This is a genomic window from Variovorax sp. P5_A3 (genome assembly GCF_056400665.1).
Genome location: NZ_JBFUKW010000006.1, coordinates 222,308 through 278,853, shown reverse-complemented (window position 1 = coordinate 278,853; position 56,546 = coordinate 222,308). Strand labels below are relative to the sequence as shown.

General features: G+C 63.5%; 53 protein-coding genes (1 of these 53 cut by a window edge). 22 read left to right on the top strand and 31 right to left on the bottom strand.

Annotated features, from left to right (window positions below; genetic code table 11):
- A protein-coding gene (locus tag AC1D3B_RS12250) for an aldo/keto reductase (RefSeq protein ID WP_478190937.1) crosses the window boundary here: on the top strand, positions 1-684 show its 3' portion. Its footprint begins 309 nt before the window's first position; the window shows 684 of its 993 coding nt (coding positions 310-993); its start codon lies off the left edge, out of view; its stop codon occupies positions 682-684.
- A 10-nt stretch (positions 685-694) separates the two neighbouring features.
- Here the strand turns inward: AC1D3B_RS12250 and AC1D3B_RS12245 are convergent, their stop codons facing one another.
- Entirely contained in the window at positions 695-1,666 is a 972-nt protein-coding gene (locus AC1D3B_RS12245; protein ID WP_478190936.1) for a LysR family transcriptional regulator, read from the bottom strand.
- Between the two features lie 125 nt (positions 1,667-1,791).
- Between AC1D3B_RS12245 and AC1D3B_RS12240 the strand changes: the two genes are divergently transcribed.
- Positions 1,792-2,538, top strand: coding sequence for an SDR family oxidoreductase (locus tag AC1D3B_RS12240; RefSeq protein WP_478190965.1), 747 nt, complete (start codon positions 1,792-1,794; stop codon positions 2,536-2,538).
- A gap of 31 nt (positions 2,539-2,569) precedes the next feature.
- Here AC1D3B_RS12240 and AC1D3B_RS12235 read toward each other — a convergent pair whose 3' ends face one another.
- The 3 genes from AC1D3B_RS12235 to AC1D3B_RS12225 form a co-directional block, all read right to left on the bottom strand.
- A complete protein-coding gene (locus tag AC1D3B_RS12235) occupies positions 2,570-3,526 on the bottom strand; it encodes a Bug family tripartite tricarboxylate transporter substrate binding protein (RefSeq protein WP_478190935.1) in 957 nt (318 codons plus the stop codon).
- A gap of 161 nt (positions 3,527-3,687) precedes the next feature.
- A complete protein-coding gene (locus tag AC1D3B_RS12230; RefSeq protein WP_478190934.1) occupies positions 3,688-4,167 on the bottom strand; it encodes a CoxG family protein in 480 nt (159 codons plus the stop codon).
- A 30-nt stretch (positions 4,168-4,197) separates the two neighbouring features.
- Complete coding sequence (locus tag AC1D3B_RS12225; RefSeq protein ID WP_478190933.1) at positions 4,198-4,911, bottom strand: TetR/AcrR family transcriptional regulator; 714 nt, start codon at positions 4,909-4,911, stop codon at positions 4,198-4,200.
- Between the two features lie 235 nt (positions 4,912-5,146).
- Between AC1D3B_RS12225 and AC1D3B_RS12220 the strand changes: the two genes are divergently transcribed.
- The 5 genes from AC1D3B_RS12220 (at position 5,147) to AC1D3B_RS12200 (ending at position 10,999) form a co-directional block, all read left to right on the top strand.
- Positions 5,147-6,016 (top strand): FAD binding domain-containing protein, encoded by an 870-nt coding sequence (locus tag AC1D3B_RS12220; protein WP_478190932.1) that lies wholly within the window; start codon positions 5,147-5,149, stop codon positions 6,014-6,016.
- Positions 6,003-6,494: a (2Fe-2S)-binding protein gene (locus AC1D3B_RS12215; RefSeq protein ID WP_478190931.1), complete on the top strand. Its 492-nt coding sequence runs from the start codon at positions 6,003-6,005 to the stop codon at positions 6,492-6,494. Before AC1D3B_RS12220 ends, AC1D3B_RS12215 begins: the two co-directional genes overlap by 14 nt.
- A complete protein-coding gene (locus tag AC1D3B_RS12210; protein WP_478190930.1) occupies positions 6,491-8,881 on the top strand; it encodes a xanthine dehydrogenase family protein molybdopterin-binding subunit in 2,391 nt (796 codons plus the stop codon). Before AC1D3B_RS12215 ends, AC1D3B_RS12210 begins: the two co-directional genes overlap by 4 nt.
- A 141-nt stretch (positions 8,882-9,022) precedes the next feature.
- Positions 9,023-9,916, top strand: a complete 894-nt coding sequence (locus AC1D3B_RS12205) for an alpha/beta hydrolase (protein ID WP_478190929.1) — start codon at positions 9,023-9,025, stop codon at positions 9,914-9,916.
- Between the two features lie 78 nt (positions 9,917-9,994).
- On the top strand, positions 9,995-10,999 hold the full coding sequence (locus tag AC1D3B_RS12200; protein ID WP_478190928.1) for a Bug family tripartite tricarboxylate transporter substrate binding protein: 1,005 nt from the start codon (positions 9,995-9,997) through the stop codon (positions 10,997-10,999).
- On the opposite strand, the gene AC1D3B_RS12195 is transcribed toward AC1D3B_RS12200, so the two are convergent.
- The 5 genes from AC1D3B_RS12195 to AC1D3B_RS12175 form a co-directional block, all read right to left on the bottom strand.
- Positions 10,996-12,021: an aldo/keto reductase gene (locus AC1D3B_RS12195; protein ID WP_478190927.1), complete on the bottom strand. Its 1,026-nt coding sequence runs from the start codon at positions 12,019-12,021 to the stop codon at positions 10,996-10,998. The two genes, AC1D3B_RS12200 and AC1D3B_RS12195, sit on opposite strands and share 4 nt — an antisense overlap.
- Before the next feature lie 78 nt (positions 12,022-12,099).
- The gene (locus AC1D3B_RS12190) at positions 12,100-13,044 is read right to left on the bottom strand and encodes a LysR family transcriptional regulator (protein ID WP_478190926.1); all 945 of its coding nucleotides are present in this window, start codon (positions 13,042-13,044) and stop codon (positions 12,100-12,102) included.
- 45 nt (positions 13,045-13,089) lie between these two features.
- Entirely contained in the window at positions 13,090-13,983 is an 894-nt protein-coding gene (locus AC1D3B_RS12185; RefSeq protein WP_478190925.1) for an NAD(P)-dependent oxidoreductase, read from the bottom strand.
- Positions 13,984-14,006: 23 nt separating this feature from the next.
- Positions 14,007-15,482: an NAD-dependent succinate-semialdehyde dehydrogenase gene (locus tag AC1D3B_RS12180; RefSeq protein ID WP_478190924.1), complete on the bottom strand. Its 1,476-nt coding sequence runs from the start codon at positions 15,480-15,482 to the stop codon at positions 14,007-14,009.
- 8 nt (positions 15,483-15,490) lie between these two features.
- A complete protein-coding gene (locus tag AC1D3B_RS12175; protein WP_478190923.1) occupies positions 15,491-16,456 on the bottom strand; it encodes a 2-hydroxyacid dehydrogenase in 966 nt (321 codons plus the stop codon).
- Positions 16,457-16,599: 143 nt separating this feature from the next.
- Here AC1D3B_RS12175 and AC1D3B_RS12170 point away from each other — a divergent pair, with 143 nt between their 5' ends.
- The 6 genes from AC1D3B_RS12170 (at position 16,600) to AC1D3B_RS12145 (ending at position 21,811) form a co-directional block, all read left to right on the top strand.
- Positions 16,600-17,442: a FadR/GntR family transcriptional regulator gene (locus tag AC1D3B_RS12170; protein WP_478190922.1), complete on the top strand. Its 843-nt coding sequence runs from the start codon at positions 16,600-16,602 to the stop codon at positions 17,440-17,442.
- A 138-nt stretch (positions 17,443-17,580) separates the two neighbouring features.
- On the top strand, positions 17,581-18,585 hold the full coding sequence (locus AC1D3B_RS12165) for a Bug family tripartite tricarboxylate transporter substrate binding protein (RefSeq protein WP_478190921.1): 1,005 nt from the start codon (positions 17,581-17,583) through the stop codon (positions 18,583-18,585).
- A gap of 20 nt (positions 18,586-18,605) precedes the next feature.
- Positions 18,606-19,397: an SDR family NAD(P)-dependent oxidoreductase gene (locus AC1D3B_RS12160; RefSeq protein WP_478190920.1), complete on the top strand. Its 792-nt coding sequence runs from the start codon at positions 18,606-18,608 to the stop codon at positions 19,395-19,397.
- A gap of 63 nt (positions 19,398-19,460) precedes the next feature.
- A complete protein-coding gene (locus AC1D3B_RS12155; RefSeq protein WP_478190919.1) occupies positions 19,461-20,315 on the top strand; it encodes an SDR family NAD(P)-dependent oxidoreductase in 855 nt (284 codons plus the stop codon).
- A 17-nt stretch (positions 20,316-20,332) separates the two neighbouring features.
- On the top strand, positions 20,333-20,950 hold the full coding sequence (locus tag AC1D3B_RS12150) for an NIPSNAP family protein (RefSeq protein ID WP_478190918.1): 618 nt from the start codon (positions 20,333-20,335) through the stop codon (positions 20,948-20,950).
- A 57-nt stretch (positions 20,951-21,007) separates the two neighbouring features.
- Positions 21,008-21,811: an aldo/keto reductase gene (locus AC1D3B_RS12145; protein WP_478190917.1), complete on the top strand. Its 804-nt coding sequence runs from the start codon at positions 21,008-21,010 to the stop codon at positions 21,809-21,811.
- 7 nt (positions 21,812-21,818) lie between these two features.
- On the opposite strand, the gene AC1D3B_RS12140 is transcribed toward AC1D3B_RS12145, so the two are convergent.
- Both AC1D3B_RS12140 and AC1D3B_RS12135 read right to left on the bottom strand, forming a co-directional pair.
- A complete protein-coding gene (locus AC1D3B_RS12140; RefSeq protein WP_478190916.1) occupies positions 21,819-22,604 on the bottom strand; it encodes an arylmalonate decarboxylase in 786 nt (261 codons plus the stop codon).
- A gap of 45 nt (positions 22,605-22,649) precedes the next feature.
- Entirely contained in the window at positions 22,650-23,453 is an 804-nt protein-coding gene (locus tag AC1D3B_RS12135; protein ID WP_478190964.1) for an N-acyl homoserine lactonase family protein, read from the bottom strand.
- A gap of 136 nt (positions 23,454-23,589) precedes the next feature.
- On the opposite strand from AC1D3B_RS12135, the gene AC1D3B_RS12130 reads away from it, so the two are divergent.
- The 4 genes from AC1D3B_RS12130 (at position 23,590) to AC1D3B_RS12115 (ending at position 27,746) form a co-directional block, all read left to right on the top strand.
- Complete coding sequence (locus AC1D3B_RS12130; RefSeq protein ID WP_478190915.1) at positions 23,590-24,501, top strand: LysR family transcriptional regulator; 912 nt, start codon at positions 23,590-23,592, stop codon at positions 24,499-24,501.
- A gap of 111 nt (positions 24,502-24,612) precedes the next feature.
- Positions 24,613-25,605 carry a tripartite tricarboxylate transporter substrate binding protein gene (locus AC1D3B_RS12125; protein WP_478190914.1) on the top strand — a complete coding sequence of 331 codons (993 nt, stop codon included), beginning with the start codon at positions 24,613-24,615 and terminating at the stop codon, positions 25,603-25,605.
- The gene (locus tag AC1D3B_RS12120) at positions 25,602-26,603 is read left to right on the top strand and encodes an aldo/keto reductase (protein WP_478190913.1); all 1,002 of its coding nucleotides are present in this window, start codon (positions 25,602-25,604) and stop codon (positions 26,601-26,603) included. Before AC1D3B_RS12125 ends, AC1D3B_RS12120 begins: the two co-directional genes overlap by 4 nt.
- 45 nt (positions 26,604-26,648) lie before the next feature.
- Positions 26,649-27,746 (top strand): isocitrate/isopropylmalate dehydrogenase family protein, encoded by a 1,098-nt coding sequence (locus AC1D3B_RS12115; RefSeq protein ID WP_478190912.1) that lies wholly within the window; start codon positions 26,649-26,651, stop codon positions 27,744-27,746.
- Positions 27,747-27,805: 59 nt separating this feature from the next.
- On the opposite strand, the gene AC1D3B_RS12110 is transcribed toward AC1D3B_RS12115, so the two are convergent.
- From AC1D3B_RS12110 to AC1D3B_RS12080, 7 genes are all read right to left on the bottom strand, one after another.
- Positions 27,806-29,083 carry a Rieske 2Fe-2S domain-containing protein gene (locus AC1D3B_RS12110; RefSeq protein WP_478190911.1) on the bottom strand — a complete coding sequence of 426 codons (1,278 nt, stop codon included), beginning with the start codon at positions 29,081-29,083 and terminating at the stop codon, positions 27,806-27,808.
- Between the two features lie 40 nt (positions 29,084-29,123).
- The gene (locus tag AC1D3B_RS12105) at positions 29,124-30,083 is read right to left on the bottom strand and encodes a PDR/VanB family oxidoreductase (RefSeq protein ID WP_478190910.1); all 960 of its coding nucleotides are present in this window, start codon (positions 30,081-30,083) and stop codon (positions 29,124-29,126) included.
- 2 nt (positions 30,084-30,085) lie between these two features.
- On the bottom strand, positions 30,086-30,532 hold the full coding sequence (locus AC1D3B_RS12100) for a bacteriohemerythrin (protein ID WP_478190909.1): 447 nt from the start codon (positions 30,530-30,532) through the stop codon (positions 30,086-30,088).
- An 87-nt stretch (positions 30,533-30,619) separates the two neighbouring features.
- Positions 30,620-31,441 (bottom strand): alpha/beta fold hydrolase, encoded by an 822-nt coding sequence (locus AC1D3B_RS12095; protein ID WP_478190908.1) that lies wholly within the window; start codon positions 31,439-31,441, stop codon positions 30,620-30,622.
- Positions 31,441-31,836 carry a carboxymuconolactone decarboxylase family protein gene (locus AC1D3B_RS12090; protein ID WP_478190907.1) on the bottom strand — a complete coding sequence of 132 codons (396 nt, stop codon included), beginning with the start codon at positions 31,834-31,836 and terminating at the stop codon, positions 31,441-31,443. Before AC1D3B_RS12090 ends, AC1D3B_RS12095 begins: the two co-directional genes overlap by 1 nt.
- Positions 31,837-31,872: 36 nt before the next feature.
- Positions 31,873-33,180 (bottom strand): Rieske 2Fe-2S domain-containing protein, encoded by a 1,308-nt coding sequence (locus tag AC1D3B_RS12085; protein WP_478190906.1) that lies wholly within the window; start codon positions 33,178-33,180, stop codon positions 31,873-31,875.
- A gap of 18 nt (positions 33,181-33,198) precedes the next feature.
- Entirely contained in the window at positions 33,199-34,485 is a 1,287-nt protein-coding gene (locus tag AC1D3B_RS12080; protein ID WP_478190905.1) for a Rieske 2Fe-2S domain-containing protein, read from the bottom strand.
- Positions 34,486-34,791: 306 nt separating this feature from the next.
- Here AC1D3B_RS12080 and AC1D3B_RS12075 point away from each other — a divergent pair, with 306 nt between their 5' ends.
- Positions 34,792-35,784 (top strand): Bug family tripartite tricarboxylate transporter substrate binding protein, encoded by a 993-nt coding sequence (locus AC1D3B_RS12075; RefSeq protein WP_478190904.1) that lies wholly within the window; start codon positions 34,792-34,794, stop codon positions 35,782-35,784.
- On the opposite strand, the gene AC1D3B_RS12070 is transcribed toward AC1D3B_RS12075, so the two are convergent.
- The 4 genes from AC1D3B_RS12070 to AC1D3B_RS12055 all read right to left on the bottom strand — a co-directional run bounded on the left by AC1D3B_RS12070 (position 35,781) and on the right by AC1D3B_RS12055 (position 39,577).
- Complete coding sequence (locus AC1D3B_RS12070) at positions 35,781-36,695, bottom strand: LysR family transcriptional regulator (RefSeq protein ID WP_478190903.1); 915 nt, start codon at positions 36,693-36,695, stop codon at positions 35,781-35,783. The two genes, AC1D3B_RS12075 and AC1D3B_RS12070, sit on opposite strands and share 4 nt — an antisense overlap.
- 265 nt (positions 36,696-36,960) lie before the next feature.
- Positions 36,961-38,034, bottom strand: a complete 1,074-nt coding sequence (locus AC1D3B_RS12065; RefSeq protein WP_478190902.1) for an AraC family transcriptional regulator — start codon at positions 38,032-38,034, stop codon at positions 36,961-36,963.
- A complete protein-coding gene (locus tag AC1D3B_RS12060) occupies positions 38,031-38,882 on the bottom strand; it encodes an oxidoreductase (protein ID WP_478190963.1) in 852 nt (283 codons plus the stop codon). The genes AC1D3B_RS12065 and AC1D3B_RS12060 overlap by 4 nt, the downstream gene beginning before the upstream one ends.
- Before the next feature lie 110 nt (positions 38,883-38,992).
- Complete coding sequence (locus AC1D3B_RS12055) at positions 38,993-39,577, bottom strand: helix-turn-helix domain-containing protein (RefSeq protein WP_478190901.1); 585 nt, start codon at positions 39,575-39,577, stop codon at positions 38,993-38,995.
- Between the two features lie 550 nt (positions 39,578-40,127).
- Between AC1D3B_RS12055 and AC1D3B_RS12050 the strand changes: the two genes are divergently transcribed.
- Both AC1D3B_RS12050 and AC1D3B_RS12045 read left to right on the top strand, forming a co-directional pair.
- Positions 40,128-42,332 (top strand): DUF6351 family protein, encoded by a 2,205-nt coding sequence (locus tag AC1D3B_RS12050; RefSeq protein ID WP_478190900.1) that lies wholly within the window; start codon positions 40,128-40,130, stop codon positions 42,330-42,332.
- A gap of 210 nt (positions 42,333-42,542) precedes the next feature.
- Positions 42,543-43,169, top strand: a complete 627-nt coding sequence (locus AC1D3B_RS12045) for a TetR/AcrR family transcriptional regulator (RefSeq protein WP_478190899.1) — start codon at positions 42,543-42,545, stop codon at positions 43,167-43,169.
- A 279-nt stretch (positions 43,170-43,448) separates the two neighbouring features.
- Here the strand turns inward: AC1D3B_RS12045 and AC1D3B_RS12040 are convergent, their stop codons facing one another.
- Together AC1D3B_RS12040 and AC1D3B_RS12035 are read right to left on the bottom strand one after the other, a co-directional pair.
- Positions 43,449-45,302, bottom strand: coding sequence for an AMP-binding protein (locus AC1D3B_RS12040; protein WP_478190898.1), 1,854 nt, complete (start codon positions 45,300-45,302; stop codon positions 43,449-43,451).
- Complete coding sequence (locus AC1D3B_RS12035) at positions 45,299-46,135, bottom strand: helix-turn-helix transcriptional regulator (RefSeq protein WP_478190897.1); 837 nt, start codon at positions 46,133-46,135, stop codon at positions 45,299-45,301. The genes AC1D3B_RS12040 and AC1D3B_RS12035 overlap by 4 nt, the downstream gene beginning before the upstream one ends.
- 311 nt (positions 46,136-46,446) lie before the next feature.
- On the opposite strand from AC1D3B_RS12035, the gene AC1D3B_RS12030 reads away from it, so the two are divergent.
- A complete protein-coding gene (locus AC1D3B_RS12030; RefSeq protein ID WP_478190896.1) occupies positions 46,447-47,604 on the top strand; it encodes an ABC transporter substrate-binding protein in 1,158 nt (385 codons plus the stop codon).
- A 24-nt stretch (positions 47,605-47,628) separates the two neighbouring features.
- On the opposite strand, the gene AC1D3B_RS12025 is transcribed toward AC1D3B_RS12030, so the two are convergent.
- The 7 genes from AC1D3B_RS12025 to AC1D3B_RS11995 all read right to left on the bottom strand — a co-directional run bounded on the left by AC1D3B_RS12025 (position 47,629) and on the right by AC1D3B_RS11995 (position 55,644).
- A complete protein-coding gene (locus tag AC1D3B_RS12025; RefSeq protein WP_478190895.1) occupies positions 47,629-48,363 on the bottom strand; it encodes an ABC transporter ATP-binding protein in 735 nt (244 codons plus the stop codon).
- 1 nt (position 48,364) lies between these two features.
- Positions 48,365-50,215 carry a branched-chain amino acid ABC transporter ATP-binding protein/permease gene (locus tag AC1D3B_RS12020; RefSeq protein ID WP_478190894.1) on the bottom strand — a complete coding sequence of 617 codons (1,851 nt, stop codon included), beginning with the start codon at positions 50,213-50,215 and terminating at the stop codon, positions 48,365-48,367.
- Positions 50,215-51,252 carry a branched-chain amino acid ABC transporter permease gene (locus tag AC1D3B_RS12015; protein ID WP_478190893.1) on the bottom strand — a complete coding sequence of 346 codons (1,038 nt, stop codon included), beginning with the start codon at positions 51,250-51,252 and terminating at the stop codon, positions 50,215-50,217. Before AC1D3B_RS12015 ends, AC1D3B_RS12020 begins: the two co-directional genes overlap by 1 nt.
- Before the next feature lie 22 nt (positions 51,253-51,274).
- On the bottom strand, positions 51,275-52,396 hold the full coding sequence (locus AC1D3B_RS12010; RefSeq protein ID WP_478190962.1) for an ABC transporter substrate-binding protein: 1,122 nt from the start codon (positions 52,394-52,396) through the stop codon (positions 51,275-51,277).
- Positions 52,397-52,485: 89 nt separating this feature from the next.
- Positions 52,486-53,250, bottom strand: coding sequence for a crotonase/enoyl-CoA hydratase family protein (locus tag AC1D3B_RS12005; RefSeq protein WP_478190961.1), 765 nt, complete (start codon positions 53,248-53,250; stop codon positions 52,486-52,488).
- A gap of 68 nt (positions 53,251-53,318) precedes the next feature.
- Complete coding sequence (locus AC1D3B_RS12000; protein WP_478190892.1) at positions 53,319-55,142, bottom strand: feruloyl-CoA synthase; 1,824 nt, start codon at positions 55,140-55,142, stop codon at positions 53,319-53,321.
- Positions 55,143-55,473: 331 nt separating this feature from the next.
- Positions 55,474-55,644 (bottom strand): hypothetical protein, encoded by a 171-nt coding sequence (locus AC1D3B_RS11995; RefSeq protein WP_478190891.1) that lies wholly within the window; start codon positions 55,642-55,644, stop codon positions 55,474-55,476.
- A 631-nt stretch (positions 55,645-56,275) separates the two neighbouring features.
- Here AC1D3B_RS11995 and AC1D3B_RS11990 point away from each other — a divergent pair.
- Positions 56,276-56,536, top strand: coding sequence for a hypothetical protein (locus AC1D3B_RS11990; RefSeq protein WP_478190890.1), 261 nt, complete (start codon positions 56,276-56,278; stop codon positions 56,534-56,536).
- Positions 56,537-56,546: the final 10 nt, after the last annotated feature.

Sequence of the window (56,546 nt, the reverse complement as noted above, 5' to 3'; positions counted from 1 at the left end):
ATTCGCCAAGTCTGCGAAGACGCACTCAAGCGCCTGCGCACCGACGTCATCGATCTTTTCTACCAGCACCGCGTCGACCCGGCCGTTCCGATCGAGGACGTGGCCGGTGCGGTGTCGGAGCTGGTCAAGGCCGGCAAGGTCAAGTACTTCGGCCTGTCGGAAGCGGGCGCTTCAACGATCCGCCGCGCCCATGCAGTGCAGCCGGTTTCGGTCGTCCAGAGCGAATACTCGCTCTGGGAGCGCGATCCGGAAACGGCAATCTTCCCGGTCCTCGAGGAGCTCGGCATCGGCTTTGTCGCATACAGCCCGCTGGGGCGCGGCTTCCTGACGGGCGCTGTCGATCTCAAGACCACTTTCGAGCAAGGCGACGCGCGCGCGGCCAACCCCCGGTTCTCCGCGGAGCACCGCGCGCAGAACATCGCGCTGGTCGAAGCCGTGTCCACGATCGCGGCCGAGCGCGGCGTGACACCGTCGCAACTCGCGATCGCCTGGGTCCTGGCGCAGAAGCCGTGGATCGTTCCCATCCCCGGCACACGTCGCACTGAACGCCTGCACGAGAACCTGGCCGCCGGCCAGATCAAGTTGACCGTGCAAGAGCTCGCACGCATCCGCGCCCTGCTCGAGTCCTTCGTCATTGCCGGCGATCGTTACGCACCGTCGGCCATGGCGATGCTGGACCACTGAACCGGCGCGTTCATCGCCGCCGTGCCTTCCTCAGGCCTTTAACCTGCGCTGCGCCAAGTTCGCCGAGGTCCAGCACATGGTCCGTGGAGTGCGCCAGCCGCTCCACGGCAAGGTCGACAAACGCCCTGACGCGCGACGGTAGCGCCGTGCGGCTTCCATAGTAGACGTGCACGCTCATGTGATCCGTCGCGTGCTCGATCAGCAAAGGCACCAGCCTGCCTGAGCGGATCAACGGCGCTGCCGACAGGCCCGAAACGAGCCCGATGACATGGCCCGCGAGAACCGCCTCGGTCTCCAGCTGCGCATCGTTCGTCGAAAGCGCGGGCGCGACTTCGCGCGAAACCACTTCGCCGCCGACCTTCAGCAGCCAAGGCAATACCCGATTGGTCCCGGGATGACGGAAGACGCTGCAACGGTGTGCAGACAGCTCCTCGATCGACGCCGGCGCGCCGTGCTCCGCGATGTACGAAGGCGCCGCGCAGACGATCAATTGCATGGCGAAGAGCCGGCGCGCGGCAACCGAGTCTTCGGGCGGCGAACCGATCCTGAAACCGACATCCGCACGGTCCCGGACCCAGTCTCCGATGCGGTCGTCCAGCTTGATGTCCGGCTGGACCTGCGGATGGCGCCGGCAGAATTCGTCGACAAGCGGCCAGAGCAGCGGCACGAAGGAATACTTCGGCGCGACGATGCGCAATGGCCCGGCGATCGCGTCCTTGGCCGTTCGGGCGCCGCCGATGGCACGCTCCAGCGCGTCCAGCGCAGGCCGTGTCGCCTCAATAAATTGTTGGCCTTCGTGCGTCAACGTGATGCTGCGCGTGGTGCGATGCAACAGGCGAACACCCAGGCGCTCCTCCAGCGCCGCAATCGCCTGGCTCGCAGCCTGAGGGCTAACGCCCTGCGCCGCGGCTGCGCGCCGGATGCTACCAAGCTCAACGGCCCTCGCGAGGGTCTCGATGGCACGAAAGTCAATGACAGACATGAAGTCCTCCCGAGAATTTTCTGGCGGCATCAACTTCCGATTGACGCCCCATCAAGCAGCAGCCTGCTAGTGCCGTGGCGGCACGCGGCCTACAGTGGCTTTCGACTTCATCACGAGGAAAATTCATGAGCGGAAACATTGAAAACAAAGTCATAGTCATCACCGGAGCGAGCAGCGGACTGGGCATGGCGGCTGCGCGGCTTCTGGGCGCGCAGGGAGCACGGGTTGTGCTCGGCGCACGGCGCATCGAACGACTGCAGGCACTCGCCGGCGAGCTCAACCGCGACGGGCTGCGGGCGCTTGCGATTGCGACGGACGTCACCGTTCGGGAGGATGTTCAACGCCTCGTCGATGCCGCCGTTGAAACGTTCGGCCGCATCGACGTCATGGTCAACAACGCTGGCCTCATGCCACAGGCGCCCCTGGACCGATTGAAGGTCGACGAGTGGGACAGCATGATCGACGTCAACTTGAAAGGCGTGCTGTACGGTATCGCGGCCGCACTGCCGCACATGCAGCGCCAGATGGCCGGGCATATCGTCAACGTCTCGTCGGTGGCCGGGCACAAGGTCATGGTGAACGGCGCCGTCTACAGTGCCACGAAGCACGCAGTGCGAGCTCTGTCTGAGGGGCTGCGCCAGGAAGTCAAACCCTGGAACATTCGCACGACCATCGTGTCTCCGGGCGCGGTGGACTCCGAACTGCCGGCAAGCGTCAACGAGCCCGACATGGCGCGCGGCCTGCACGAGTTCTACCTCGCGAACGCCATCCCCGCCGAATCCTTCGCACGGGTCGTGGCCTTCGCCGTCGGGCAGCCCGACGATGTGGACGTGAACGAGATCGTGTTCCGCCCGACCCGCCAGGTCCCCTGATGGATTGGCCATAGGCGGGTGGCTCAGCAGCTCAATCGAGTTTCACGTCCTTGGCCAGCACGCCCCATCGCACGATCTCCGAGTTGATCTGGCGTTTGAAGTCGCTGGTGGCGGTCACGTCGACGTTGAAGCCGACGACGCCGATGCGATCCCGGACAAAGGAACCAGCCAGTGCGCGGCGCAGTGCGTCGTTCAATCGTGCGATGTCGCCCGCCGGCGTGCCTTTGCTGACGAACGCGCCGACCCATCCGATGATGTCGATGTCCGCATAGCCAAGCTCCGCGAACGTCGGCACGTCAGGAAGGGCCGGGCTTCGCCTGGCCCCAGTCACGGCAAGCACCTTGACCTTTCCCGATTCCTGATATCCCTTGAACACGCCGGGTGAACCGAACGCCGACTGTATCGTGCCGGCCATCACGGCCGAGAGCGACTCCACTTCCCCACCCTTGAACGGCACGTGGACCATCTCCACGCCCGCCTGCCTCGCGAAGATCTGCCCGTCGATGTGCTGCGTGGAGCCCACGCCGTTGGTGCCATAGCTGACCTCCGCCTTCCTGGATTTCGCCTGTTGCACCAAGCTGTCCAGGCTGTCGACGTTCAGCGATGGGCTGACCGCGAAGGCAAAGCCGCTCGACACCAGCTGGCCTACTGGTTCCAGCATCGGAAGGACATCCTTGATGTCCTTTCTCAGGGCTGCGTTCTGAACCAGCCCAGAGAAGCCGAGGAGGACTGTGTGTGCATCGGGCGGGGATGTTGCGACTGCGGTTGCGGCAAGAACCCCGTTGCCGCCGGGCTTGTTCTCCACGATGACCGGAAAACCAATCTCCTTGGAGAGCCCCTCAGCGATGGCGCGCGCCACTGCGTCGCCCCCACCGCCCGCTGCAATCGGAACCACCAAGCTCACCCGCCGGTTGGGGAATGCCTTGTCTTGAGCAGCCGCCGGCAAACTTGACGCCGCAATACTTGCAAAGACCAGCAAGCTGGCCAACTGTCGCCTGTTCATCGTGTCTCCTAATAGTTGTTGCCGAGGCCAACGCTTGCAGCCCGCGCCTGCCGGACCGGTGCATTCTTGACGTTTGCATCGCTGGTTGAGGCGACATGATTCATTGGCGCCATCGCAGCATCTTCTGCCTCGGCAGGCAGGCGCCGCTAGACCTTGGCGTTGTCTTGTGAGGCCTCGCAAGACATGTTTTCCCACTGCGCGGCGAAGCGCGAGAAGAACTGGTCCGCCAGCTTTCTCGCGGCCGCATCGATTAATCGGGAGCCCACCTGAGCGAGCTTGCCGCCCACTTGGGCATGGGCTACATAGTGAAGTTCCGTCCCGTCGGCAACCGCCTCCAGCCGGACACTGGCCGAGCCCTTTGCCAGGCCGGCGGGACCGGCATTGCCGGTGAAGATCACCTTGTAGCGGCTGGGCTCCACAAGATCGGTCAACTCAATCGTGCCGCGGAAGCGGGCCGAAACTGGCCCGATGCGCGTGGCGACGACGACATCGTAGGTGTGGGCCGCATCCAGCGGCGTCACCAACTCGCATCCGGGAATGCACGGCGCGAGGCGTTTCGGATCAATGAGAAAGTCCCACACCTGTTGTGGCGTGGCCGGAAGAAGTTTCTGGTTGCTGATTTCCATTGAGTTTCTCTTCTGCTGAAGTGCGTGCTTCTAGCCTTTGGTCTTGCGATGGCGCGTGTAGATGGCTGCCGCGCCAGCAAGAAACATATCGATGTTCAGTTCGATGCGCTCGTCTGTCGGCAGGACGCCGTGGCGGTACACCCACTGCCTGATACCCGCGTGAAACACCATGCCGTGGAGCTGCGCTATCAGCTCCTCCTCAAGCGGCGTGAATCCTTCGTCCCCGGCCGGGGGCATGCCGTGGTGCCTGCGAACCTGGTTGAGCACTGCCGGCCAAAGCGTCCGCCGCAGCAGTGCCCGGTACTTCCTGCTGACGTCCAGCCCTGCAAGCCCGGCGTACAGGAAGATGCGCACCCAGCGGGACGTATGAATCACGCGGTCGTAGTCGATGTACAGCGCCACCAGCCTGTCTTTCAGCGGCACGTCATCCACCGAGATCATTTCGGTCCAGCGCGGACTCCACCTGACTTCGAACACTTCCTGGTAGACCCTCTCCAGCAGCGCCTCCTTGTTCGGGAAATACCTGAACAGCAAGCCACTGGTCACGCCCAGCCGTCGCGCAAGTTCGCGCATCTGGCCATCGAACCCCTTCTCCGCGAAGAAGTCGATTGCCGCCTCCAAGATCTGCTGCTCGCGCTCGCGAGGCTGCAGCCGGCTCCTCTTGGGCACCCTGGTCTCGCCGGCCTGCTTCGCCCGGCTCTTTCCGGGGTGAGCTGCAGTCGCAGGCAACTCTTTGTTGATCATTCAGTCATTATCTTCATCGCGATTTTGCTGTCAATCGATCTTTCCTTCGCATCGACTGGCTCGCTAAGTAGCTTGGTTCAGCAGCGCCGTTGATCTTCCGCAAAGATCTCGAACGCAGTTGCATAATGACCAACTGCTTATTAGCATGGCGCCCTTGTATGCAGGAGATTTCCATGAATTTGCTTAGGCGTCAGGCGGCGCGGGCGGCTCGCCGCGTCGGCAAGGAGCCGCGCGCATGAAAGCCGCCAATGTTCGAATCGCGAGGCCCGCCACCGTCGAGGAGGCCTTGGCGCTGGCGGCCGAGTTCGGGCCGGATGCCAAGTTCATCGCGGGCGGCCAGAGCCTCGTGCCGGCGCTGAACCTGCGCATGGCCTCCGCATCCGTGCTGATCGACCTTGCCGCGCTTCCTTCCATGAAAGGAATTTCGGAGGAGGCCGGACAATTGGTCGTCAGGGCATGCACCACCTACACGCAGGCGCGGACGCATCCAAAGATCCTTAGCAGCTTCCCGCTTCTTGCAAAAGGCATCGGGCATGTTGCCCACGCTGCGATTCGCAATGTGGGCACTGTGGGCGGCAGCCTCGCCCTTGCAGACCCCGCGGCGGAGATGCCCGCCATGGCGCTCGCACTCGGGGCACGTATCAAGGTGCTTGGCCAGGCAGGCGCGCGGATGGTCGAGGCGGAGTCGTTCTTCAAGGGCCTCTATGAGACAGACCTCGCAGACGGCGAAATGCTTGCCGAGGTGCATTGGCCAACGGAGCGCTGGGACGCGTGGGGTTTCCAGGAAATCGCTCGCCGGCGGGGCGACTATGCGACGGCAGGCGTGATCCTTCTTGCACGCGCACGGCCGGAGGGCGCCCCGGAGGTGCGCATCTGCGCCTTCGGCGTCTCATCCCGGCCATGCCTCCTCCCGAAGACGGCCCAAGCCGTGGCAGAAGCCATCGAATCGGGCCGGACGGCCGATGACGCCGTGGCGCAAGCCTGCACCGAGTTGGACATCGAAGCCGACTCCCACACGCCTGCCGAAACGAAGGCACACCTGCTTCGCGTCCTCCTGGGCCGCGAGGTGAAAGCATTGACGGAGTCCTATCGTGAGCGCCTTTGATGATCAGACCGAAGTCACCGTCACGCTGAACGGCAGTGTTCAGACGCGAAAGGTGAACGACCGCAAGCATCTGGCAGATTTCGTCCGCGAGGATCTGGGACTGACAGGGACGCACCTGGGTTGCGAGCACGGCGTTTGTGGAGCCTGCGGAGTTCTCGTCAACGGCACCCTGGTCCGCGGCTGCCTCACATTCGCGGCGCGACTCGACGGCGCAGCGATCACCACGATCGAAGGCGCATCGGACGCAGGAATGATCGACGACATCAAGCAGGCATTCGTCCAGCACAACGCAGGTCAGTGTGGCTTCTGCACGCCCGGAATGCTGCTCGCTGCCCACGAACTCTGCCAGCAGGAACCCGAAGCAAGCCGAGCAGAGATTCGCGAGTTCCTGGCGGGAAACTTCTGCCGCTGCACCGGCTACCAGCCGATCGTGGATGCCATCGAGGCTGTGTTGCGCAAGAGAAGGAACGTGCCATGAACGAGCAGGAAAAGCGCAAGGGTGTTGTCATGGGTGACGCCTCCTGGATCGGGCGTTCGGTCTCTCGCCGGGCGATGGCGGCGCACACGAGCGGTCGCGGCCAGTTTGTGGATGACCTGTCGGCACCCCGCATGGTGCACGCCGCGTTTGTCCGCTCCCCCTATGCCCACGCACGCATCGACGCCATCGACATTGCCACCGCAAAGGAGCGCCCTGGCGTGGTCGCCGTGTTCACCGGCGCTGACATTGCCCGGACCTGCAAGCCCTGGGTCGGCGTACTGACCACCTTCCCCGGAATGCAGTCGGCACCGCAATATCCCCTGCCGCTCGAACTGGCGACCTGGCAGGGCGAAGCCATCGTGATGGTGCTTGCCGAGACGCGAGCGCAAGCCGAGGACGCGTGTGAGTTCGTGGAGATTGCCTGGGCCGAGATCGAGCCCGTGGTCAACCCGCACACCGCGCTGGAAAGCCGACCGATACAGCCGTCGCTGGACAGCAACCTGTGCCTGCACCGCACGTTCGAAACAGACGGCTTCGACAGCGCGATGGGCGAAGCGGAGCTGGTGGTCGAACGCGTGTTTCGTTTCGGCCGCCAGACAGGCGTCACGCTCGAACCCCGCTCGATCCTCGCGTCATTCGACCCGGGACGCGGCACACTGACCGTGCACCAGTCGCACCAGGCGCCGCACATGGTCCGCGACGTGCTGGTCCTCATCTTCGGGCTGCGTGACATTGACGTGCGCGTCCTGACGCCCGATGTGGGGGGCGGGTTTGGCCTGAAGGTGCACATCTACCCGGACGAGATGGCATGCGTCGCCGCGTCGATGCTGCTAGGGCGGCCGGTGAAGTTCGCGGCGGACCGCCTCGAATCTTTTCTTTCTGACATCCACGCCAGGGAGCACACCGTCACTGCCAGCATCGGCGTCAGGAAGAGCGGTGAAATTGTCGGCTTCGACGTCAAGGACGTGGCCGGTATCGGCTCTTATTCCGTCTACCCGCGCACCAGCGCCATGGAGTCCCGGCAGATCGGAAACATCGTGGGCGCGCCCTACCGCCACCGCCACCACCGCGCGGACCTCACCGCGGTGTTCCAGAACAAGGCGCCCACGTCACAGTACAGGGCCGTCGGGCACCCGCTGGCATGCGCCGTGACCGAATGCCTGGTCGATGAAGTGGCTGCCATCCTCAAGCTCGATCCGGTCGCGATGCGGATTCAGAACTACATCCCCGAAGATGCCTACCCGCACACATCGCCAACCGGGATGAGGTTCGAGAAGCTGTCACTGCAGCGCTGCATGCACCAGTTGCTCGAGACCATGCGCTACACGGAACTCCGCGAAGAGAATGCATCGCTGCGTGCGCGCGGCACGCTGCGGGGCATCGGCATCGCAACCGTGGTGGAGCTCAGCAACCCCGCGACTGCCGGCTACGCGGCGGGCGGCGCTCCGATCAGCTCGCAGGATGGCGCGACGATCCGCCTGGAGCCGAGTGGCCTCGTCACATGCCTGGTCACCGTCGGCGAACAGGGCCAGGGCACCGAGACAACCTTCAGCCAGATTGCCGCGACGGCACTCGGGCTTGAGCCAACCCAGGTTCGCATCGTCCATGGCGACACGATGATGACGCCGTTCGGCGGCGGCGCCTGGGGTTCCCGGGGAACCGGCATAGGCGGCGAGACCGTCCTGCAGGCCGCCTTCGCATTGCGGGACCACCTGCTCGCCATCGCCGCGGGGCTTCTCGATGTCCCGGCCGAACGGCTGGCGATTGCCGACGGCTTGATCACGGCCGCGCCGGAGAAGCAAGTGACCTTGTCCGAGATCGCGCGGATCGTCTACTTCGCGCCTCACGAGTTGCCGCCGGGCTGCAAGCCCGAGCTGGTCGCGACGCGCCACTACACGCCGGTGCAGTATCCGCTGTCGTTCACCAACGGCCTGCAGGCCTCATTGGTGGAGGTCGATGCGGACACCGGCAACGTGACGTTGTTGCGGCACTGGGTCGTGGAGGACTGCGGAAGGGTCATCAACCCCATGCTGGTGGACGGGCAGCTTCGCGGTGCAGTCGTGCAGGGCATCGGCTCCGCACTCTACGAAGAAATCCTCTACGACGAGCGCGGTCAGCTGCTCAATGGCACGCTTGCCGACTACCTAGTCCCCATGTCTGCAGAGATGCCCGACATCGACGTCTGCCACATCGAAACTCCTACGGCCACCACGTCCCTAGGCGCGAAGGGTGCGGGCGAGGCCGGTGCGAGTGGGGCGCCTGCGGCCATCTTGAACGCCATCAACGACGCGCTGCAAGGCCTGCTCGCTGAACGGATCGTTCGCACGCCGGTTACGCCTCAGGTCATCCTGGAAGCGTTGGGACGCGTGCCTGCCGCGTCGCACTGACAGCAGCGGTCCGTCGGGAGGTAACAGGATCTGCTGATGCTGTTTGCCATATGCAAACGCAATAGCGCCATCGCAATCTTTTTCTTTTCGGCGCGAGATCGCCTCCCTAGACTGCGCCAACTCTTTTTGCCCTGGAATCTCATGACCACTTTGCAACCGCCAGAAGCGGACGTCCTCGCCATCCAACGCGGCATCGCCGGCTTCGGCCCACGTATCGACGACTCCGTCAACAAAGGAACCCGCGCGCTGTATGCGCCCTTCCTCCTGCCGACGCCCGCTGCCATCGAGCGCCAGGATGTGGAGTACGGCCCCGACGCGCGGCACCGGCTCGACTTGTACAGCGCGGGCGGCCATCAACTTCCGATCGTCGTGTTCGCGCCGGCGGGCGGCTTCAGTGCCGGCGACAAGAGGCCGACCGAATTGTTCTACGGCAACATCGGCCGGTTCTTCGCGTCCCGCGGGTTCCTCGCCGTCACGATGAACTATCGCCTGGCACCGGCGGATCCCTTTCCTGCTGGGCTGGAGGACGTTGCGGCGGCGGTCGAGTGGCTCGCAGCGAACGCCGTGTCGCACGGCGGCGACCCGTCGAGGATCGGTTTAATGGGCCAGGCCGCGGGTGCTTTCCACGTGGCCAGCTACGCGTTCGATCCGAAGACCTCGTCAACGGCATCCGAGCGGGTGCGTGCTGCGGCACTGCTCGGCGGCCACTACTTCGTGCGGGCGCCCCTGACGCCAGGCCAGCAGGGCTACTTCGGCAAGGACTCGGCATTGTTTGCGCAACGCTCCCCGGGCACGCACGTCGCGAATAGCCAGTTGCCCGTGCTCCTGGGCTACTCCGAATTCGAACCGCCGGCGATCGCGCAGCAAACACTCGATTTCGCCAGCGTGCTCACCGCGGTGCGCGGCATCAGCCCACCTGTCCACTGGTTGGCGGGGCACAACCACGTCTCGCCAGTCCTGAGCCTCGGCACCAGCCAGCGAGAGGTCGGCGATCTGCTGGTCCAGTTCTTCAACGCGCATCTTTCGCAGGCCTAGGCCACGGGCGCCCGGCGCACGTGGCATGCCAACCGGCCATCGCAGCCGGTGACCGGGCTACCCACAGCAGGAGACAGCATGAAGCAGGAACAACGAGACAACATGATCTCGCGCAGGAAGGTAGTATCGGCCGCGGCCGGCTTCGCCGCTATAGGCGTGTTCCCGGCGGCGACGCGCGCGCAGGCCTATCCCACGAGACCTGTCAAGCTCATCGTGGGCACGCCGGCGGGTGGCGTCAACGATCAGGTGATGCGCATGGCGGCGATCGATGCCGAGAAGAAGCTGGGGCAGCCTATCGTGATCGAGAACAAAGCCGGCGCCTCGGGCGTGCTGTCCTTCCTCGCGATCAAGGCCGCTGCCGCCGACGGCTATACCATCGGGGTGGCGACACCGGCCCTTTGGCGGCAGCCCATCCTCGAAGACGTGGCATATGACCCGCTGAAGGATTTCACGTACATCATCAACTTGTCCGAGAGTGTTTTCGCGGTTATTGTCCGGGAGGACTCGCTCTTCAAGACCTGGGCGGACCTGATCGCCTACGGCCGCGCAAATCCCGACAAGGTTTCCTACGGCGCCCCACCCGGCCCGAATCAAACGAGCCATATTCTGATGGAGGGCGTCGCGCGCCACGAACGCATGAACTGGACGCCCGTCGGCTACCGGGGCAGCAGCGAAAGCATCACGGCCCTGCTTGGCGGGCACATCAGCTTCTCTGTCGAGCCCATCGTCAGCGTGGGCGAGATGGTCCGGTCCGGCAAGGCACGCTACCTGGCTATTGCAGGCGCCGAAAGGCTCAGGAACTGGCCGAACGTTCCGACGCTCAAGGAACTCGGCTACCCCATCTACACGGTGGACACGCCCGCGGGCCTCATCGGCCCGGCGAACATGCCGGCGGACGCCGTCAAGGTCTTGCATGACGTGTTCAAGTTCGCGCTGGACCAGCCCGCTGTGTCCAGTCTTCTCGAACGATCCGACCAGACGCCGCGCTACATGGGAACAACGGAATTCAGGAACTACGTCGCGCGCGCGTACCAGGAGCAGCGCGAGCTCCTGGTGAAGTACGGCATGGCCAAGAAGCGCTAGTCTGCGGCCTTCGGAATGCGTCCTTTCAGCGGGTACAACGGATCGACGTATCCGTACATGGACGCGTAGCCAGGCGGCACCAGTTCGTCGACGAACTTCTCATCTTCGTCCTGCAATCGGACCGGCAGGCACGCGACGTACTCTTTCCACTGCTCGAGCGTTCTCGGGCCGCCGATGACGCCGTTGATGAGCCGGTTGCGCAAGACCCAGCCTACCGCGAAGCTCACGGGGCTGAGGTTCCGCTTCTCCGCATGGTCCTTGAACCACTGTGAGAGTTCGACGGAACGTGGCTGGAATTCGGTCTGCAGCATTCGTTTGTCTCCCCGGCCCGCGCGGCTCGCCGGATCCGGCGCCTCGTTGGGGCGGTATTTCCCGGAGAGCACGCCCCGGGCCAACGGGCTGTAGGCCACGACTCCAACCCCGTAGTAGTCGCAAGTCGGCAAGAGCTCCGTCTCGATCTGCCTGTTGACGGCGCTGTACGGCGGCTGGCACGCGATCGGCGCTGGTACACCCATCCTGCGCGCCGTCTCGACAAGGCACGCGAGTCGCCAGGCGCTGAAGTTGGAGACGCCGTAGTAGCGAATCTTGCCGGTTTCGATAAGCCGCGCCATCGTGCCAACCATCTCCTCGACCGGCGTCTCCTCGTCGTCGCGGTGCATGTAATAAAGGTCGATCCAGTCCGTGCCCAGGCGGCGCAGGCTATGCTCGACCTCCAGCGTCAGCCAGCGCCTGGAGAGGCCGCGGTCGTTCGGCTCCTTGCCGACTGGATTGGCCACCTTGGTGGCCAGCACCCAACGCTCGCGGTCGGATGCGATCAGCCGCCCGACCACCCGCTCCGATTCACCGGATGCGTAGTTGTCCGCGGTGTCGATGGCATTCAGCCCGGCATCGCGCGTAACCGCGACGATGTTGCGTGCCTCCGCCTCGTCGGTCTGGCTACCGAACATCATTGTGCCTAGCCAGAGCTGGGGCACACGCAGGCCGCTGCGGCCGAGGGGTTTGTTGTCGATGCTGGAACTCATGAGGAAGACCCTGAAGGATGGTTGACGAATGGCCGCGCGCCGAAGCGCCTTTGGTGCCTGGAAAAAAAGGGTGTCCGGTCAAGCTTGCACGCACTCGGGCGCAAGCGAATGCGCGCAGCGCAGCGACTCGAGCTGGTTGCGAGCCATCTCGAGGAACTTCATGGCCGTATCTGAAAGGCTGTGGCCTTCCCGCATGTGCACCATGAGCCGCGCCTGGGCCTCGGGCCCGTTCAGCGGCTTGACCGCGAGGCCCGCCGCCGACGGATTGCCGTAGACCAGGAATCCAGGCAGGACGATGCAACCGAAACCCTGCTGCGCCAGCGCAAGCGCGGTTGTGACAAGTGTCGTCTCGAAGACGGGGCGAAATGCAACGCCGGCCGAAGCGAAGCTTTCGTTGATCCGCTCCTGGACGCTGCCCCGCGTCATGTTGATGATGGGCTCACCGACGAGATCCCCCCACGTCACATAGTGCTTTGCGGCGAGCCGGGAGTTGGGCGGACACACAACGCTGAAGGAATCTGTCGCCAGCGTCACACGCGAAATGTGGTCGGGCTCGCGCTCATAGAACCCGACGCAGAACTCGACTTCTTCCGCCAGCACGCGCTGCATGATGGTTGCATCGCCCGCGTCGTGCATGGCGACACGGATCTCGGGGAAGCTGTCCTGGAACTCCCTCAGCACATGCGGTATGAGTGAGGCGGCCAGCGAAGCGGAGGCACTGAACGTCAGCCGGCTCTCGAAGCCCCTTCCGTGGTCGTGCAGCTCCATCTCCAGCGCGTCGGTGCGCGCGAGTATTGCCTCGACGCGGCCAAAAGCCTCATCAGCGGCGCGCGTTGGCCGGAGGAATCGCGGCGTCCTCTCGAACAGCTTGACGCTAAGCAAGTCCTCGAGCTGGCGTATCAGGGCGCTCATGGCCGGCTGCGTCACGTGCATGGCCTCCGCTGCATGCGTCAAGTTGCGCTGGCGATAGGTCAGCACAAACGCACGCATCTGGCGCAGCGTGACATTCGATTGAATGGTCATGTCTCGCTCGATCCGCAGAGAGCTACAGCGCGGCGGCAACGCCGCCTATGGCGTGCGCATCTGGCCGGCGTCCGCGATCAGCCGCGCCAGCTCTGGCATCAGTGCGCCGGGATGGCTTTGCGCCGCGGCGGTCAGCGTCTCGTAGACCGCCTCCGCGATGGACCGGGCACCGTGCGATTCTTGCGCCATCGCAACGTAGTAGCCAAGGTCTTTCTGCGCGTTCGACACCGTGAATCGAAGGCCGCTCGGGTCGTTGGACAAAAGAAAGGGCTTGATCCGCTCCAGCGCTGTACCTGCGCCCCCGCCCTGGGCAAGGATACTGAGGAAGGTTTCCGCCGGAATCCCGGCGCGTCCGGCGCCGGCCGCGGCCTCCGCGATCAACGCGACAGAGCCGAGCGAAACGTAGTTGTGCAGCAGCTTCATCCGGTGACCCGACCCCACAGGCCCGATGTGCGTGATGTTCTCTGCGAAGCACGCCAGCAGCGGCCGGACTTCGGCCAGCACGTCCGCCTCTCCTCCGACCAGCAGGTTCAGCCTTCCTTCGGCCGCTTCCTTCGGCGTGCGCGTCATGGCAGCATCGATGAAGCGACCGTTGGCCTTGAGCACAAGCTGCGCCATCCGCTCCGTGGACGATGGAATCGCGGTCGAGCAATCGATGATCAAGGTGCCGGGGCGAATCCCCTGCAGGATGCCGTCCTCGACCGTCAGCACTGCCTCCACTTGCGGTGATCCGGTCACGCACAGTATGACGATGTCGACCGCCCCCGCGAGTTCGCTCCCTTTCGCAAACGTGCGGGCGCCTGCCGCCTTGAGCGCGTCCAGCGGCTGGTTTCCCGGATGCTCCAGTAACGCCAAGGCATGGCGGTGCTTGAGGATATTGGTGGCGATGCCGTGACCCATGAGCCCGACGCCCACCAGTCCAACTTGCATTTGATTCATTGCTTTTCCTGTTGCCGGCAGCCTCAATGGCTACGCGGTTCTTTCTTGATCAGGCCACCTGCACACACGTACTTGATTTCCAGGTAGTCGTCCACGCCGTACTTCGAGCCTTCACGTCCGACGCCCGATTCCTTCACACCCCCGAACGGCGCCAGTTCCGTCGATATCAGCCCTTCGTTCAGGCCGACGATGCCGACCTCCAGCGCCTCTGCAACGTGCCAGGCCCGCGCATAGTCCTGCGTGTAGAAGTAGGCCGCGAGGCCAAATGGCGTGTCGTTCGCCATGGCTATCACCTCCTCGTCGGTCGTGAATCGAATCAAGGGCGCGACGGGGCCAAATGTTTCCTCGGACATCAGCTTCGATCTTGGCGAAACGTTCGCCAGGATGGTCGGCACAAAGAAGCGGCCGCCCAGGCTGTGCGATACGCCGCCCGAAATGATCGTCGCGCCCAGCGCTACCGCGTCGTCGATGTGCTCCCGCACTTTCGCCACCGCGGCATCGTCGATCAGCGGCCCGAGGTTCACACCCGGCTCAAGGCCATCGCCGACAACCTGGGCTTCCACGACCTGCTTCAATTTCTCTGCGAAGCGGTCATAGATGCTGTCGTGCACGAAGATCCGGTTTGCGCAAACGCATGTCTGGCCGGCGTTGCGGAACTTCGAGGCCATGACGCCCGCGACCGCCGCGTCGAGATCGGCATCGCCAAACACGATGAACGGCGCGTTGCCGCCAAGCTCCATCGAAACCTTCTTCACCGTCTGCGCGCACTGTGCCATGAGCTGCTTGCCTATCTCAGTGGAGCCCGTGAACGACAGCTTGCGCACCGTCGGGTTGCCCGTAAGCTCTGCGCCGACAACCGAGGCGGCGCCCGTCACGATGTTGATGACGCCCGAAGGAATTCCGGCCTCCAGTGCCAACTGCCCGAGCGCAAGCGCAGAGAACGGCGTGGCGGATGCAGGCTTGATGACGATCGTGCAGCCGGCGGCGAGGGCTGCGCCGGCCTTGCGCGTGATCATGGCGTTGGGGAAGTTCCACGGCGTGATCGCGGCCACAACACCCACCGGTTGCTTGATCACGACAATGCGCCGGTCGGTGGTCGCCGCCGGGATAACGTCCCCGTAAACGCGCTTGGCTTCCTCGGAGAACCATTCGATGAAGCTCGATCCGTACGCGATCTCCCCTTTGGCCTCCTGCAGGGGCTTGCCCTGTTCCAGCGTGAGGAGCATCGCGAGGTCGTCCTGGTAGCCCGTGCACATGTCAAACCAGCGGCGCATCAGTCGGGAGCGCTCCTTGGCACTCGTTTCCCGCCACGGCGCCAACGCGCGATGCGCGGCGGCGACAGCGGCCCGCACATCCGCCGTCGTGAGGCGTGGCACCGTGCCGATCACGCTGTTGTCCGCAGGATTGGTCACCTGGATCGTCTCGGAGTCCGAGGAATCGATCCATTGGCCACCGACAAGGCATTGTTGGCGGAATAGTTCGGGATGTCGAAGGTTCATGGTTCGATTCAGCAAAGTAGGTTGGTTGGTGTTCCACCGCGGGACAGCGCTTCGACGCCGTGGATCAGGAGCCACCCCATCGCGTCCCGCGTCTCGGTCGTCGCGCTTCCGATGTGAGGCGTCATGAAAACGTTGTCCAGCGCCCGGTAGCCCGGGAAAACGTTGGGCTCGTTCGCGAAGACGTCGAGGCCCGCGCCGCTCAGGCGGCCACTCTCCAACGCTTGCACCAGTGCGGCGTCGTCAACGAGGTCACCACGCGAAATGTTCACGACCACCGCACCGGCGGGAAGCCGCGCGATGCGAGCTGCATCGATGACGCCGCGCAGCGCAGGCGTTCCGGGCGCCGCAATCACGAAGATGTCGCTGTTTTGCAGGAGGCTGTCGAGGGTTTCGTGGTAGACCGCGCCGTCGTCCGCGTCGGATCGCGTGCGGTTGTGGTAGTGGACGGTCAGGCCGAACGCTCGTGCTCGCGCGGCGATCGCCCTCCCAATCCGGCCCATGCCGAAGATTCCCAGGCGCTTGCCCACCAAGCCCATCCCGAGCAGCTGCGTTGGGGCCCATCCGGGCCACGCGCCACTGCGCACCATCCGGTCCGCCTCGAACCCGCGGCGGCAGGCGTTCAGCACCAACATCATGGCGACTTCGGCGCATGCGTCGCTCAGGACGTCGGGGGTGTGCAGAACGTGTACCCCCGCCTGACGCGCCACTTCCATGTCGATGTGGTCGAACCCGACGGACAGGGTCGCAACGAAGCGCAGCGCCGGAGACAGCTCGGTGATCACCGCCTTGTTCACCACCTCCGTCGCGCTCACAAACAGAAGCTCACACCCCTTCGCCGCCCGCACGATTTCGTCCGGCAGGAGAATGGAGTCGTCCGCATTGATCTGCATGTCGAACCGCTCGCGAAGCGCGCCTTCGACATTGGGCGTGTACCTGCGGCAGAGGAATGCCTTGGGCTTGGTGATGGAAGACATTGAGGGATCGGTTGATTTGACGGGCTCGACCGGCTTATCCGAGGCCGTCGTTGCATGCAATTTGTAGTATCAATTCGTCATACAACTTTGTCAAGCCAATCAGCGCGGTGGTATCCTGCGTCCATCAACTTCAGCCCCCTCCAATGGCGCCCCCTCCCATCGACGACGGCGATGCCCGCACTGCCCCCGACGCCACCCTGGCGGACCGGGTCACGGAACTGATCGCCTCAGATATTCGCAGCCGTGTCTACCCGGTCAACACCCGCTTGCCGACGGAGTTGTCCATGACAGAGCAGTACGGCGTGAGCCGCACCGTCGTGCGCGAAGCCATTGCGCGGCTGAAATCCGAAGGCCTGGTGGAGACCCGCCAGGGCAGCGGAACGGTCGTCCGGGATCTCAAGTGTGCGGATGCCTTTCGCCTCGGTACCCGGTCGGCCGGCGAGGAAGAGAATCCTGCCCGCGGCGTGCTTCGCATCCTGGAACTGCGTCGTGGCATCGAGGCGGAGATGGCGGCACTGGCGGCCGAGCGCCGCACGGCATCCGAGATGAAGCAGATACAGCAGGCACTTCGTGCGATCGCTATTGCGGTGAAAAGTGGTGGCGATGGGGTGCAGGAAGATCTGGCCTTCCACATCGCGATCTCTCGTGCGGCGCATAACGATCATTACACGGACCTCCTAGGCCTTCTCACCCGTGCGCTGCACGATGCAATCCGCGTGACGCGCACCAATGAAGCCCGGAGTTCAGACCTCGCCGCTCAGGTCCTGGCGGAGCACGAAGCGATAGGAGAAGCAATCCGCAGTCGCGACGCGGCGGGCGCGCGCACCGCCGCGTTCCTGCACATGCACAACACCGCGCTCAGGATCGAGCAGGCTGATAAAGCCTTCTGGACGGCCGACAGCCGCGCGGCCGCACGCCGGCTTGAGCTCGCGTCACTTGGCGGGGCAGGCGGCGGAGGCCGCGCCCTCAAGCCGAAACGTTCGTAAGCCGCCCTAGGCCGAAGGGGTGTCGCCCTCCGACACTTCCGCGCGGCGCGCGCGACATCATCGAAATTGATGGCGCCATCAGAATCAATTTATGTGTCGAATTCCTGAGTGCGCATACTCGCGCGCCAAGGAGACAACATGAAAAGATTCATCCGCCTTTCGTCCGCGGTCGCACTGGCCTTCGGCCTTTGTTTTGGTGCGTGCAGTGCGCAAGCCCAAGGGTCGTTTCGCCCGACGCAGCCCATGCGGATCATTGTTCCGTTCGGTGCCGGCGGCTCCAACGATGCTCAGGCGCGCGTCATCGCGGAGCGGTTGCGTACCACCTACGACCAGCCCGTAACCGTCGAGAACCGCCCAGGGGCGGGCGGCATCATCGGCGCGATCGAAGTCGCACGGGCCAAGCCTGACGGCCTGACGCTGTTGCTGTCGAACACGGCGCTGGTGCAAGTGCCACTGACTAACCCCGCCGTGAAGTTCGACCCGCTGAAAGACATCGTCCCGATCGCGCACGTGTCCATGCCGGAAGACGTTTTTGCGATCGACAGCCGGCTTCCATACAAGACGTTGGCGGAGTTCCTTGCCGCGGCCAAACAACCCAATTCGAACTTCAGTTTTGGATCGGCCGGCTATGGGCAGGCCTTCCACCTGTTTGGCATCATGCTCAACCGGGCCGCCGGCGTGAGCCTTCTGCACGTGCCCTACAACGGCGAGGCGCAGATCATCAACGGAATCCTCGGCCATCAGATCAGTTCGGCCTTCTTGACAATCAATGCCGCTAATCCCCACATCAAAACCGGCACCCTGAGGCCCCTGGCCGTGCTCAGCCCGACACGACTCGCCGCGCTTCCCAACGTCCCGACGTTTGCGGAAGGTGGCGTCACGGGTATGGATGTCGTGATCTTTGTTGGCATTTTCGGCCCCCGCGGGCTTCCTGCCGGGACGGCTGCAGCGCTGAATCGAGACATCAACGCCGCCCTTGTCTCGAAAGAACTGCAGCAGCGTTTGGAGGCCATGGAAATTCATGCGGGCCCCTTTATGGAACAGCCGGAGTTCGCAAGCTTCATCCAAACGCAGTTCGGCGTTTGGCAGGAGATCATCAACAGGGAGGGGATCCGCGCCAGCGACACGGCTCCCGCCAAGTGACGCAGCCAGAGGATCTGACAATGACTCAAGTGCAATATGGAAACCTGCTCTCCTTGCAGGGCAAGGTCTTCGTCGTGCTGGGTGCCGGCCAGGGCATCGGCGAACAAGTCGTGTGCGCGCTCTCCCAATGTGGCGCACGTGTCGTCTGCGTCGACTCGTCGCAGGAAAGGGCCGCCGCGGTAGCCGCGACGTACCGGGGCATCGCGTTGTCCGGCAACGTGGCAGACCGCGATGACATGAAGCAGGTGTTCGTCGAAGTCTCCAGACTCCAGGGCGACTCGCCCCTCGGCGTCGTCAACGTGGTCGGTATGGTGATCCGCAACGAGATCTCTGTGGCCGATGAACAAAGCTGGAAAAAGCAGTTCGAGCTGGTGCTCGACCACGCTTGGCTGACATTGCACTTTGGTGCGGCTGCGATGAAAGGGAAAGGCGGCTGCATGACCTTCGTCGGATCCATCGCAGGCAATGCCGTACGCAGCGGTGCCGCCCTCGCCTATGCCAGCGCCAAGGCGGGGCTGCACCACCTGGTGAGGGGTGCAGCACATGAACTCGCACCATCGAGAATCCGCGTGAACGCAGTGGCCCCAGGCCTCACGCGCACACCACGGCTCGTCGCGAACAACCCGCAGGCGTACTGGGATCAGGAAGGCGCACGAATTCCGATGGGGCGCCCCGGCGAGCCGTCGGATGTCGCATCGGCAGTGTTGTACCTCTCGTCGCCGCTGGCCGCCTATGTCACCGGGAATGTGATTGCCGTCGACGGCGGATCATCGCTCGGCGCGGTTGGCGCCTACAACCTCGCCGCCTCCTGAACGGTATCGCGTTCCAGCCCGATCGACTGATGCCGTGATCGCCATGGGGCATCGGAAACAGCGATGGCGCCATCAGAACGATTTGATTTCGCCCTGGCGTGCTCGGCCCTAAAGTGCCGCTGCTGCCACGCGAGTGATCACGGCTTGCGACAAAACAGGAGATATTCAATGCGATTGGAGAACAGAAAGCTGCTGGTGACCGGCGGTGGATCGGGCATCGGGCTCGAAACGGTCAGGCGGTATCTGAGAGAAGGGGCGAAGGTCACTGTGCTCGACCGCGCCGCGACGTCGCTGGCACGTGCGAGAGAGCAGGTGCCCGAAGCGATCGTCCTCGAGTGCGATGTCACCGACGCTCAGGCCGTGGAGCGAGCTGTCGCCGAAGCCGCGCGACGCATGGGCGGCCTAGACGGCGTCGCCAACGTTGCCGGCATCGGCACGCGCAAGTCGTTCGACGACACGACGGCCGACGCCATGATGCGCGATATCAGCGTCAACCTGATGGGGCCGTTCCACGTGATCAAGGCCGCGCTGCCCCACTTCCGCAAGGCAGAGAAGAGCACTGTCGTCAACATCGCGTCCGGTCTCGCTCTGCGCCCGACCGAAGGGCGTACGGCTTACGGAGCTTCCAAGGGCGGCCTGATTGTGATGAGCAAGGCGATCGCTTTGGACTTGGTCAAGGATCGCGTGCGCGTCAACGTGGTGTGTCCCGGACTGATCGACACGCCGCTTTTCCGCGACCCCACCAATGGCCCGCCGATCGAGGGCGCGCAGATCGAGAAGTTGATGGAGCGGCGCATTATCAAGCGACTCGGCGAACCGGGCGAGGTGGCCGATGCGATCCTGTTCCTCACCTCAGACGAATCGTCGTTCATGACGGCTAGCGTGATGGCCGTCGACGGCGGCGGCTCACAGCATTGACCGGCGGAGGCACGAACATGATTATCGAGATGCGCACCTACCAAGTGCGCCCGGGCGCGGCTCGGACTATGGAAGACATGATGGGGAACAACCTTCCCCACCGGGTCCACCTGTCGCCGCTGGGCGGCATGTGGCACACCGTGACCGGTCAGAGCGACACGGTGGTCCACATGTGGCCCTATGATTCCATGCAGCACCGGATGGAGGTCCGGCGCGACATGATCAAACCACCGCACTGGCCACCACCGATGCGTCCGATTCTTCTGGAGATGGACTCGGTCATTCTGCTGCCCGCGCCATTCTCCCCACCGATGAAGCCGGCCCGTTACGGTGCGCTTTATGAGTTCTGCATCGACAGCTACCTGCCCGGCGGGCCAGCTGCCACCCTCGATGCGTGGTCTGGGGCTATCGGCGAACGCACGGAGCATTCGCCGCTCGTGTTCTGTGGCACCACGGAGTTTGGCCGGCTGAACCAGGTGGTGCACGTGTGGGCCTATCGGGATTCGGCGCACCGTGAGTCCGTGCATCGTCGCCTGAAGGAAGAAGGCACCTGGCCGCCCGCGGGCGGCAGGGATTTCTTGCTGCGTCAACAGTCGTTTCTCGCAGAGCCGGCGTGGTGCTCTCCTTTGTGCTGAGGGCAGCGGGCGGAACGCATGGGGTCGCGCAGCGTGCCTGCCCGAGGATGTTCTGATATGGAAATTCCTTCACTGTCGTTCGGCACCTATGGGATGCAGGACGCGCCGGGACAGAAGCTAATCCTCCAGGCGCTCGAGGCCGGGTTCCGCTCTTTCGATACCGGTCAAAGGTACCTGAACGAATCTGAAGTCGGCCGTGCGGTCGCGGAGAGCGGCCTGCCCCGCGAAGACGTGTTTCTGGCGACGAAGATCTGGGTAGACAACCTCGATCCCCCGCGCCTTCTGGCCAGCCTCGAGGAAAGTCGCGAGATGCTGCAGACCGGTTGCATTGACCTCGTCGTGATCCACTGGCCCGTCGAACGCGGCGCAGTCACCATTGCCCGGGCCCTCGAAGCACTTGCCCTGGCACAGCAGCGCGGCTTGGCGCGCATGATCGGCGTCTCCAACTTCACGATCAAGCACATGCGTCAGGCAGTCGAAGTGCTGGGGCCCGGCGCGATCGCGACCAATCAGATCGAAATCCATCCGTACTTCCAGAATCGGCACGTGGCCGCCGAAGCCGCGGCGCTGGGAATCCACACCACGTCCTTCAAGACCTTGGCTCACGGCCGGGCGCTGTCGGACCCGACCATCCTTTCCATCGCGCGGAAGCGCGGCGCGACAGCGGCGCAGGTGGTGTTGGCCTGGGCCCTGGCCCTGGGGCACGCCACCGTCACGTCGTCCTCTCAGCGCGTCAATCTTGAACAGAATCTTCTGGCCAAGGGGCTCCTGCTCGACGGCGCGGAGATGAATGCCATCGCCGGCCTCGAGCGCGGCGAACGTTTGACCAACCCGCCCGCACTCGCTCCCGACTGGGACTGACGCTGGCTCAGTCCGCTGGATGCGTGCGCGCGGCCGAACGGTTTGCGATTGCAGGCGAAAAAAGGCGCCCGAAGCCCGGACGGCCAGCCGGCAGGTTCGCCAGGCGCACGGCGTGCCAGAGTCCCGCAGGTGCGCTCGAGGTGACGGGGATGTTCAGCGCGGCTTCCAGGCCGACATGGAGGCCTAGCGTGTTCAGGCCTGTGCAGGAAATGAAAAGGCCGTCCGGCCGGTCCGCTCTTTCGACGGTGCGTCTAGACAACTCGTCAATCGTCTGCGGCGCCACGGCACGCATTGCATCGACGCCCCGTATACCCAGCCCCTCGATCCCCGCGATCTCGAAGCCGACGCTCTCGAGGTAAGCGCGAAGCGCGCGGTTCAACTCGGCGATGTAAGAGGTAGCGACCGCGATCCTCCGCATGCCCAAAGCCCGCATGCTCTCGACAACGGCATGGCTCATCGTGGTACATGGCACTCCCGTGACGGCGACCATCTCGTCACGAAGTTCGTTCGCATAGGTCGCTCCCCGGTAGAAGGTCAGGGACGTTCCCATCAGGATGATCTGCTGCGCCCCCGCTGCATGCAACAAGCGCGCCTTCTCCAGAATCCGGGCCTCGACCTGATCAAAGGCCGACGGCGTGATCTCCCCCACCCCCAGCCCTTGCGAGATGAACCGGATTGCGCTGTCGCCGTACAGCACATTGACGTCCGGTGGCATCCGGCCGGAGCCAGGTGCCACCAGCAAGCCGATCGTCGAAACCGGTGATGGCGGGTTTGCCTGAATTTGACCGTTCACCTGGACATCCTCCAATATCTTGATGCAACCTTTTCCGATGCAACCTCATTGACGGGGCTCCACGTCCAGCCGGACGACGATGCCGTCGAGCGACGGCTCAGGGGCCGGATATCGCGTCATGACCAGCGGATCGTGGCCGGGCACAATATGCTGCGGCGAGTCTGCGAGCGCATTCACCAGGGTCCAGCCGTCCGCCATCTGCCGGAGATCCGCGACGATGGGAAAGGGCCTGCGGGCTTCGATGTTCTCGTAGTAGTGCGCCGTGTCCGACGCGAGCACAACCCAGCCGCGCAGTGTGTGCACGCGAACACACTGCATGCCCGGCGTGTGCCCGCCGGCGAGGTGCACCGAGATGCCGGGGAAAAGATCTGCATCGCCCTGGAGGAACTCCACGTGGCCGGCGAAGTTCAGCCGGACGGCACACACGACATCTTCGCACTCATACGAGTGGGACAACGCCCTGTCACGCATGTGGCGCCCGGACGCGAACGCCATCTCGGCCTCTTGCAGGTGCACCCGCGCGTTGGGAAACTTTGACAGGTTGCCAGCGTGATCGTAGTGCATGTGCGTGATCACCACATCTCCGACTTCCTCGGCCTTGATTCCGAGCAGCCGCAGTGAATCGACCGGGCACCGGAGATGCTCGCGGCCACGCAGCAACGCCATCGCGGAAGTGAACCCGGTGTCGACAACAATGGTCCTACCATCGCCTTTGACAATCCACACGAAGTAGTCCATGGGCATCGGGAGGTTGTGCGGGTCGCCGCCGATGAAATGGTCGGGCCTCGAGGCATCACGCGTCGCATAGCGAATGGCATAAATCTCGTACAGAGGTAAATCGCTTTTCATCGGGTTCCTGTGCTGCGCACGCCTCAGTCTAGAAGTCCGCCCCTGCGCTCGGAAGCGAGGCTTTGCGATAGCGCCATCACTTTTCTCTGGGGGCTGCGCGACAACCTTGCGGATTGGACGCGCGACAATCGCAGCCATGCCAGTTCACCTCAATATCACGTTGCGACAGATGCGGGCCTTCGCTACGGCCTACCGGCTGCGCAATCTCACGCATGCCGCAGATGCTATGAGCATGACGCAGTCGGCCATGAGCGCCATGATCCGGCAGTTCGAAGAGTCACTGGGCTTGCGGCTCTTCGAGCGCACACCCCGCGTGTTGCGGCCCACCAAGGCGGCAGAGGTGGCCTACGCACAGGTCGAGGCGATCCTTGAACGAATAAATGCCTTGAGCGCCGAGATGCAGGATCTGGCGGAAGTGCGCGACCGCGTTCTGTCGTTCAGTTGCGCACCCGCACTTTCCTGCGCTGTCGTCCCCACGGTTATGGCCAAGCTGCACAAAGCCTCGCCGGATGTGCGGATCGTTATGTACGACGCGGGCGATACCAGCCTCATCCAACGTGTGCTCGATGAGGAGGCCGAGTTCAGCCTCGGCTTCTTCGAGCATGAACCCGAGGCGGTCTCCAGCGAGCCGCTGGTGATGGACCACCTCTCCGTGGTCTGCCGCGCCGACTCCACGCTGGCGACCAAAGACCGTGTCACCTGGGAAGACCTGGTCTCCGAACCCATCATCAACCTGTCGAAGGGTGTGAAGGTGCACCACCTGATCAACGAAGCGCTCTCCACGGCCGGACGCGCCTATCGCCCGGCCTACGAAATCTCGTTCATCCAGACCGCGCTCGCGCTGGCGGCGCAGGGCATGGGGCTGGTCGTGCTTCCTGGTTACCTGATCAAGGGAAATCCCCACGTCGGCACCCTCGTCGCGAAGAAGTTGCACGAGCCGGTGATCGAGCGAAGCCTGCTCGTGCATACGCGACAAGGGCACACCTTATCGGCCATCGCGGTCGAGTTTCTCGAAATGCTGAAAGAGCACCTCGCCAGCCTGGGCTGAACCGCATGGGCGCCATTGGGTTCGGCGATGGTGCCATCGATTTTTATCGCCTTGGCCGGGTATGTGCGCTCCTACACTGCGCAACTCGTTACGCCGCCACGGTAGAAAGATATGCTCCGCACCATCTCGTTTTCGCGCCGCAAGCTTATAGGTGCAGCAGCGGCGTCCGCTGCGGTCGCACTCGCAAGCCCCTCCACCGCCCAGCCGAAATTTCCTTCACGCCCGATCCGGTTGCTCGTCGGCTTTCCGCCCGGAGGCATCGTTGATCAGGTGATGCGCACGGCAGCCATTGAAGCAGAAAAGAAGCTTGGGCAACCCCTTGTCATCGACAACCGGCCGGGCGCCGGAGGTGTTGTGAGCTGGGTGTCCTTGAAGGCCGCGCCCGCCGATGGGTACACCATCGCGGCGACGGTCACCGGCCTGTGGCGGGCACCCGCGCTGGAAGACGTCGCCTACGACCCCGCGCGCGATTTCACCTACGTGATCAACATGGCGGACAACGTCTTCGCCATCGTCGTCGAGGCCGATTCGCCCTTCAAGACCTGGGCCGATCTGCGCGCTTACGGCGGCAATCACCCCATGGAAATCTCCTACGGAACACCTCCTGGTTTCGGTGGCAGTTCGCACCTGTTCATGCAGGAGATCACGCTGAAGGAAAAACTGGCTTGGCAGCCGATCTCGTACAAAGGCAGCACCGAAAGCCTGACGGCCCTACTGGGCAAGCAGATCACTTTTGCCGTCGACACGGTGATCAGCGCCAACGAACAAGTCCGCTCTGGCAAGGCACGCTTTCTTGCCGTCATCGCCCCAGATCGGATGAAGGCGTTCCCCAACGTTCCGACGATGGCGGAGTTGGGCTATTCCGCCGTCATCGACAGCCCCATCGGCATCGGCGGCCCCGCGGGATTGCCGCCAGCTGTCGTCAAGACCTTGCACGATGCATTCAAGTTTGCGATGGAGCAACCGTCGATGACTTCGCTGCTCGAACGTTCGAGCCAGCGCACCCGCTATATGAACCCCGCCGACTACAGCGCCTTCGTTGCCAAGGCCACCGTGGAACAGCGAGACCTGATCAACCGCGTCGGAGTTGGAAAGAAGAAATGATGAAGAAACTAGCCTCCCGCGAACTCGGCCGGTCCGGGTTGAAAGTGTCCGCCCTGGGCCTGGGCTGCATGGGCATGACCTCGGGCTATGGGCCCTCCGACCGCGAGCAAAGCCTCGCCGTCCTGCATGAAGCGGTTGAGCTCGGCGTCAACTTCTTTGATACCGCGGAGGGCTATGGTCCTTACGTCAATGAGGAGCTGGTCGGCGAGGCGTTGAAGGCGGTGCGGCATAGGATTGTCCTGGCCACGAAGTTCGGCTATTCGTACGCACCCGTGACGAATGCGCGCACGGGCATGGATAGCCGGCCCCAAACCATCCGCAAGGTTGCAGAGGGTTGCTTGCGGCGGCTGCGCACGGACGTTATCGATCTGTTCTACCAGCACCGCGTGGACCCGAACGTTCCGATCGAGGACGTCGCGGGCGCGGTGGGTGATCTCGTGAAGCAGGGCAAGGTGCGCTACTTCGGGCTTTCGGAGGCCAGTTCGACGACGATTCGCAGGGCGCATGCCGTGCACCCGGTGGCCGCGCTGCAAACGGAGTATTCGCTGTGGACTCGCGAAGCCGAGGAAGATATCTTCCCGACGCTCGAAGAGATTGGTGCCGGCTTTGTCGCGTACAGCCCGCTCGGCCGCGGCTTCCTGACCGGTGCCGTCGACACGACGACCGTTTTCGACCCCACAGACTTCCGCGCGGGCAACCCGCGCTTCGTTGGCGAGAACCGGGAGAAAAACGTGAAAGCTGTCGCCGTACTAGGCGAGATCGCAAAGAGCCGTGGCATCACGACAGCCCAGTTGTCGCTCGCCTGGGTTCTTGCGCAGCGGGAATGGATCGTCCCGATCCCCGGCACGCGGCGTGTTGAGCGGCTTAAGGAAAACCTGGGCGCATTGAACGTGCAACTCACGCCGGACGAAGCCGCGAAGATCGCCAAAGTGGTCCATGACACCGGCGTCGCCGGCCCCCGCTACGGCGCGGCCGTCATGGCGCAAATCGACCGTTAACCCCGCTGCTATCGATCAGGCAACATGCCACAAGAAAATCCTCAAGTGAACAAAGAAAACCGCAACTACAGCATCGCGTCGATCGACGGCGATGGCATCGGGCCCGAAGTCTGCCAGTCGACCGTCAGCGTTCTGAGTGAAGCTTGCGGGAGCTCCCTCATCCGCTTCGAGTCGCACGATGGCGGGGCGGCGCACTACCTTCGCTCAGGCCAGGTGCTGCCTCCGGCTACCGAGGCTGCATGCAGGGGTGCCGACGCGATCTTGCACGGCGCCGCAGGCTTGCCAGGTGTGACCTATGCCGACGACACCGAGGTCGGCAATGACCTTCACCTGCTGCTGCGCGCACGCCTCGACCTCTATGCGAACGTGCGCCCGATCAAGCTCTATCCGGGCGTTGCGGGACCGCTCAAGAATTGGGCGGCAGGCCAGATCGACTACGTCATCGTCCGCGAGAATACGGAGGGCCTGTATGCGAGCCGTGGTGCAGGCGTGAACCTTCGTGGCGAGGTCGTGACCGACAGCCTGGTCATGACGCGCAAGGGCGTCGAGCGCGCCGCCCGGTTCAGCTTCGCGCTGGCGCGCCAGCGAAACGGGGCGCCGCGGGACGGCAAGCGCCGCGTCACCGTGTGCGACAAAGCAAACATCCTGAAGACCTACGCCTTCTTCCGCGCGGTGTCGACCGAAGTGGCTGCGGACTTTCCGGATGTGGAGCTGGACTACGCGTATGCGGACGCCATTACGGTGCACATGCTGCGCAAGCCTGACTTTTATGACGTCATCGTCGCTGAGAATATGTTTGGCGACATCATTTCGGACCTGGGCGCCGGCACCGTCGGCGGGTTGGGTATGGCACCCTCCGGCGAGGTGGGCGACAAGTTCGGCCTGTTCCAGGGCGCACACGGCTCAGCGCCCGACATTGCCGGGCAGGACGCGGCGAATCCGTTCGCGACCATTCTTTCGGGCGTGATGATGCTTCGCTGGCTGGCCCAGGAGCACGGCGATGACCGGCTGATCGTCGCGGCACAGCGCATCGATGCCGCGGTCGCAAAGGTGCTCAACGAAGGGAAGTCCCTGCCCAGGGATCTTGGCGGAAGCAGCAAGTGCAGCGAGGTGACCGAGGCGGTGTGCCGCGCACTGGCGTAACCCACAGAGATCCGGTTGCACGAACCGTGGAAGCCCTGGCCTCCACGGTTTTTCAGTTTTTATTCGCTCGCAGGGTAGTGGCTCGTGTTGTGCTCGGCGTACGGCTTCCAGCTCTGCGATTCTTTGATGTCGCGGTCGAAGCCGATCATGTGCGTCAGGTCCCCGTACTCGACGCCAAGCGGATCCTTGCCTTCTTCCGAGAGTTGAACCGATTCAAGAATGCGCTGACGCAACCGGACGATCGCGGCGTCGGCGGCCACCAGGTGTTCCGTGCTCCGGTCGTACACCGGTCCCATGGAAGTCGATATGACCGCGTCTTCCTGGGTAATCCCGTGGAACCCGCTCCAGCTCTTCTTGGCCCGCATCGCCGTGCGGTCCTGCTCGAAGTAGTTGTCCCAGGTCGCGACGAATTCGTTGTCCTTGTAGAACCGCTCCTCCAGGAGACCGGAACGCTTGCGCCGTTCGTTGATGTCCAGGGCCCGGGTGTCGCTGGCGTCAACGAGGTAACTGGCAGTGGTGGTGTCGTCCAGCGGGGTGTCGAATACCGTGGTGTAGAAGTCGGGGAACTGGATGATGCGTCCGTTAGGCATGAACAGCGGGACCAGGCGAACGTTGCGCGTGGACTCGTTGACGCGACGGATTCCCACATAGTGGAACCCAAAGCCGGTGTTTTCGATCTCGAGCTTGGGCGACATGTCGTCCCAGGCCGAACTGACCATGTCGGTGATTTCCGGCGCATCGCCACCTGCCTCCTCCAGCCAACCCGGACGCGTCACGTTGCTGTGGAGAATGCCGACGTGGGAGCTGTCCGTCCCGCCTTCCCACATCTGCAGGTAGTTCGCCTTGACGACCAGCTTCAAGATGATTCGGTTGGCATCGGGAACCTTGTCGTACGCGAACTCACGGAACGGCGGCTGCTTCTCCTTGGGCCCGATGTAGGTCCAGATGAGCCCGGACTGCTCCCGCACGGGATACGCATTGGCCTTCAGCCGCTCCTTGACTCTCGGGTCCGCGTGGTTCGGTGTGTCCAGCAGCGTACCGTCGACCGCGAACTTCCATCCGTGATAGATGCAACGGATGCCGCCCTCTTCCACCCGCCCGATGGCCATCGACGCACCGCGGTGCAGGCACAGCTCGTCCATCACCCCTACCTTGCCACTCGTGTCGCGAAACACGACGAAGGTTTCTCCGAGAAGCTTGGTACGAAGGGGATCGCTGTCGGGATGCGGCAACTCGCTGGACATTGCGATCGGATGCCAGTATCGGCGCATCATCTTCCCCATGGGGGTGCCGTTGCCGACGCGCGTCAGGATTTCGTTCTGCTCTTGATTCAACATTTATTTTCCTTGTTCAACGGGGAAAGTAGGGAGTGGTCTGTCAGAGGTCCAACACCAGGCGGGAAGACTTCGCGCCAGAGCAGCAGATCAGCATCGTGGTGTTGGAAGCCTTCTGCTTTGCACTCAGGACGCTGTCGTGGTGATCGGGAATTCCTTCAAGGACCTTGACCTCGCAGGATCCGCAGATTCCCTCCATGCATGAATAGGGGATGTCGATGCCCGCCTCCAGGACCGCGTCCAGGACCGTTTTGCCGGTGGCCACGCGAACTGTCTTCTTTGATCTTGCGAGCACCAGATCAACTCCTTCGGCGGTGACCGGTGCATCGTTGGCCTTGAAGTATTCGATGTGCACTTGCTCGGGCACGACATCGGCACAGGCGGCTTCGAAGGCATGGAGCATCGGAACAGGCCCGCAGCAGTACAGGTGCGTGCCGAGATCCGCGTTCTCGCGAACGATCTTGCCGATGTCCAACACGCCGCTCTCGTCGTCGAAGTGCAAGTGAACGCGGCCCGCAAGATCCTCAGCAAGGGATTCGAACTCGCGCAGGAAGGCCGCGTTCTTGCGTGAGCGTGCGGCGTAAAAAACCTTGAAGTCCCGGCCGAGGTAGAGCAGCCTCTGCGCCATGCACCAGATGGGTGTCACGCCGACGCCGCCGGCAACCAGCACCGTGTCCGCCGACGCTTCATCCAGCACAAAGTGGTTGGCGGGCGCGCTGACCTGGAGCTCCTGGCCGACACGCAGGCTGTCATGCATGTACGTCGAGCCGCCGCGGCTGTTCACGTCGCGCGCCACCGTCACCACGTAGCGGTGGGTCTCAGCGCTGTTGTTGCTGAGCGAGTAGCTGCGCACCAGGCTGTTGGGCAGGTGGACGTCGACGTGGGCACCGGGGCCGAAAGCGGGAAGCGCTTCATGCCGCGGGTGTCGGAATTCGAACGATGCGATGCCTTCGGCCTCGTAACGGATAGCGGAAAGTCGCAATGTCAAGAGTTCGGAGGACATGGTCAGGCCGTGCGCCGGTGGATCAGCACGGGGGCTCCGCCGGTTTGTTTGTGGAACAGGAGCTTTGTCAGGTGGCGGTCGAGCGCGTCCGCGTGCTCCGGCAGCCACGCAAGAAATTGATGCGCGAAGCGGACCGCCACATCCGTTCTTCCCGCTTCGATGGCCGCGCGCACCTCGTCGAACGATTTGCGCAAGGCGATGTGCTCATCGATGTGGCATTCCTTGGAGGAGAACTCGCTGGTCGCCATCAAGTCATCCTCCATGGCGAAGTGCGCGAGCGCGTGCGTGTGCAATGCGTCGAAGGCAGCCTGAATCTGTTGCGGGCCGGCTGCGCGCAGATCGAATGCGAGCTCGTGCATCTTGTCGTGGTCGTCATCCAAGCGCACGTGGCCAAGGTGGGGGACGCCGGGATAGGAATCTGTATCTGCCATAAAACTGTGTTGATTCACGCGGCCCCCCGCTCTCTTGGGTGTTGTCTCGAAGTAATTGTCAGCCGGTCCCCGCACGCGGCAAAGCGACGAATTCCGGGGACACCATCAAAAATGCTTGGGTATGGAAGTGCCGGGCGAAGCGGTCGGTGCGAGCCGGTCCAGAAACGCGTCGATCAGGGGAAGGAAGCGCCCGGGCGTCTCGAATGCGCCGAAGTGGGTGGCGCCTGGCACTTCGACAAGGCCGCCATGCAAGGCCTCGGCGAGTTGCCTGGATACCGGAGGCGGAATACTTGCATCGTCCTGGCCAGCAATCACCAGTGCGGGAACGTTCACGCGCGCAAGCGCTTCGAGGTTGTCCAGCTCCGAAATGGCTTCCCAGTTCGCACTCCAGCTGTACCAGTCGTCCGACGCCAATCGCTTGCGGCATCGTTCGACGATGGCCAGGTCACTGCCGCTGGAGAACCAGCGCGCCAACGTTGGCTCAATCACCTCCAACATGCTGCCGTCCCTGGAGGTGTCGCCACGCGTGCGGATGGGCGCGCGCGCGGCCTGTGGGAAGCTGCCGGCCGTCGCGCACAGAACCAAGCCACGCACCCGGTGCGGGTTGGCGATGGCGACGCCTTGGGCCACCATCCCGCCCATGGACACGCCCAAGACCACCGCCGGACCATCGCCTTCCGATTCCACGATGTCCAGGACGCAGGCTGCGTGTTCCGCAAGTGAGACAGGGCGCCGGAGCTTCGCCGACTCGCCGTGCCCCGGCAGGTCGATGGCGATCACGCGATGGCGCACACTGAGGTGGCTGACGTAGGGCGCCCACCAGGTGCGGTCGACGCCGATCGGGTGCAGCAGCACGACCGCCGGCCCCTCGCCGTCGACGTCGTACGCAATAGTGCCCAGCGGGCTTTCCCTGCGCCGCGCCGCCATCAGGCGCCGGCCTGGGCGTGCGCCTGCACCACCGCCTTGGCGCGCCGCATGCCTTCCGCGGCGCAGGGGATGCCGGCATACACGCCGGCCTGCAGCACGATCTCGACAATCTGCGCCTCGGTGACACCGTTGTTCAGCGCACCGCGCACATGTACCTCGAACTCATGCCAATGCCCCAGGGCCGTCAGCATGGCGACGTTAAGCATACTTCGCGTCGGGCGATCCAGCCCGGGCCGTGTCCAGACATTGCCCCAGCAGAAATCCTCGGTGAACTCCACAAAGCTCGTGTCGAAAATGGTCGGGTTCACAACCTCCTTGACGTGCTTTGCCCCTAACACCCCGCGCCGTACTTTCGCACCCGCCGCGCGGCGCTGTGCAATGCTGCTTTCATTCATGATCGTCTCCTGTTCGTTGAATCAGTGCTGCCGCATTCAAGACACTGCGGCGGATGCGTTCTTGTTGCTGGAAGCCCTCGGCACGAGCTGCGAGCCAGGCAGGAGTTCTCGCCAATCCTGGCCGGGCTGCAGCTCGGCGCTGAAGCCACGCGACTGCAACCAGTCGACGGGAGCGACCTGCTGCGCGTCAACCGCACCGAGCAGGGCGCGGTACAAGCGCGTGATTGCGATGTCCGCCGTAGAAAGTGTTTCCCGCGCGCGGTTGCGGATGGCCCCCGGCGAGACGCAGACCATGGTGTCTTCCATCGTCAGGCTGGAGACGCCGCTCCAGCTGCGCCCCTCCCGCATCGCTGCGCGGTCTTGGTGAAAGTAGTTGCTTCGTTGCGGATAGTCGCCGCGTCCCAGTGTCGCCGGCGAAAGATGGAACCGCCGCAAGGTTTCGTCGTCCATGCCGACAATGCGCAATTGCTGGCCGCGCAGCGGCTCCTCGTTCAGCGGCCTCGACTGGCTGTAGTACACGTGGAAGAAGATGGAGCGCGTGTCGCTCTGCGGCACGACGATCTGATGGAGGTCCCCGTTTGCGTTCAGGATGGTGAACGGCGCCACGAAACCCGCAACTCGCGCTTGTCGCCGCAGCTTGCCGTCGGCGCCGGCGACTTCCCGTAGCGCCGCGTAGTAGAAGCCGAACGGTGTGTCTTCCGCTTCGATCTTCGGGGCCAAGTCATCCTGCATGGAGTTGACCTTGCTCGCGTACTCGAGGTCGCTGCCGCCTGTTTTTCGCAACGTGTCGATGTGCAAGAAGCCCAGGTGCGAGGAATCGACCAGGCCTTCAATGATCTGCACGAAATTGCACTCCTGCACGTGGATCGCCACCACCCGCTGCGACTCGGGTAAATCCATCCACGGCCAATGCGGGACATCGGGCTGCTGTCCCGGCTCGCCCAGGTAGGCCCAGATGATCCCGCCGGCTTCGTGGATCGGGAAAGTCCGGCCGCGCAGCCGGCTTTTGTACGCGGGATCGGCGACGTTCGGCGTATCCAGCACCGCCCCGTCGGCCGCGAATTTCCAGCCGTGGTAGATGCACCGCAGGCCATCGCCTTCGGAGCGAGCGAGCAGCAGCGACGCGCCGCGATGAAGGCATGCGTCTTCGAAGAGTGCAGGGCGACCGCTCGCGTCGCGCCACGCGACGAAGCTCTCGCCCACGAGCAGGATGTCCTGCGGGTCGCCGCCGGCCTTCAGGTCCGCCGCGACCATGACCGGCAGCCAATGCCGCCGCAGCAGCTGACCCATCGGCTCGTCGGCGCCGACACGGCACATTCTCTGGTTGTCAGTTTGATTCAGCATGAAGTGCTCCGCTCAGAATCAGTCGGCTAGCGCCTGTTCGCGCGTCAGGGCGACGTGGCCAGGGGCCAGCGCGCGCCATGAGCTGCCGACCGGCAGGTTCTCGTCCACGCACCGCACGCCCGTCATGTCTTCGGTCAACGCATCGGGCGGATCGCCGCCGGCCATGCAGATCTCGACGGCCTGCAGCAGCCGTTGCCGCAGCCGCACGACGGCGGAGTCGGAGGAAACGAGGTGCTCGGTGGTGCGGTCGTAGATGGCGCCCTGCGAGATGGTGACGGTCGCGTCTTCCTGGGTCAGCCCCTCCAGCCCCGTCCAACTGCGCTTCTCGCGCATCGCCTGGCGATCCTGGCCATAGTTGCGGTCCTTGTCGACCACGAAGTTGTAGTTGCGGTAGTTGTGCGGGCCAAAGCCGGAACGCTGTAGCCGCGCCTCGACGCTGAGGGGCTCCTTTTCGCTCAAGTCGACCAGGTAGGTGGATGTGTTGAAATCGTCCACCGGCACTTCGAGAATTGTCGACTCGAAGCCCGGCAGCGGAATCATCCGTCCGTAAGGCAGAAACAGCGGCACGATGCGGATATTCGCCGTGCCCGGCGTGCCGGTTTTGCGGATGCCGGCGTAGTGAAAACCGAAAGTCGTGTCTTCGAGTTCGAGCTTGGGTGACATGTCGTCCCACGCGGAACTCACGAAATCGTGCAGGTGAGCGTCCTGCGACTTGCTCTCCGCCAGCCAGCCGGGGCGCGTGACGTTGCTGTGAAGAATGCTGACGTGGGACGTGTCGGTGCCGCCCTCCCAGTTCTGAAGATAGTTGGAAGGAATGTTGACGCGCACTACCGTATGGTGGCTCGCCGGGACTTCGTCATAGGCGAAGCGGCGGAACGGCGGCTGCTTGTCCTTGGGCCCGATGTACACCCAGATCAACCCGGACTGTTCGCGCACCGGGTAGGCGTTGCCGCGCAGCCGGTCTTTGATGCGCTCGTCGGGAATGTTGGGCATCTCGAGGATCTTGCCTTCCACGTCGAATTTCCATCCGTGATAGATGCAGCGGATGCCGCCGTCCTCGACCCGGCCGAGCGCCATAGACGCGCCCCGGTGCAGGCAGCCTTCGTCCATCACGCCGACGCGCCCCTGGGTGTCGCGAAAGAGGACGAAGGTATCGCCAAGAAGTTTGCGCACGATGGGGTCGCCATCGTTCTCGGCCAGTTCGGCACTGATGGCGATGGGGTGCCAGTAGCGCCTCATCATCGTGCCCATGGGTGTTCCGCGGCCAACGCGCGTCAGCAATTGATTCTGCTCGTGGGAAAGCATGTTGTCTCCAGGAAGGATCGTTGGAAGGCTCAAAGAGTCCCTGCGGCAGGCAGGTTAGGGCAGGTTCTGCGGTCACTCGTCGAGGTGTGACGCCAAAGTCTAGGAGGCAAAAAGCGACGCGGGAACCAACAATTGTCGATGGGGCCATCGACTAATATTGAAGTGGGTGGAGGCATCGACGGCGTCGATGCCCCCATCGAAAAACCTTGGTGCTGCGAATGATCCGTTTGCGGCACGATCTCTCCCTGACCCCGACTGGCATGTGGTCGCAGGTTCGCGTTTTCCACGAACATCACGGAGACAAACTTGGATTCTTCCCGCCCCACGCAGCTCGCACGCAGATCTCTCCTCGCCGGCCTCCTCGGCGTCGCGGGTTCACTCGCTTTCGGCCAGCCCTCGAGTGACTACCCTTCCGGCCCAGTCCGGCTTCTCGTCATATTTCCCCCCGGCGGTGGTACCGACGCCGCGGCGCGCCTGGTGGCGCCCAAGCTCTCGGAACGGCTTGGCAAGCCAGTGATCGTCGACAACAAGCCCGGCATGGGTGGCGGCATCGCGATGGACCTCGTTGCGAAGTCTCCGCCCGACGGCCTGACCCTCGTGCTCACCTCATCAGGCGCGCTAACGGCGCTCACCTCGCTGTACAAGAAGCTTCCGTTCGATCCCGAAAAAGACCTGGCGCCTGTGACCACCTTCGGCGTCAGCCCGCTCGTCATCGCCGTGCGCAACGACTTCCCGGCCAATGACGTGAAAGGGTTGATCCGGATCGCAAAGGAAAAGCCGGGCTTCCTGGCCTATGGTTCGGGTGGCAACGGTACCGGTCCGCACCTGGCCGGCGAGCTGTTCAAGTCCATGAGCGGCACGGACATGTTGCATGTGCCGTTCAAGGGGAGCGGCCCTGCCGTGGTCGCCCTGATCGGCGGTGAAGTGCAGGTCGTCGTTGCCGACATGGGGACCGTGCTACCGCATCTCGGCAACCGGCTCAAGGCGATCGGTGTGCTCGGCAAGACCCGCACTTCAACGGCGCGCGAAATCCCGACCCTCGCGGAATCGGGCCTGCCGGGTTATGACGCCGAAGGCTGGTTCGCGGTAATGGCACCGGCGGCCACGCCGCCGCGGATCATCAACCAGCTCAACCGCGAACTAGTCGCGATCCTCACCTCGGCGGACATCAGGACGAAGTTCGCGCAGGCAGGTCTGGAACCGACCTCCAGCACGCCCGCCGAACTGGGCCAGCGCATCCGCGACGACACGGCCCGGTGGAGTCGTGTCATCAAGGCTGCGGGCATCACAGCCGACTAGATGCGGGAAGACGCCACGTGCTCGCGAAGCAGGTCGATGAACGACTGGGCGATCGCGGTCAGTTCGTGTCCCTTGCGCGTGTGCACATAGAGTGTTTGCTTAACTTCCGGATCGTGCAACTTCCTAGCGGTCAGCGACGGGAAGTGTGGATTGCCGGCAATGAAGTAATCGGGCAGCACGATGACGCCGAGCCGCTGCTCGCACATTGCCAGCGCGGTCTGGATGTAGCCGATCTCGAAGGTCGGCACGAACGGCCTGCCATCGATCGGGAATATCTCGGAGATCAGCTGCTGGATCGGCTCTCCACGAAACAGGTTGATCACTCGCTGATCAAGCAAGTCGCTCCAGCTCACCTTTTCCTTTTGCGCAAGTTCGGAATCGCGATGGCAGATGACACTGACAAAACTTTCGGCCAGCGCGGAATGAGACACCAGTTCCGGGTCATGCTCGAAGGTACTGATGCTGAACTCCGCCTTCTCCGCGAGCAGCCGCTCCAAAAGCGCCGCATCAATCTCGTCATAAATCACGACGCGCGCGTCCGGCTCCTTCTTTTCGAACTCGGCGATGACCGTGGGAACAATGCCGGAAGTCAGCGCCGGCACGCAGCTAAAGGCCAGTGTCGTTTGCGCGACCTTCATCCGGTCCGCCATGTCACGCTGCAGCGCGATCGCGCGCGAAAGGATATCCGCACCCTGTGCGAATGCTTCGTCCGCGGCCTTGGTCGGCCGCAGCATTCGCGGCGTGCGTTCAAAGAGCTTGACGCCGAGCGATTCTTCCAGCTGCTGGATGAGTGCGCTCATCGCCGACTGCGTCATGTGGAGCGATTCGGCCGCGTGAGTCAGATTCCGCAGCTTGTAAGCCACCGAGAACGCGCGCAGTTGGCGCAGGGTAATTCGAAGCGACTGGGTCATAAAACATCTAACGTCGGCACGCGAACAGCGGCCAATGCCTAGATGACTCACATTTCGAGGCCCAGGCCAACGACGATGGTACAGCATGCTGAATTGCGCCACCGTGCATGCCCAGCATGCCGACGAAGCGCAGGTCCAATGCCGGGAAGCACCGAGCCGCATAAGCGTAAGGGTGCGGGCGGCAAGAAGCCTGCACCAGTCCGCAGCAAGAAGTCTCCCAGATAGGTGCACCGCCCTGATCGTCTGCCGACGCTCAGCCCCCGACTCAGACTCGATGAATGCGCGAGCGCGCCCTGGCATTCGCTGCGCCCTGCCCTTCGCGCCAGTGCGCTGGCGTGGTGCCTGCCCAGGCCCGGAAGGCACGGTAGAACGAGTTCGAGTCCTGGTAGCCCAGGAGGAATGCCGCTTCGGCTATGCCGATCTCTGGATCCGCGAGATATTGGCGAACGAGTTCCTGGCGCGCTTCGTCGACGATGCGGCGGAACGTCGTGCCTTCGGACGTGATGCGACGTTGCAGCGTGCGCACGCTCGTTCCCAGATCATTGGCCACCGATCCGACGTCGAACCGACTGCCCGAGAGCCGCTGCTTGACGATCAACTTGACGCGGTGCGATGTCCTTGCATCAGTTCCGCGCTGCGCCAATTGGCGATGGAGTTGAGGCATCAAGATCTCGGCGAGCTCCGCGTTGCGCGACACGAAGGGCAAATCGAGATCCGAGGATCCGAGCGTCAGTGCATTTCGCGCAGCGCCATGCTGAACGGCGGCGCCGAAATAGACGCTCTGGGAATGCGTTGCCGCCTTGCTGCACAGGAGCGCTATCCGCTTGGCGCGGAGGTGTACACCGGTCCCGTGGCGTCCCAACGCCATGATCGACGCGAAAGTGGCATCCACCAGCGCAAGGGGTGCCGGGCCTCGGGCGAAGGGCCATCGGGGCTCGATGGTCACTTCGCCCGCGGATTCGTTCACGCACAGCTCTTCGCCCGAACACAGCTTCTTGAAGCGCGCCATGCAGGCCAGTGCGTCGCGAAACGTGCGTGCCTGCATGGCTGCCAAGAGGACCGGGTGCGCTTGGCCGATGTCCATCTTGCACACGAGGCGTATGCCCACGTCCAACTCCGAGTGCAACGAAGCGATCGCCTCCCAGACGTCGAAAAGCTGATCGGTCGATACCATGACGCGAGAATCCTCCATGGCGCTCGAAGGCAAGCGGCTCTGGGCCACCACCTGCGCCCGCGTGAGTCCCACGGCCTGCACGCCAGACCAGAACGCAGAAGGCAGATTGATGCGATCGAAGGTTCGAGAATCGCTTGCCCTTCCGGGCGTCTGGTCGAGCGTCATGGACTCGCTGCGACGATGCCACGAGGGACACGAAATACGAGCGATAGCATGCGGTCAAAGAGACGATCCGACAGGACCGCGCGCAGGAACAGCGAGGACTTCGCTGCGGTCCCGGCCGAATAGCGAGTCTTGGGCTTTCGGGCGCTGACGGCCTTGATCAGCAAGTCGGAGATGACGGAAGGTGGGGCCCCCTTCAACGGCGCAGCCGTCTGCCAACCGGCAACCAGCGCCGCGTAGGCGGTCTGGCCGGAGTGTCGATGGGCCGAGTTCATCGCGATGCCATTCCACTCCGACTCGATGCCGCCCGGCTCGATGACCACCACCTGGATCCCGAAGGCCCGGGTTTCGTAGCGCAAGCAATCGGACAGCCCTTCGATCGCGTGCTTGGTCGCGTGATACCACCCCCCCAAGGGCGAATAGAGCTTTCCGCCGACCGAAGAGATGTTGACGATCCGTCCCGCTCGCTGAGCGCGCATGGTCGGGAGCACCAATTGAGTCAGGCGGGCCAGACCGATCAGGTTGACTTCGACCTGGCGGCGGGCCTCGTGAATTGGCACATCCTCGATCGAGCCGTAGGTGCCATAGCCAGCGTTGTTGACGAGCACATCGATTCGGCCCTGCTCTCGCAGGATCTGCTCGACGCCAGCGACCATCGATGCGTCGTCACACAGGTCCATTCCGAGAACAAAGCCTCCGGCAGCAGCAATATCGGCCATGGCGTGAATGCGCCGGGCCGCTCCGTAGACGATGTAGCCCTCCTTAAGCAGTCGGAGGCAGAAGTCCTTGCCCATGCCAGCCGAGGCGCCGGTGACAAGAGCGACCTTGGGCGTGAAATTGGTCTTGTTCATAGAGTTCGTCGATTGACGCGGGACAGCCGCGGAGTACCAACAAATTCTATGGATGGTCTTGACCCCGTGACTGGCAAATTGCGCCACGACCTTGGGAACGGCGCCATTGTTCAGCGGGGACGCCGGGCAAAGGAGGCTCGAAACGCAGCGGGCGACATGCCTACCCGCCGACGAAAAGCCGTCGTCAGATGGCTTTGACTGCAGAAGCCGCACTGCAATGCAAGATCCGCGAGCGAGAGATCCGAGCGCTTAAGCATTTCGCTGGCGCGATCCACGCGCGCCTGCATGATGAATTGATGCGGTGGAACGCCGAAAGCCTGCTTGAACCAGCGAGTCAGGCTGAAGACGTCCATCTGCAGCAGCCGAGCCAGATCGACCAGGCTGACCTGCGTCTCGAGTTGGTCGAGCAGGTAGGACCGAACCCACTCCTGCCGGTGGGCCCCTGACGAGACCCTGGAGTCCTTCGACGGCGCGCCTGCGGCGTAGTGGCGAACCAGGTGCGCCGCCAGCGCGGCGCTCAGGGCCTCTCCGTACATAGTGCCGAGCGCATAGCCGGACTCGATATCTCGTACCAGGGCGCTGACGACCTCGCGCACGAACGGGTCGTCCTGACCCAAGCGCGGCAGCAGTTCCGTGGAGGCTCGGGAATTCGAACGGGCAATGACATCGAGATAGTCGGTGGCAATCGCGACCATGCAACCACGCCAGTATCCGTTCGACGTGCTGCTGTACGGGGTTCTCGCAGGGAGGATCGTGACGCTGCCAGGCTCGAGCGCGGCCGTTTGGCGGCGGTGTCCGCTCCATCTGGTTTCTACCGTCGAGATCCTATCCATGCTCAGGGCGAGCCCATGGAAGGAAAGGATGCTTTCGGGCTGAGGCTCCGCCTCGCCTTCCCACCGCTCGATTCGGACCCCGGGCCAATGGCCGGCGTCCTGAAGCGTGACGGCTTTCGGCGAGAACTTGACGCGCGACCTCGACGCGATGTCGATTCGATCTGCAAAGGTTTCCAAGCGGGGGGCTCCGTGCTGTCTGTGCCTGCGGCGGGACAAACAGAAGCGTAGGGCAACGACGGGCTCACGTTCATCGGGATTCCACCGAGCCCGCGCGATCATTCCGCAATTTCATGCAACGGTGCAAATTCTTGGAAGCGTCGCGTGGTCCGGTTCCCTAGCATCCATTGCCCATACATCAATGTATGCCAGTGCGCAGGGTACGCAGATTCAAATCTACACGGAGACAACACCGATGAAACAGGCAAATCGCCTCTATCGACACTTCCTGAGCGCTTTGCTGCTGGGCGGCCTCGCCGCCTGTGGCGGCGGGAGCGGCAACAACTCGTTCATTCCCCCGCCGGCCGCCGCCCAGCCCCCGGCGGCTGCTTCCCAAGCGGTCGACAGCGCGACCGTCGAGGCCGTTTCGAGCAGACCCGATGTGGTCTCCGGAGGAGATTCATTGTTGCGTCTCAAGTTGTCGCCGGCCACCGCGACCGCCGCGGATGTGGTAGTGACCGCCGGCAGCTCGGACATCACATCGTCCTTGAAGCCGGCCAGCGACGGCAGCTTTCTGGTCTTGGCCAACGGACTCCCCGAAGGGAGTTCGACCGTGGTGGTCAAACGCAAGGCCACGGGTGACATGCTGACGCAGTTGACGCTGGTCAACCACAGCATCAACGGCCCGAACTTCGCCGGCCCCCATCCCGAGATCTTCGGCTGCGAAACCACAGCGTGGGACCTGGGCCAGGCCACCGGAGCAGATTGCACTGCGGCGAAGAAAATCAGCTACCAGTACAAGGCAAAGGACGGGAGTTTCAAGCCGTACCCGAGCACCGGTCCGGCGCCGGCAGACGTGGCGACCGCGATGCTCGCCAGCGGCAAGGCGGTCGACTATGTGGTTCGCCTGGAGACGGGAGTGATCGATCGGGCGGTCTACCAAATTGCCTTCCTCAACAAGCCTGGCGAGGATCTGCCGACCCCGATGACGGCCTCGGCCTACGCCGGTTGGAATCAACGTCTCGTTTACACCTTCGGCGGCGGCTGTGGCGGCGGACACCACCAGGGGGCCTCCAACGGCGGGGTCGTCACCGACCTCTTCCTGTCGCAGGGCTATGCGGTCGCCTCTTCGTCGCAAAACGTGCTGGCGGTGCAGTGCAACGACGTTCGATCGGCTGAAGCCGCCTCGATGGTGAAGGAGTACTTCATCGAGAGTTTCGGCCTGCCCGCCTTCACCATCGGATACGGAGGATCGGGCGGTGCGATGCAGCAGCACCTGATCGCGACCAACTATCCCGGCATTCTCGACGGCATCCTTCCCTCGGCCGGGAGCTATCGCGACACGATCACCGTGGTGAATGCAACACTCGATTGCTCTCTCATGAAGAGCTACTTCACGCGTGGCGCCACGCAAGGGTGGACCGATGCGCAGAAGCAATCGGTCGCGGGCTGGGCCACTTGGTCGGCTTGCGACATCGGCGGCGGCGACATCGACAGCGGCGCAAATGGATTGGGACGGATCATGGTCAATCCAAAGGGATGTGACGCCATCGGTAGCGGCTCCGTAGGAGCAGTGCCTTCCGTCTACGACCCGGTGACCAATCCGACCGGTGCACGTTGCACCTATCAGGATGTGTTGGTCAATGTCTTCGGTAGGGATTCCAAAGGCTTCGCGCGGCGACCTTTCGACAACGTAGGCGTGCAGTATGGACTTTCTGCGCTTAAGGGTGGATCGATTTCCTTTGACCAGTTCATTGAGTTGAATCAAAAGGTCGGCGGCTATGACATTGATGGGAACATCATCACATCCCGCATGGTCGGCGATTCGGACGCGGTTTCCATCGCGTACAAGAGCGGCAGAGTGACCGATGGAGTCCAGTTGGGCAGTGTCCCTATCATCGACTATCACGCCTATTCGGACCTATCGCCTGGCTTTGGCGGTATGCACGATCTACTTCAAGCCTACATGCTGCGCGCCCGTTTGATTCGGGCGAACGGTGACGCCCAGAACCAAGTCATCTTGGTTCCGGGTGGAAGCAGTGCCAACACGGCAGCCGCGTTCTCGCTGGCGCAAATGGACAAGTGGTTGACCGCTATCAAGGCGGATAGCAGCACCGCCACTGCTGCCGCCAAAGCGCGTGCAAACCGGCCTGCCGATCTGAAGGACGCATGCTGGGATGCCTCAGGCAAAATGATCGATCAAACCTCTGCGGATGGGACCACGGGTGCGTGCTCGACCATGTATCCATTGCACTCAGACCCTCGGATCGTGTCCGGCGCGCCGATTACCAATGATGTGCTGAAGTGCACTCTTAAGGCTGTCGACGCAAATGACTATGGGGCACCGCTGACAGGTGCACAGATTGGTGCTCTCCAATCCACATTCCCAGCCGGCGTGTGCGACTATGGCAAGCTTGGTCAGGGTCAGGCCAAGATCGCGACGACGTGGGCGAAGTATTGACCCGCAATCAGAATGGAGAGCTTGGGCGGGCCGCTGTGCGGCCGGCCCAGTTTGCGTCTCGTTGTGCTCCCCGAAGTGACTGAAACTTGGGGCAGTTCGTAGTCGTGAGGTATTTGCATCGATTTGCAACACGCCGAAGGAGCGGATAAGCAAGTGGCCAGAGCGGACTGTGACTCGTCGCCCATAATCTCGGGCAAACGAGATGCGTCCATGACCGAACCCAATTTCCAGCCCATAGGCAACGAGAAACCAGGCGCAGTCGCGCGACGTAGTTCGCGCGCGTCGTTGACCCCCGAGACCTGGATCGAAGCCGCAACCGAGCTTCTCGTGGTCAATGGCATCGATGCGGTTCGAGTAGATGTAATCTCCAAGATCCTAAATGTCACGCGGGGCAGCTTCTACTGGCACTTCAAAGATCGGGACGATTTGTTGCATCACGTGCTTGAAAGTTGGCGCAAGACGACCACCGAACAGATTATCGAACGCTTCGACAAACATCAGGACACGCCGAAGCTCCTCTTCAAGGAATTGATCTCGTTGCCGTTCCGCGGGCGCGCTGCCGCCCGAGCGGCGAACATCGAACTTGCGATTCGAGCTTGGGCCCGACGAGATCAGATGGCGAGATACGCGGTCGACCAAGTGGATTCGCGCAGGCTCGCCTACATCGCTCAGTGCTTCTCCGCGCTGGGCTTTCCGATGGCCGAAGCTCGGGAGAGAGCGTTCATGCTGTATGCCTACGAGGTCGCCGAATCGATCCTTTCGCATCAAGGCAACGCAGCGCAAAAGCGGGCGCGCTCTGAACTGGTTGAGCGACTATTGCTCAAAAGGCTCGACTGACCTGCAGTCACCAACTCACCAGGCCCGGCCCCACTAGTATCATCTTCTATCGTCCGGCAAACATCGCCCGACGCTTTTCCATGAAGGCCAACAGACCCTCCTTGGCGTCTTCGCTCGCAAACACGTATCTTTTCGTTCGGTCTTCGAGTCGATAGCCGACACCCAGGGGAAGGCCGCTGGCTTCGACCACCGTCTGCTTCACGGCCTGCTCGCCGGACGGTTGAGCGTGACCGTCGCGATGTGGTCGGTCTTGTCGAAGAGGACCTCGTCGCTCATGCCTCACCCCCTCTGCCCGACGTGAGTCTTCAGCGCATCCGGAACGACTTGATAGGTCAGCGCGAAGCCGCCCATCATTTCCTTCACCGCAGCCAATATCTGCTGGTCGGTTCCGCCATGCAGTCGGATCACCTGCCCTTTCGTCTCGACTTCCACGGTCACTCGAACCGTGCCCGACAGCCCGGTTCGCTCAATCCGGTCTTCGAGCACCCACCGGGTGGCCAGCGCCCGCAGACTTGGCTTGAAGAGCTTGCCGATCGCGGTGACTGGAAGGGTGTCAAGCACGAAGATGGCCTTCGGATAGGCGGGACGCTCGGGGATGTGGGCCTGCGCGTAGGCGGAGAGCGCCGCAGCGTCGAGCGAGCTTCCCGGCCGCAGTGAGACGTAGGCGACCGGCACCTCGCCTGCGTACTCATCGGGGGCGCCGACTGCCGCAGCCATGAGGACTTCAGGATGGCTCAGCAAAGCATCCTCGATGACCAGCGGATCGATGTTGTGGCCGCTTCGGATGATGAGATCCTTGGAACGACCCGTCACGCACAGGCGGCCTGCTGTATCGATGTGGCCGATGTCCCCGGTGACGAGCCAGCCGCCGGCGAGGAATACACCTGCGTTGTTCTTCAGATCCGTATAGCCCGATCCGACGTTGGGGCCGCAGATTCGCAAGACGCCATCCTCGTTGCCCGCCACTGGCTTTCCCGACTCGTCGAAGACTTGGACCTCGGTGAATGGAAGCGGCAGGCCAACCGAGCCTGCCACGCGTGGCGCGCCCACCGGCTCAATGGCTATCACGCCACCGCATTCGGTCATTCCGAGGATGTTGCGCACGCCAATGCCAAGGCGGTGTTCGAAGGAATCCGCGAGGTCGGTAGGCAATGGAGAGCCTCCCGTCAACAGGCAGCGGACGCTCGACAGGTCCTCGTCCTTGCGTGCGACGCCGAGCAGCGTGGAAATTACCGTCGGTACTGTGGCCAGCAGGGTGACTCGATGCCGTTCCACGAAGACCCAGTAGGCCTGGACGAAGGCAGCGTTCCGCAAGCCCAGGAGTGTCGGCAGCACGACCTCACCGCCAGCGAGCAGGATTGAAAGCCCATAGACAAAAGCACCGGCGACGTGGAACAGCGGAAATCCATTGAGCACGATGTCGCGGTCGGAGGCGCCGTACATGCGCGCCGCACCCCACGCGGCGTGGAGCTGATTGGCCTGCGTGTGTTGCGCCAGCTTCGGACGCCCGGTGGTGCCACCGGTATGAAACAGCGCGGCCACGTCGTCGGGCGATGTCTTCGCGAGATCGCCCAGCGCGTCTGCGGAATGCACGGCGAGCAGGCTCTCGAAGTCGACGCCATCCGGCGCCCCGCCGACTGCAATCACATGGGCGAGAGACGGGCAGCGTTCGCGCACCACCGGCACGCGCGACCAGATGTCCGAGTCAGGATGAGGTCCCAGCGCGACAAGAATATTGACTCCGGCTGCATCGATCAGTTCAGCGATGTGTTCGGAGCCCAGCAAATAATTGATCGGACACGCAACGCCCACTGCCTCGGCGCCGAACAGCGTGAAGTAGGCCTCAGGGATTGCGGGCAGCAAAAAGGCCACACGCGGCTCGTCGTCGCCAGCGAGCGCCGCGAAGGCCCTGGCTGCCTGGCGGATCCTTCCGACCAGTTCCGCGTGAGTCCACGTCAGGGGAGCCAGTGCGGGATCTGCGGACTGGATGAAGCTCAGCGCTCTTTTGTCTGCAAATTCGGCCGATGCACCCTCCAGCCCTTGCAGCACCGTGCGATGAGGCATGAAGTCTTCGTAGGGCTGCCCCTCGATCTCGACGATGTCGTCGGCGCATTGAATGCCGCTTGCTCTCACTCGACTTCCTTCCAACTCGAAATTTCGGCCCCGACGTGGTGTCGGGAACCTCGGGTTGGAGCGTAGAAGCAATGGGCTGCGGCGTCAGTCGCCTGCGTTGGTGACCGAGTTTGCCCGAATGTAGTCATACGCAGCGCCGCCTGCGTCGCTTGGTCGAGCGCCAGCGCGAAGAGTTCGTTCCGGTGATGAATGCCAAGCCGATCGAATGCCCGATCCCTGTATGTCTTGACCGTCGCGGGGGAGATCGTCAGGTCGGTGGCGATTCCTTCGTACGTCCAACCCCGCAACAGACGCTCGCAGACTTCCCGCTCTCGTCGCGGAAGGGCGCCAAGAAGGTCTGCGTCCAGGCAAAGCTCCGTCGAAGGCTCGAGTGCCAAGACGCACGACCGTTCCCTCTGCGCTGCCTTCATGTGGAGGTCGACGCACGCCAGCAGAGGCGCTCCCATCACGGTGAGCAGGTCGAACTCTGCATCGGTGAATGACAATTGCCGCTCATGCCGGTAGAGATTGATCGCCAGCAAACCGCCGTCGCCTCGTTGTCGTACCAGGGACACCCGCTCCTTCAGCGCGTTGCGCGTGTAGATGGCCCCTCTGTGCTTGGCCGGGATCTCATCAGCTCGCCAGTGCGTCAATGCTGCGGCGCCATGACAGACTTCCTCCCGCGCGGCGGAAAAGGTCTGGTCCGCCAGATAGAGGCCCTGCCGATAGAACCTGAATGCTTCCGCAGTGCGGTCAGGCGCTTCGAAACTACCTGAAGCATGCATCTCCGGAGGTCTGTGCTCATGGAGGCTGTAGATCGACCACCAACACAACGGCAGTGCCGTGTTGAGCATTCGAAGGCCTCCCGTCCCGAAATCTTCTCCGCCCACCAGCCCGATCACACCCGCGACGGCCAGCGAGGCCCTCAAGGAATCGTCGAGAGCCCAAGGGCCCGCCGATTGAGGTAGATGAACGAGTTCCATGGCTGCTCCGACATATCGCCCCTCAGGGCAGGCTCGAGGCGATGCCGCCTCGGCGGCTAGGGTTTGCCCGGTCACCAGATCGGCGGACAGACATCACTGTATGTTACGACTAACCTCGAGTCTCCCTCGGCGAAATGAGGGCTATCCCCTGTCGCCGAGCTCATTTGCAAATGGAGATATCAATGCCTTTCAAGAAACGTCGAATCCTAGGCCTCAGCATACTGTCCGCGTCTTTCCTGCTGGCCTTTTCGGCAACGGCGCAGATCAAGGTTGGCGTGGATCTGTCGACGACCGGGCCGGCCGCATCGCTGGGTATTCCGGAAAAGAACACGGCGACGCTTTTTCCGAAGGAAATCGGCGGCCAGAAGGTCGAGTACCTCGTGCTGGACGATGCATCGGACACGACCGCGGCAAACAAGAACGCCCGGCGCTTCACCGACGAGGACAAGGTCGACGTCATCATCGGATCGACCATCTCCCCGAACTCCCTGGCCATGATCGACGTCGCGGCGGAAAAGGCCACGCCAATGATCAGCATCGCCGGCGCGTCGCGGATCGTGGAGCCCATGGACGCCAAGCGGCGCTGGGTTTTCAAGACGCCCCAGCATGACTCGCTGATGGCCGAGGGCATCATCGACCACGTCGCGAAATCCGGCGGAAAGTCGATCGCCATCATTGCGCAGTCCGACGCCTACGGTGATGGCTGGCTGGCGGAGTTGCAGAAGTACGCGGCCGCCAAGGGCGTGAAGATTTCGGCCGTCGAGCGCTACAACCGCGCCGACACCAGCGTCACCGCGCAAAGCCTGAAGATGATCGCGAGCCAGCCCGATGCGGCCGTGATCGTCGGTGCAGGGACGCCAGCTGTCCTACCGCAAAAGGCGCTGCGCGAGCGAGGCTTCGCCGGGAAGATCTACCAGACGCACGGCGTGGCGAACACCGACTTCCTCCGGGTGGGCGGCAAGGACGTCGAAGGCACAATCCTTCCGGCCGGCCCGGTCCTTGTGGCGAACCAGTTGCCCGATTCTGCGGTCCGGAAGACCGGGACGGACTACGTTCAGCGCTATGAGACCGCGTTCGGCAAGGACACCGTGACGACCTTCGGCGCGCACGCCTGGGATGCGATGCTCATGCTTCAGCAAGCGATCCCCGCTGCGCTTTCCAAAGGCAAGCTCGGAACGCCTGAATTCCGTGCGGCGTTGCGCGATGAGCTCGAGCGCATCAAGGATCTCAACGTGACGCATGGCGTCATGACGATCACGCCGGACAATCACAATGGCCTGGACGCGCGTGCACGCGTGATGGTGACGATCGAGAACGGGCGCTGGAAACTGCTGCCCTGATCGAGGTCAAGGCACTCTGCCCGCCTAGGGCGGCAGAGTCATCGAGGCGCCAAGATAGGTCTCGATCACGCGCTGGTCGACCGCGAGTTCCCGGGCAGGGGCGCGTAGCGCGAACTCCCCCGTTTCGAGCACATAGCCCTCATCCGCCACCTCGAGGGCCGCTCGCGCGTTCTGCTCGACCAGCAGGATCGTGACGCCCATCGTGCGCAGCTTGCGAACGATCGAGAAGATCTCCCGGACGACGAGCGGCGCCAGCCCGAGACTGGGTTCGTCGAGCATAAGCAGCTTGGGCCGCCCCATCATCGCCCGGCCGACCGCAAGCATCTGGCGCTCGCCGCCCGACAACGTACCAGCCGCCTGCTCCCGGCGCTCCTTGAGCCGAGGGAAGAGCGCATACACCTCCTCCATAGCGTTGCGCCAATCGGCCACTCCGAGGCGCTTGGGGCGCCAGCCTCCGAGCACGAGGTTGTCCTCGACCGACATGGCGCCAAAAAGCTCGCGTTTCTCGGGCACCAGGGCGATGCCGCGGATGACCCGCTCTTCCAGGCTCAGCTGCGTGATGTCCTCGCCTTCGAAGCGCACCCGCCCCCTGGCGGGCAGCACACCCATGAGGGCGTTCAGAAATGTGGACTTGCCCGCACCGTTGGGCCCGATCACCGTGACCACGCCACCCGGCGCAGCCGAGAGGCTCAATCCATGCAGCACCTCCGCGCGGCCGTAGCCCGCGTGGAAATCCTCGACATCCAAAATGGGGGTCATTTCAATGCTCCGTGCCGAGGTAGGCCGCACGCACCGCGGGACTTGCCTGCACTTCCGCCGGCGTGCCTTCGATCAACTTGGTTCCGAACTCCATCACCACGATGCGATCGGTGAGGTTCATGACGAAATCCATGTCGTGCTCGACGAGCAACAAGCTCAGGCCCTCGCCCTTGAGTTGTCGCAGCGCGTTCGCCAATGCTTCCTTTTCCTTGTGCCGCAGCCCCGCAGCCGGCTCGTCGAGCAGGAGCAGCGACGGATCGCTCGCCAGGGCCCGTGCGATCTCGACGAGCCGCTGCGGGCCCAGCGCCAGGTTGCCCGCAAGCTCGTGCATGTGAGCATCGAGCCCGATGCGACGCAGTTGCCGCTCAGCTTCGCGCATGGCTTGGCGCTCCTGTCGCCGATCCAGGCGAAGAATGGCCGCGGCGGCACCCGTACTCGAACGCACATAGCAGCCGAGCGCCACATTCTCGAGGACTGTCATATTAGGGACCAGCTTCACGTGCTGGAATGTGCGAGACATGCCCAGGAGTGCAACGCTTCGCGACGGCATGCCGTCGACCCGCACACCCTTGAAATGCACCTGGCCGCTGGTCACCGACAACACACCACTCACTAGATTGAAGGTCGTCGATTTGCCGGCGCCGTTCGGCCCGATGAGTCCGACGATTTCGCCCGCACGAATCGAGAACGAGACGTCGTTGACCGCCACCAGGCCGCCGAACTGCTTGCGCATGGTCTGCACATCGAGAAGCAATTCGCCGGACCGGGGCTTGTCGCGCTCGGGGAGCGCCGATGCGTCGGCCCAGTCGCTGGCGCGCGCGGCCTTCGGCCACCAGCGCGACAACAGAGGCCAGAGGCCGCCCGGCGATACCTTGAGCACCACGACCAGCACCACGCCGAAGACGATCATCTCGTAGTTGCCCGCGGTGCCGAAGAGCGCCGGGAGCAGCACCTGCAGCTGATCCTCCACGATCTTGACAATGCCAGCGCCCAGGAAGGCGCCCCAGATGCTCCCAACGCCGCCAACGACGGCCATGAACAGGTACTCGATGCCGAGCTTGATGCCGAAAGGCGAGGGATTGACGCTGCGCTGCAGGTGCGCAAAGAGCCAGCCCGAGACCGATGCGAGCAACGCGGCGATCAGGAACATCACGACCTTGTAGCGGAAGGTCGACGCGCCCATCGCTTCCGGCATCGTCACGCCGCCACCATTGCTCGAGTTGAGCGCGCGCATGATGCGGCCGGGCCGCGAGTCCAGCAGGAACAACAACGCCGCCGACCCGAGGAAGGCTGCGCCCCAGATGAGGTAGTAGATCCGCCGCCCCTCGCGGAAGCTGTAGCCGGCGACGTCGATGGGCGGAATGCCCATCAGGCCGTCGTACTTGCCCAGCATGTCCAGGTTGCCCATGAGGTAGTAGAGCGCCAGGCACCAGGCGATGGTCGCCAGGGGCAGGTAGTGACCCGACATGCGCAGGGTGAGCACACCCAGCAGCAGCGCGGCGCATGCTGTCAGGATCAGCCCGAGGGACAGGCCGAGCCAGGGCGACCATCCCAGCTTCGCGGTGACGTAGGCCGTCGTGTAGGCACCGATGCCCACGAACGCGGCCTGGCCGAACGAGGTCAAGCCACCGACGCCGGTGAGCAGGACCAAGCCCAGCGTCACCAACGCATAGAGGCCGATATAGTTGAGCTGCGTGATCCAGAACTCGGGCACCGGGAGCAGCGGCACCACCGCGACGAGCAGGACGAACAGCGTGGCCCCCACCCGCGAGGCGGTGAAGGTCTTGGGGCGTTCGGAGGCGTTGACGGAGCGATCCGCCAGACCGGCGCCGCGAGCGATTGGGGAGCTCATCAGTGTTCCTCCACGTGGCGATCGACGAGTGACCGCCAGAAGAGCACCGGCAGGATCGCCGTGAAAACGATGACCTCCTTGAAAGCGCTCGCCCAGAACGATCCGAAGGACTCCAGCACACCGATCAGCAGCGCGCCGAACAGCGCAGATGGGAAGCTCGCCAGCCCCCCGAAGACGGCGGCGACGAAGCCCTTCAGCCCGATCAGGAAGCCGGAGTCATAGAAGATGGTGGTAGTCGGGCCGATCAGCAGCCCGGACAAGGCGCCGATGAAGGCGGCCATCGTGAAGCTCAAGCGTCCTGCCCCGTCGGTCGAAATTCCCATCAATCGCGCACCCATTCGATTCACCGCGGTGGCCCGAAGCGCTTTGCCCGACAACGTCCGCTCGAAATAGAGGAAGAGAAGCACGATCAAAGCGATGGTGGCCAGGAAGATCACAAGCGTCTGGCCTGTGATGTTGACCATTCCCGCACTGAACCGATCGTCCCAAATGCCGGGCGTGCGGAAGCCTTCGGCGCCGAAGAACAGCAGGCCGAGGCCGGTGAGCGCAAAGTGCACGCCCACCGAGACGATCAACAGCACGAGCACGCTGGCATCGGCCAACGAGCGGTAGGCCAGGCGGTAGACCAGCGGGCCCATCGGCGTCACGAGTGCCAACGTCAATCCCAGCTGGACCAGCAGCGGAGGTCGCTGCGGCACGAGCCAGATCGTCAACAGCGAGACAGCCACCGGAAAGGCGAGCGAGAGGCCGACCTCGCGCGCCAGCCGGGCACGCGGTCTTCCCGCGCGCACGCCGTTCCAGACGTCGAGCGCAGCGCCACAGAGGGCCATGCCGAGCAGCAGCCAGACGGTGCCGGGCACCTGCCCGAGCTGCATGAACCCGACGGTGAGCGCCGCGAACGCGACGTACTCGCCCTGGGGGATGAAGATGACGCGCGTGACCGAGAACACGAGCACGATGGCGATCGCCAGCAACGCGTAGATCGCGCCATTGGTCACGCCGTCCAGCAAGAGGATGCTGACAATCGAGGAATCCATCATGTACCCGCGTGGCTTCCCGTTACTGCTCGAGCTTCCAGTCGCCGTTGGAGACCTTCATAATGATCCCCGCATCCGGCAGGAAGCCCCAGTGGTCCGTCGGCGTGAAATCCAGCACCCCATTAGTCACGGGCAGCGCTTTGGCGGACTCGAAGGCGTCCTTCAGGGCTGCGCGGAACTCGGGCGTACCCGGCTTCCCGGCCTTCAGCGCGACCGGCACGGTCTGCTCCAGCACCAGGTAGATGTCGTAAGCATGGCCCGCCAGGGTGGTGCGGCTGCCGGGGCCGAACTGCTTCTCGTAGGCCTCCACGAACTTCTGCGCCACCGCCTTCGATGCATTGGACGCCGGCAGCTGCTCGGCGACGACCAGCGGACCCGCGGAGACCAGGGCTCCTTCGACGCCCTTGCCGCCGACACGGATCAGGTCGCGGGTCGCGGCCGCATGCGTCTGGTACACCTTGCCCTTGAAGCCACGGTCCACCAAGGCGAGCTGAGGCATGGCGGCGCCGCTGCCGGAGGCGACGACGAGCACGGCATCAGGGTTGGCGGAGACGATCTTCAGGGCCTGCGAAGTCACGCTGCTGTCGCTGCGTGCAAAACGTTCGTTGGCGACCAGCTTGATGCCGGCCTTGTCCAGCCGCGGCTTCATCTCCTCCAGCCACGACTCACCATAGGCATCGGTGTAGCCGATGATGCCGACGGTCTTCACGCCGGCCTTCTGCATGTGGCCCACCACCGCGTTGGCCATGACGCCGTTGGAAGGCGGCATGCGCAAGGTCCAGCCGTCCTTGCCGGGCGGAAGTGGAGCCGGCGACATCGCGAGCTGCATTGTCTTGGCTTCGGCCGCGACCTCGGCCATCGGAATCGCGACTGGCGTCGCTCCCGATCCAGCGATCAGGTCCACCTTTTCGTCCACGAAGCGACGGGCGTTCTGCACGCCCTTCGTCGGGTCAGTTGCATCGTCGAGGATGATCAGGTTGATCTTCTGGCCGGCGACCGTTGGCGGCCACATCTTGAAGCCGTTCTGCATGGGAATGCCCAGACCGGACGCGGGGCCGGTCAGCGGCAGGCTGACGCCGACGGTGATGTCCGCCAGCGCGCCCGTGCACAGGGCGATGGCGGCCAGGGCCAGCGCGCTTTTCATGGTCTTCTTCACTTCTTGTCTCCTAGGGTTGGAACATGGAACAGAGGGGCTTGCGGGGCGCCGCCGACGGCGATCCGCCGCAGTCGCCGTCAGTGGGCTTTGGCGACCTTGGCCGCCCGCTTCTCGAGGAAGTCGCGCACCCGTTGCTTGGCGGCTTCGTCGCCCTGCGCGATGGCCGACATCAAGGACTCGACGAACAGGCCGTCGGACTGGCTCATGTCGGCGATCCGCGGCAGCGCCTGCATGACCGCGAAGTTGGACAACGGCGCGTTGGACGCGATGCGCGTCGCGAGCTCGACCGCCTTGTTGAAGGCGTGGCCGGGCGCCACCAGATAGTTCGTCAGGCGAGCCTGCTGCGCCTCGCCGGCATCGAGGACACGGCCGGTCAGCATCATGTCGGCCATCATCGAAACGCCGACGAGGCGCGGCACCCTTGCCGATCCACCACCCCCCACGAAGATGCCGCGCTGCCCTTCGGGAAGGCCATAGAAGGCGGTGCTGTCGGCCACGCGCAGATGCGCGCTCGCCGCCAGTTCGAGTCCGCCGCCGATAACGGCGCCGTGGAGCACGGCGATCACAGGCACCCGACCGAACTGGATCTGGTCGAAGGCCGCATGCCACTGCCTCGAATGGAGAATTCCCTCCGCCACGCTGCGCTCCATCACTTCGGACAGATCGAGGCCGGCGCAAAAGTGATCGCCCTCGCCGCTGACGATGACCGCCCTGCAGCTGGGCGGCAGATTGACAAGAGCGGTATGGATCTCGGCGATCAGCCTGTCGTTGATCGCGTTGCGCTTGTCGGCGCGATTCAGGCGCAGGTGAACGATGTCTTGCGATTGCTCCGCGCGAAGCATCGTCAACTGGCCCAACAGGCCACTCACAGGCAGGAAGCTAGATGTCATTGGAGATGATCAAACGGAGGTCACGACGAGCGGATGACGCGCGGGTGTGACGGCACGGCATGGAGCAATTCGACTTCCGCCGCGCGTCGCGTGAGTACGGCACGCTGGTTGATATAGCCCTTGTCCGTGATTTCGCCGGCGTCCGCGCTCGGCGACTCGAACAAGACCAAGGCACGCACCGGGACCTGTGAAGAACCGCCGCCTTTTGCGCGAAACTCTCGGAGCATTTCGCTGATCGTCACCCGCATGGCCTCAGGCTCCTCCTTGGCGAACGCAGCGCTCGGAAAAATCATGACGCCGATCTCGTCTCGATCGTGCCCCGTCACCACCACGTCTGTGGCGAAGGGGCTGAGCGCCGAAACGGCCTTCAGGCGCAGGGTTCCAACGGAGACCCATGTCCCGGTCGTCAGCTTGAAATCCTCCGCCACGCGGCCATCGAATACGACACCACGCTCGGGGTGTGCGGGATCCGCGAGGTAGCCGGCGTCGCCCATCGTGTAGAAGCCGTCGGCATCGAAGGCAGCGCGGGTGAGCGCCGGTTCGTCGCGATACCCCGGAAAGACGGAGACACCTCGAACCCGTAGTTCCTGTTTCGCGCCATTGGGGACCAGCTTCAGCTCAAGGCCGGGCAACGGCAGGCCGATGCAGCCCGCACCTTCGAGCTTGAAGTGCGCGCTGGTGACGGCCGGCGATGTTTCGGTGGAACCCCACGCCGTCGTGAGCCATATCGGCTCGGCGCGCACCTTCTCGGCCAACGCCTCGAGCCGCTTCCAGGTTGCCGACGGCAACGCCGCAGCCGCATAGAAGATCAGGGTCAGCCGAGAGAACGCGTCCCGTGCCAGATCCAGATCAGCTTCGAGAAACGGCAACATCATGTCCAGGCCCCGCGGCACATTGAACAGCAGATTGGGACGCACCTCTCGCAGATTGCGAACCGTCTTCTCGATGAGGCCCGGCGCGGGTCGCCCTTCATCGATGTAGAGCGTTCCGCCATTTCGCAACACCATGTTCAGGTTGTGATTGCCACCGAAGGTATGGCTCCAGGGAAGCCAATCCAGAAGGATCGGCTTCTCCGTCTCGAGGAATCTCCACGTCTGCGCGAGCATCTGCTGGTTGGCACAGAGCATCCGATGGGTGTTGATCACGACTTTCGGATGTCCCGTGGACCCGGAGGTCAACAAATACTTGGCGTGAGTGTCTCCATCCACCGCGTCGAAGTGCTCCATGACCACCGGCGTCTCGATGCGCGCAGTCAGCGCGCTGAAGGCCAGTGCGCCCGGCAATTCCTCTTCGCCACAACTCAGGATGACGTGCGCGTCGATGTCGCAGGCCTTGATGGCCGCTCCATAGACCGACGCGTCTGAGGCATAAATGAGCGCAGGCTTCAATGTGTCGAGGATTCCCCTGATCTTCGAGAAGTCTTTCGTCAGCCTGCAATAGGCGCTCGAGACGGAGCACACGGGAATGCCTACATGCATGGCCCCGAGCATCAGCAGTGCGTGGTCAATCGAATTGTCGGAAAGGATGGCAATCGGACGCGAGCGCGAAAGGCCCAGATCGAGCAGCGCTTGGGCGATGGATCCGACGGCCTGCCTCGTTTCCTTCCAGGTCAGGCGACGCCATAAATGCTTGGCGTCACGCTCCGCAAAAGCGAGGGCATCGGGTGTAGCTTGTGCCCACATGTCCACCCACTCCCCGATGCAACGCGCGAATGACCGAAGCAGGTCGGGTGATCTAAGCAAGATGCTGCCATCGGACTGCTTGGTGCTGATCGTGACGGCGGGCGCGAGGCGTTCGGGGTTGTTGAAGAGGACAGGCATCTCGCTGTTGATCTTGATTTCCATACACATCTGTATGTGTATTTTATCGATCGTATTTTGAAAGTGGGCCACGGCTTATCGGGGTTTTCTCCTATCCCCATACATGATCGTATGGCGATAACGTGGAGTTCGAATTCGAAGGATTCCAGGCCAGATGGGCTGTGGTGCAACCCTCCCCCCAAAAGCCCAAGAGAGCCCCTTGGGGAGCCGGCCGAAACCCGACAGCCACTCGCGCTGGAACCAATGGCGTTGCTCCCGCGCGACTTCGCGCAGCATGGGCAGGTCCGTGCTGACGCGCAGCACCATCGAGCGCCATTGAAGAGCGTCTCGGCGTGTCGGGACAGCGTCTCGACCTCTATCTCGACGAAGGTGGCGTGCGCGGCCACCCCACGGCGGCGCTGTCGTCAACCGTTGCGGCGACGTGGTTTGCCTTGATCAGGATCGTGTCGTAGAGGCCGCGATGGTTCGTGCCTCCGCCGGGGCCCGCGGCGTACTGGTGGTAGTTGAGCGCGGTGGGTTGGGACATAAAAAGGTCCCCGGCATCGCCTGAGATCTCCCGCATGCTGAATCGTGGATCCCGAACCAAGCGAGCGGGCCGTCAGTTGGGTGCGCGACCAGGGCTGGGTCAAACGCCTGTGCCGCCTCGTATCGCAAATACCCGACGCACCATTGCCCTTCCATCCACCGGGCGTGCACCGCTTCGAGCACAGGCCGCACCTGGTCGGGCATGCGTGCCTCGAGAATCTCGACGGGCGGCCCGAACACGCGTCGCAGCCGAGGTGCCGTGGCGTCGCGAGGCGACGAAAAATCTTTTCGCGCCGAAATGATCACTACGATGCGCGCTGGGATGAGCTAGTGGGTGCCGCGGCGATTGGAGACGATGGGCAGGCCGTGTGCCGCGATGCGAAGGTGCGAATGCCGAATCGTAAGGGAGATTTCATCGCCGGGTGTTTCGAGCGAGTTCGAGAGTGGGGTGGGCCAGAGGCGGCCAAGACTGCTCTGCTTGCCCTGCCCGGCCGTGAGAATAAGATTCGGCTGAAGGCGATGCCGGGAATAGGCGACAAGTACGCTCGAAACATCATGATGGATGTGTACCACGAGGATTTCCGAGACGCGACATCTCGGAGAACCGCATCCGGCGCGACAGCTTCACGAGCGTGTCTGAACTCGAATTGGCGATCGATCTCTGCTGGAGCGTCGAGGACAGCCTGCTGCTCGAGCTTTGCGACATGCTGCACGCCGAGTGCACGATCCACGACGCGCTCAGTGCGTCGCTGAAGTCCGCATTCAGCGACGAGGCGATGCTCGAGTTGCTCCTGCTGGCCGGCTTCTATCGCACCGTCAGCTATCTGACCAACGCCTTGCGCCTGTCGGCCGAACCGGGCTCGGCGCGCTTTCCCGCTCCGGGCGGTCAGTAGAGGACCTGGC

Coding starts and splice junctions, on each gene's coding strand:
- AC1D3B_RS12055 (WP_478190901.1), bottom strand. CDS start 39,577: ATGGTCGCGATTGCCACCGACTATCTCGATGTCATTGCCCGTTCGAAT.
- AC1D3B_RS12030 (WP_478190896.1), top strand. CDS start 46,447: ATGCCTTTCAAGAAACGTCGAATCCTAGGCCTCAGCATACTGTCCGCG.
- AC1D3B_RS12035 (WP_478190897.1), bottom strand. CDS start 46,135: ATGCTCAACACGGCACTGCCGTTGTGTTGGTGGTCGATCTACAGCCTC.
- AC1D3B_RS12060 (WP_478190963.1), bottom strand. CDS start 38,882: ATGAACAAGACCAATTTCACGCCCAAGGTCGCTCTTGTCACCGGCGCC.
- AC1D3B_RS12105 (WP_478190910.1), bottom strand. CDS start 30,083: ATGTCCTCCGAACTCTTGACATTGCGACTTTCCGCTATCCGTTACGAG.
- AC1D3B_RS12165 (WP_478190921.1), top strand. CDS start 17,581: ATGAAAAGATTCATCCGCCTTTCGTCCGCGGTCGCACTGGCCTTCGGC.
- AC1D3B_RS12190 (WP_478190926.1), bottom strand. CDS start 13,044: ATGACCATTCAATCGAATGTCACGCTGCGCCAGATGCGTGCGTTTGTG.
- AC1D3B_RS12015 (WP_478190893.1), bottom strand. CDS start 51,252: ATGGATTCCTCGATTGTCAGCATCCTCTTGCTGGACGGCGTGACCAAT.
- AC1D3B_RS12160 (WP_478190920.1), top strand. CDS start 18,606: ATGACTCAAGTGCAATATGGAAACCTGCTCTCCTTGCAGGGCAAGGTC.
- AC1D3B_RS12230 (WP_478190934.1), bottom strand. CDS start 4,167: ATGGAAATCAGCAACCAGAAACTTCTTCCGGCCACGCCACAACAGGTG.
- AC1D3B_RS12220 (WP_478190932.1), top strand. CDS start 5,147: ATGAAAGCCGCCAATGTTCGAATCGCGAGGCCCGCCACCGTCGAGGAG.
- AC1D3B_RS12070 (WP_478190903.1), bottom strand. CDS start 36,695: ATGACCCAGTCGCTTCGAATTACCCTGCGCCAACTGCGCGCGTTCTCG.
- AC1D3B_RS12045 (WP_478190899.1), top strand. CDS start 42,543: ATGACCGAACCCAATTTCCAGCCCATAGGCAACGAGAAACCAGGCGCA.
- AC1D3B_RS12205 (WP_478190929.1), top strand. CDS start 9,023: ATGACCACTTTGCAACCGCCAGAAGCGGACGTCCTCGCCATCCAACGC.
- AC1D3B_RS12110 (WP_478190911.1), bottom strand. CDS start 29,083: ATGTTGAATCAAGAGCAGAACGAAATCCTGACGCGCGTCGGCAACGGC.
- AC1D3B_RS12225 (WP_478190933.1), bottom strand. CDS start 4,911: ATGATCAACAAAGAGTTGCCTGCGACTGCAGCTCACCCCGGAAAGAGC.
- AC1D3B_RS11995 (WP_478190891.1), bottom strand. CDS start 55,644: ATGTCCCAACCCACCGCGCTCAACTACCACCAGTACGCCGCGGGCCCC.
- AC1D3B_RS12120 (WP_478190913.1), top strand. CDS start 25,602: ATGATGAAGAAACTAGCCTCCCGCGAACTCGGCCGGTCCGGGTTGAAA.
- AC1D3B_RS12210 (WP_478190930.1), top strand. CDS start 6,491: ATGAACGAGCAGGAAAAGCGCAAGGGTGTTGTCATGGGTGACGCCTCC.
- AC1D3B_RS12145 (WP_478190917.1), top strand. CDS start 21,008: ATGGAAATTCCTTCACTGTCGTTCGGCACCTATGGGATGCAGGACGCG.
- AC1D3B_RS12155 (WP_478190919.1), top strand. CDS start 19,461: ATGGCGCCATCAGAACGATTTGATTTCGCCCTGGCGTGCTCGGCCCTA.
- AC1D3B_RS12200 (WP_478190928.1), top strand. CDS start 9,995: ATGAAGCAGGAACAACGAGACAACATGATCTCGCGCAGGAAGGTAGTA.
- AC1D3B_RS12085 (WP_478190906.1), bottom strand. CDS start 33,180: ATGCTGAATCAAACTGACAACCAGAGAATGTGCCGTGTCGGCGCCGAC.
- AC1D3B_RS12090 (WP_478190907.1), bottom strand. CDS start 31,836: ATGAATGAAAGCAGCATTGCACAGCGCCGCGCGGCGGGTGCGAAAGTA.
- AC1D3B_RS12095 (WP_478190908.1), bottom strand. CDS start 31,441: ATGGCGGCGCGGCGCAGGGAAAGCCCGCTGGGCACTATTGCGTACGAC.
- AC1D3B_RS12010 (WP_478190962.1), bottom strand. CDS start 52,396: ATGAAAAGCGCGCTGGCCCTGGCCGCCATCGCCCTGTGCACGGGCGCG.
- AC1D3B_RS12080 (WP_478190905.1), bottom strand. CDS start 34,485: ATGCTTTCCCACGAGCAGAATCAATTGCTGACGCGCGTTGGCCGCGGA.
- AC1D3B_RS12135 (WP_478190964.1), bottom strand. CDS start 23,453: ATGAAAAGCGATTTACCTCTGTACGAGATTTATGCCATTCGCTATGCG.
- AC1D3B_RS12245 (WP_478190936.1), bottom strand. CDS start 1,666: ATGTCTGTCATTGACTTTCGTGCCATCGAGACCCTCGCGAGGGCCGTT.
- AC1D3B_RS12150 (WP_478190918.1), top strand. CDS start 20,333: ATGATTATCGAGATGCGCACCTACCAAGTGCGCCCGGGCGCGGCTCGG.
- AC1D3B_RS12240 (WP_478190965.1), top strand. CDS start 1,792: ATGAGCGGAAACATTGAAAACAAAGTCATAGTCATCACCGGAGCGAGC.
- AC1D3B_RS12195 (WP_478190927.1), bottom strand. CDS start 12,021: ATGAGTTCCAGCATCGACAACAAACCCCTCGGCCGCAGCGGCCTGCGT.
- AC1D3B_RS12050 (WP_478190900.1), top strand. CDS start 40,128: ATGAAACAGGCAAATCGCCTCTATCGACACTTCCTGAGCGCTTTGCTG.
- AC1D3B_RS12130 (WP_478190915.1), top strand. CDS start 23,590: ATGCCAGTTCACCTCAATATCACGTTGCGACAGATGCGGGCCTTCGCT.
- AC1D3B_RS12185 (WP_478190925.1), bottom strand. CDS start 13,983: ATGAATCAAATGCAAGTTGGACTGGTGGGCGTCGGGCTCATGGGTCAC.
- AC1D3B_RS12065 (WP_478190902.1), bottom strand. CDS start 38,034: ATGACGCTCGACCAGACGCCCGGAAGGGCAAGCGATTCTCGAACCTTC.
- AC1D3B_RS12170 (WP_478190922.1), top strand. CDS start 16,600: ATGGCGCCCCCTCCCATCGACGACGGCGATGCCCGCACTGCCCCCGAC.
- AC1D3B_RS12000 (WP_478190892.1), bottom strand. CDS start 55,142: ATGGAAATCAAGATCAACAGCGAGATGCCTGTCCTCTTCAACAACCCC.
- AC1D3B_RS12005 (WP_478190961.1), bottom strand. CDS start 53,250: ATGCTTCGCGCGGAGCAATCGCAAGACATCGTTCACCTGCGCCTGAAT.
- AC1D3B_RS12025 (WP_478190895.1), bottom strand. CDS start 48,363: ATGACCCCCATTTTGGATGTCGAGGATTTCCACGCGGGCTACGGCCGC.
- AC1D3B_RS12020 (WP_478190894.1), bottom strand. CDS start 50,215: ATGAGCTCCCCAATCGCTCGCGGCGCCGGTCTGGCGGATCGCTCCGTC.
- AC1D3B_RS12125 (WP_478190914.1), top strand. CDS start 24,613: ATGCTCCGCACCATCTCGTTTTCGCGCCGCAAGCTTATAGGTGCAGCA.
- AC1D3B_RS12175 (WP_478190923.1), bottom strand. CDS start 16,456: ATGTCTTCCATCACCAAGCCCAAGGCATTCCTCTGCCGCAGGTACACG.
- AC1D3B_RS12180 (WP_478190924.1), bottom strand. CDS start 15,482: ATGAACCTTCGACATCCCGAACTATTCCGCCAACAATGCCTTGTCGGT.